The organism is Paenochrobactrum pullorum (assembly GCF_041929845.1).
In the GTDB taxonomy this organism is placed as follows: Bacteria; Pseudomonadota; Alphaproteobacteria; order Rhizobiales; family Rhizobiaceae; genus Paenochrobactrum; species Paenochrobactrum pullorum.
On sequence record NZ_JBHEEH010000015.1, the window covers coordinates 1 to 54,463 of the forward strand.

Genomic DNA, 54,463 nt, shown 5'->3' on the forward strand with positions numbered 1-54,463 from the left:
AAGAGGCCGCTTACTTGGCTGTTATGTTCAAAGACAAGCACGCAAGCTTGACGGCTTGCCATGTGCTGATCAAAGAGTTGTGCCGCATAGGCCGCCTGAAACGGATAATCAAAACCAGCTGCCCGATGACTTTCACGCAGCAGGTGAATGCAAGCCATCTTGTCAGAGTGTGTTGCGTGCCGGATCATCAAAATAGCCCTAAAAACTTCTTGCGCTTCTTCTGTGTTGGCACTTTGCCCTTTTCCGAGCCCCACCAGATTTCCCATTCGGTGGCCGTATCAGCATCGGCAAAGAAATCATCATACGGATCTCGCAGACGCTGTGTGGCATCTGATCTGGTATCGGGGTTGGAACGGGTAAATTCCTGCGTATGGCTGACACAGCTCAGCGTCACACCACCTTCTTCACCCTCAGCCGGTGTTTTGATGTCTATCTTATCAACGAAGCCGACAAATCGGCATTCAGCAGGTGCCACCATTTGTTTGGTGCTCGGATCAAACAAACCGCGATAGACTTCAACCCGCGCTTGCTGGCAATCATAATCACGCACAATGCGCTCAACACGCTCATGCACCTGTGACAGCCGAATCCTGATCTCTTGCACGGAAAGATTGGCAACCAGCGGGATATCGTCAATCACAACGAGACTGCCAGTTCCATACCAATCACGCGTGACAGGCAAGCCATTATCGGGATTGATGACAGCGGCAGAGACATTACCGACATCGGACCACAAACCTTCTGTCTGCTGGATGCCGCTCGAGCGATTACGGGCAACGATCCATAAGAAGTCACGCGCCTCCAAGGCACGCGCTTCAAGCGCCGCCTGATTGGCCGCTGAAATATAACGCATTATTCCTACCTGCTCTCTATCGCTTGAAATGTGATAGATCCACGACCGGTTCCGAGTTCTGCGGTGCTGGTTAAGGTTTCTGGCACCATGATCATCTTACAGCTTGGCCGAACAATCTTTACCGGATCGTTGACTTTCGTCTCCGGCCATAAGTGAGGCCGGATTTCCAATTCGGAACCAACAGCAACAATTTGATGCAGGTTCCTCGTTCCAATCTGGATGAAATCACCAACCGTAAAGCTATATCCGGCTGGTACACCAGAAAAAGCCACTGCCTGCCGACCGGAGCCAAAGGCTGCCAGCTTCATATTTACAGTATTACCGATACCCTGCCCTTTAGGATAAGCAATCGGATAACATCGGCTTGTCGGTCGCCCTAAGAACTCTTGCAAGCCGCCCTCAAGCAACTTCAATCTTGCTCGCCATTGATCAAGCTCATTCGGACGCATGTTGCGCGTCTGATAGGTCGCTATCCACAATGGCGAACCTAAGTTCTTAATCAGCGTCACACCTCCCGCTGTACGGCTTAATTCTTGCCGATATTTAAGGTCAAAATCAGTTGACCACCCAGGGAAAGTGACGAGGAAGTCAATTGGATATGTAACCATCAACCCAAACTCACATTTGAATTCTGTGCTTTTCTGATTGTCTGGATAACCCGTGACGGCAACTCACTTTGCATCCTAGCCAGCTGCTTTTCCAATCGAGCAAGGCCTTCATTATCAGCTCCGCGAGCATCAATCTGGATGGAGACCGGAGCAGATACAGAGCCACCACCGGCTGGCTGCGCTTTTAGGACAGGCATAGTCGGTGCTTTCAAGGCTGGCATCGCAACAGCACCACCAGCTGAATAGCCACGCATACCACGACGCATTGCCTCAACAGCAGCAACGCCACCCGCTCGGGCAACGTCCTTCTGCGACCAGACGACCTCGCCCTTGTGAACAACGCCAGCAGGCTGATTAACGCCCCCCGCTCCGGTATAGCCGCCGTCTGCAAAGCCGATTGCTTTCATTGCCCCCGTGAGCCAACCGCCTGATGCTGTTGCGCCGTTAAACAGCTTATCAAAGGCGCTGTTTAAGATCATTTCAGCCAGCTTTTTAAGAATGCCTGACAAAGCATCCTGAAGGCTGCTCGCACCTGTCACAGCATCAACAAAACCAGATTTGATAGTGTCCGCAAATTCAGCCGCTGCTCGCTCTGCATCGGATTGCGCCTCCTGAATCTTACGAAGCTCATCGGCTTGCCTTGCATAAGCTTCCGACACCGCATCAATAGACGATACCTGCTCAGGCGTAAGTTTGATATTCTCCCAATCCTTATCGCCTTTTTTACGAGCTTCTTCACGCAGACGCGAAAGCACGTCTTGCTCTAATTCAAGAGCCGTGCGGCGCTTCTCCTGCTCAACAAATGTCAGGCCGGTGATTTTGGCTTCTTCAGCCAAAGCGGCAGTACGGTCTTTGACTTGCTGAGTGATTTGGAAGAAATAATCATCTTCTGTCTTTTTAGGCGCTTTTTCTTTCTTAGGCTTCTTACCTTCAGCTGAGCGGGCTGCATCTCCGGCTAATTGTGCAGCTGCTATTTCTTTAATTTGAGCTTCAGTTAGCTTGCGGCCATCCTTTATAGACTGCGCACGAACCTGAGCAATTTTAGCCTCAAGATCATATTGCGCTTTGCCTAAAGCAGCTCTCTGCTTAGCGCTAGAAACATACTCACTATTGAGCTCACGCTCCTCAATCATAGTCTGGCGTGCGCGTGTGCGACCGCCGCGACTGAATGAAGATGAACCTTGTCCAGCTGCGCGAGCCATAGCCCCGCTAGCTTTTTCGGCCTCTTGATATAAGACTGACACCTTGCCAATCAGGCTATCAAGACCAATAAGAGTTGTGCTAAAACTGAGGCTACCTAGCGTTGCTAAAGCCGTCCGAGCATCGTCAGCACCTTCGCCTGTGTCGCGCAGCTTCGTGAGGGCATCCTCTAAGTTCCTGCGCTGCTCCGATGTTATGATCTCACGCTTTTCAAGTCGATCAAGATCGTCGATGACTGCATTCAACTGCTCTTTAGCTGCGTCAAGTTCCGGCATCGCACCAAGCTGTGAGGCTCGGGCGTTAAGAGCCTCCATTTTCGCGGCTGTGCGATCAAGGTCATCAGCGAGTTCTTTAACTGAATCGCTAACTGGCGTTGTTCGTAATGCGTCCATACGCTTACGGACTTCACCTGCAGTAATTTGCGTAGTCTGCAACAGAGTGATTAACTCTGATATTTCCTTTTTAGCCGCGGCATCAGCCTTATCATCCCATAATGAACCTCGGGCATCAGTTTGCAAAGCGTTAAGCTCATCGCCAGCGCCACCGAACTTACCACCTGTGCGTAGTCGCTCTATCTCGTCAGCTATAGATCTGATTTTCTGGGCTGCTTGGGCGTCGCCAAGCTTAATTATTGAATCTGCTGCATCATCAATGCCAGAGGCAGATTTTTTAGCGAGTAAACCAAGGCTAACTAGTTCTTTCTCGAACGCCTCAGACTTTCTAATTGCATCCGAAGTGTGCGATGAATACATCGCTAGGGAGCCAACGACAGCGCCGCCAATAACCATGCCAACTGGTCCAGCAGCGGCGCTTAATCCACCAAATGCAGTTGCTAACCCGCCCATAGTGCGCGCTGCCGCTAGTGTGCTAAGAAAACTCTTAAGAGCTGTGCCAGCAAGGCCAAGTGTGCGGATCATTTGCGCGAGAGAGCGGCCAACTAACACGCCAGCTAAGATCGCAGCGACCTGCAATCCTGCATCCGCCACTTTATCAAAATTATCAGCAATAATAATCAAAGCGTCAGCAATTTTAGCTGAAACACCAGTCGCACTATCGGCATTACCAACATACTCAAGCAAAGCATTATTTAAGAGCGTGAAGCCATCACCAATTGTAGCGGGCATAGATTCCGCTTCTTTGCGCAACTTCTCCATCTGGCTGGAAAGGGCATCCACCATCACACGACCAGTAATCTTGCCTTCGGCTCCAAGCTTGCGTAATCCGCCCACCGTCGTACCAAGGCCAGCAGCCAATGCCTCAGCAACTCGACCGCCATCAGCAAGAATAGTGTTGAGGTTTTGGCCTTGCAGCTTGCCCAAGCCCATTGCTTTAGCGAGTGCGTCTTGAACCCGTGCGGCTTTATCGCCCTTAGCACCAGAGACAACCAGTGCGTTGTTAAGCGCCTCTGTATAATCAAGAGACTGATCAGTGCTGTAACCCAACTCTTGTAGGGCTGTACTGTTCGCAAGGTAGCTTTCCGTGGTTAAACTTAGGTCTGAATAGGTACGTCTGGCCATAGTGCCCAGACGATCCATCACCTCGACACCCTTTTCTTGACTACCAACAGCAAGGTTGACGCGAGACGTTAAGTCCGTCCATGTGTCCGTCAACTTGCGTAGTTCATTCACACCAAGAGCAGCGCCGACACCAGCAACTCCTGCCTTCAGCCCATTGAAAGACCTCGAAAAAATACCGTCCAGTTTTTTATTCATCTGAAGTGCACGGCGCTCAATTGCATTGAATTGCTTGTTCGCCACGCCTTGCTGACGCGCCAATGATTTCTCAAAGCTTTTAAAGTCAGCGGAAAGCTGGACAACCAGCTTTTCAATGTCTGTTGCCATACGCTACAATGTCCTGATAAGAAAAAAGCCCGCGTTGGCGAGCTTTGGAGGTGGGATGAGATTTTTAATCGGTGCGGCTTGCGTCGCCGTCATAGCCTTCGTTGGCTATTATTTTTGGGACAGCAAGAACGCTCGGCAGGAGTATGCCGCTTCATGCAATTCCATGATTCAAAATGGCGCGCCAAATGAAACGGCTAGTGACAAACGCTTGGCGAAGAAACGGTTGCAAGATTGTATCAATTTTATTGAAACCGGCAAACTACCCTAGTTGCCTTGCCTTACGCGCCCAATAATCAACGCCGTGATAGCTACAGCCGACTTTTTCAGCGATTTGAGTCTTACTGAGACCGGTGCCAAGTAAGGCTAAGATTTTATCACGGTAAGGCGCAGATTGATTTGGATGTCCAATAATTACGGCCATCCTTTTTACTGGTTCATGTTCAATTTGCATCGGCTGCATTGCAGTGGACTGCATTGCAATGGATTGGCCTTGTTCAATAACCATGCCAAGTACGGCCACGCCATTTTGCATTATTCTGCCGCATGGCGACCGATAGCGCTCTCCTAACGCAAATCTCTCACCCATTGGCTTGTAATCACTGGTTGTGGGCTCAACGTATTCTATTTTGATTACACCATCGTGTCCGAGCGTCACTGCCCTGCCAGCACCATCAAACTTATGGATATCGACAAAAACCGATTCCCCATTAATCACCATTGCGCACATATCCGGCATCTTAGGCTGAATTTTATCTGCTACGGCTTCTAGGCGGCTTGCGGTGCGGGATAGTTTAATTGCGGTATCGACTGGTGTAGATGTGCGGCGTTTGTGTTTGCGTACTTCAATTGGTTTTTCGATTCTACCGCGACGGTATTCCATGAACGCAGTAATTATTTGATGGCGAACTTCTGGCGCCTTGGGTGCATCTGAACGTACAGCTGCTAAAATGCTTTGCCCCTCGTTGAGCCAAACAACTTGGCTTGGCCTCCCGCCCTTTTTAGTAGTTTCGTCCACTGTGGACGAAACCTCACCGTACCTTTGAAATTCTTCAATGTTCCGCTCTACAAGATGGCGTAACTTATGATGCTGCTTCATGCCTAATACAAAAGCTAAACGCTTGTGGCTAACTCTCTCTTCATCGTCTTTGACAAGACTAATATCTGCAACAGTAATTGAATCTATGTTATTGATTCTGACAGCTTGTTCCATAGGGTGCAATCCTTGGTTCGGGTTAGGCCAGAACAAATACTCGCAATATTTGTTTTGGCCGACACCATGTATATACATGGTATATTGCAAGACTGTCAATACATGCTATACACTCAGGCATGGCACTTATTAATGATAAACAAATCCAAATGCGCGCATCCGAAGAGTTTATTCGGTCAATTGACGATTGGCGCCGTAAACAACCCGACCTTCCAGCTCGCGCAGAAGCAATCAGGCGCTTAATCGAACTTGGACTTAAGTACGATAAAGAGAATAAGGGCTAGACACTTTTATAGTATATTTACTCTCATCTATACTACTTGATACACAGCCATAAAACATGGCATACCCTCACCGTTATAAATGGCGGGGAAAGTAGTGGCTTATTTTAAGAAAAAAAATTATAGGGGCACCACCTATAGCTTAGATCACTTAGATCCGTTTGCATTTGTGATTTCAGAGAATGAAGTCGAATTTCGGATATGGGTAGAATTTAGCTGTCATTGCTTCACTGAAGAAAAACAAGTCTGGCACGCCCCTGACACCATCTACCAGCATGAAAATGAAATAAGGGCTTTTTGCACTCAAAGGCACAATTACTCTCGTAGACTTCCAGCATTAACTAGAAGTATAAATGAACGATCAGTGTACTTCGGCGAAGAGTATAATTTCTTCTCAATAAGTAATACTGATTTACGAGGCAATGGCCCACCGTATTTAATTTTCTTTGACGTTTATAAGTCACACAACAAAAAGAAGGGGAACGCCATTCTAAAAATACGTAGCGCCTACATAAAACCAAATATGACTGAAAGGGCAGCTCCCGTGTCGTTTTTCGATTTAGTTCAGTCAAAACTTAACAAAACGTCTTTAACACCAGGAAGAAGAGTAGTCATAAAAAGAGAATAGCCCCCTCAGGAGCTATTTCTGAACCATCAAGTGGTTCTCGTGATTCTATCCACCTTGCGCCCTCCCAGAGGGACTACCATTTCTAGTAGCGCAACAGTTCCTATTGCTTTTCAGCTCAATCACCCAGGTTCTGTATAGACATATAACTACCAAGTCTCGAAAAACTAGTCAACGAAAAAATGGCACATAAAAAATTATACAGCCTAGATAAAAAATACTTCCCTGTTTTTCAATCCGGCTCCGTCAATATGTCTTTCATTCTTCTCTGTGGTTACAACTACATCCGACTTCCCGCTCATACCTTAGTCTCTCTCCCACCCGTTAAACGACTCGCGTCATATGGAGGCGTTAACAAGTGGGAGAAATTAATATGGCTACTTATGCGATTAGCTTTAATTTAAAATACGACGACAGTTACTCTACCCGGTATGACAGCTTTATGAAGGCGATCCGGTCGTTCCCAACGGTGTGGGAAGAAACGACATCATTTGCATTAGTTGAAAGTAGCCGGTCTCTGGAAGAGGTAGAGAGACTTCTCTATTTAACAGACTTCAGTGTTTCCAAAGACAAAATGCTGGTCATTAACGTTACAAGCGATGCTTGCATTGCAAGAGGAAAAATCGACTATCCCTCAACCTTACGCAAATTAATGCCCTCTATCGTCATCAAATAATAGGGAAGTAGCTCTGGTGTACCTGCACCGGTACACCAAGCAATTTTGCAAAGCGCATCACAAGATTGAGGCGTAGTCTCTTAATATTCATCACATCATCCTTTCCCAAACATTGGTTACTCCCCCAGCCACTCCCAAAGTTCGTCTTTTTCTTTGGTTGATAAACCCTGTTTATCTTCGGGCGTATTCGCTTTTACATAACCATCAACAGCGGCCATAAACTGCCACATGGACATTTGCCGGACCTGCTGGGGCGAGAAGCCTAAAGCTGCTCCGTTTCCATAGACGGCGGCAAATCTGATTTTTCCATTGGGGAGGCAGTCGAGTTGCTCTCCGTCTGACTTGCCGCTGGCGGCTCCCCCACTGGTTCCTCAGCTGCGCCCTGAATAGCTGCTTGTAAAATAACTGTGGCGAACAAAAGGTTCTCCGCTGGTGGACGCTTTTCAATATAGGTTCGAACAAGCTTTGTTGCAGCAACCGGTTCAAGCCCGCCACCGATAAGACCTTGCCGGATCACATTCGAAATATCACCAACTAGGCATTGCTTGGTGAATAGGCGTTCAAGGATCACCCACGGGCCAGCCTCGCAAGCCTCTTGCAAGGCTTCCAATTCGCCCCATCCGAGGCGGAAGGTGTAATCACCATCCGCCCATGTGAGTTCAATCTTTGCGTCGCGGGTCATTATGGCGCCACCGTTTCAACCATTTCACCATCAGACTGCATGCTGACGTTGAGTGTGACAGTTTGCGAATTTTGCGCTGCAATTTCCACGTTTTCCACCTGCATGAAACCAGTCCATGTTACGGTCTCAGTGGGCAGCTCAAGCTCAATTTTAACAGGAATAGAATCCACGCTCTTCCAAGCGGCGAGCCATGTCTTCAAGCTATCCACTGCAAGAACGCCCTCTCCACTGATTGTCATAGAAAGGCTTGATGCGTCGCGCCCAGTCCAATCCACTTTATCAGGATCGTCACAATCTGGTATCTGGATTTCTTCAAGGCTTTTATTCAGACTCATTGAACGCTGAGTGAACCCACATGGAGCACTATAAACGGTGGGTGTTTCATCATTGCCGAGAAGAACGCGGAACTTACCGCCCTTGATAGTTTTTGCTTTTGCCATTACGGCCTCCATTGGCCTGTAACGGCCTTAGTGTTGTGGTGAATTACGGTTGCTCTACCGTCGCGGTATAGCGAATAGAGGCGTGATTTATATTGCCGTCCTTGATGTAGTCCGTGCGCCAATAATCAAAGCCCACAAGCGCGTTGACCGTAAGCGGTGGCTCCCAGCCTCTCAGCGCTTTTCGCACAGCATCAGCAATATCGCGCATTTGCTTTTGCGCTGGCTGCAACGACCAGACGTCAAGTTGGAAGACGATATCGTCTGCATAGATGCAATCCGCATTCGCCTGCTCAGCGCTCGTCGGGCCGATACTGATATATGGGAATATGCTAGGCGCAACCTGCCCTTTATCATCGGTGGGAGGGTTATCGTAGCTACGTTGGCCTGCAAGAGCCACCAATGGCGCATAAGATCGTAAACGCTGAATGATAGCGCCTTGGAGCTCAAGAACTGGATCCATTCGCCGCCACCTGTTTTGCTGCTTTAGTGATAGCTCTGCGTACGCGGGATTTTACTTTTTTCTGATTGGCTCGCCATGAGACATAGAAAAATGGCTGCGCTTTAGTTCCTGGATGCTGTGCACCCTTGAACATGCCTCCTGCAACGTGCGGGGCTGTCCCAAATTCGACCAAATGCGCGTATCTGACTTTGGAATTGCCGGCGTAAATAGTGATTGTTAGATCACCAGCCAATGAGGACTTAGCAACCGCAATGGCTTGCGCGTATTTGGGCTTTTTACCCCAAGTCCAGCCGATGCTGTCTCGTAGATCGCCATTATCGATGGGCGCAAGGCTTTTCATCATCTCAACGATTTCGTTGGCGCCCTGCTCCATTGCCTGCTTGATAGTAGCCTTGGCAATTTCAGGCATACGCTTGAGCTTGCGCTCAAGACGAGCAAGCCCAAGGATTGATGCGCTTCTAGCCATCCTCACCCTCAACAACCAACATTTCGAGATATGCGCCGCGCTCGTCTGGATTGACGACCGTCTTGATACCAAACACGCGGTTTGGTTTATCGTCAGTATGTCCGGCTCGCGCATCATACGCCCGCCATGCGGCAGTGATTTGCCGTGTAGCGCTGCTTGCACGCACAGTCAGATTATATGGCTGCCGCGACACCAAACGTGCGGCAATGACGCTTTCTGCACTGCCGCCAAATTTTGGAGCAAGGCGTGCTGGCACGGTGAACTGGTCAACCCAATCGCCGCGAGTTCCACCAAAACCATCATCCACGTCTTCACGACGCTGAAATGTCAGCTTGCAATTTAAGCTGCCCGCGCCACTACGATTTGCCATTTACAGCCTCACGCTTTGGTGTCGGCAACTTCTCTGCTTTGCCAGCCTTCATGGCAGCTTCTGCACATCGTCTCGTTACACTCATCTCCATACCTGCGAGGTATGCGATGGTCACGCCATAACGAGGCGACCAATCGAAGTCAGATGTAAAGCGGAGCCAAGGCATTAACCTGCTCCTTCAAGCGCCTTAATCCGAGCTGATAGCGCGACAAATGCAGCTTGCAAATTTACAGCCGCGGCTAGACCGCTTGCCGCATCAGCTGTGACCGCGTGATTGTGGTTGCCCGCAGATGCAGTTGTTGCGGTTGTTCCAACAGTCGGAGGAAAAATTTCGGGCTTACCTGTAACGTCAGCCCAAGCAGTTGAGCTGCCACCATCGCCTTCCAGCCCCTCCACTTCGGCGCCTTCTTCAATGACAAGTTTGCCACCTACAACCAGCGTATCGCCGCCCTCAGTGAAATAATTCTTTGTAGAATATGTCATATATCCTCCTAGACCGACATTCGCCGGTATGGGTCAATCAGCCGTGTGGCCGTTGGAATCTCGGTGTGGATTGTTCCGGTAATGTCGGATTCTCGATTTTCGTACATGCTGGCGGCTTGCAACATTATAGCCGCGTCAAACTCAGCATCTGCACCGTCGGGAACTGCATCCCGCCGAACATAGGAAAGCGCCCATGCCTTACCGGCATCTAAATATGTCTGTATCAAATCATCTTCGTCATCAAATTCAACGCGGAGATGCTTTTTGAATTTCTCTAGCGTGACCGCCATGCTACCTCCTATGGAAAAGGGCGCCTAAGCGCCCCACCATGATTAAGCAGCAACCTTGTGGTAGCGGAACAATGTCGGGTCAACGACACCGCCGCCAACACGTTTCGTGGTGTAGAACTGCACGAATGGCTTGTTGGTGTATGGATCGCGCAAGATGCGAATACCGGTGCGGTCGATAATCAGATAGCCTGAGAAATCACCGAACACGACTGGGATCGCACCTGCCGCAATATCCGGCATTGCTGCCATCTCGGTTACAGGGAAACCAAGCACGGTTGCTGGCTGACCAGACTGCAAGCCAGGCTGCCAGATAAAGTTGCCGTTACCGTCTTTGATTTTACGGATAGCACCCTGTGTCTTACGGTTCATTGCAAATCGAGCAGCAGGAGTGCGCTCACTTGGCAGATCGTAAACAAGGTCAATAAGACCATCCAGCGACAGCTCGGCGGCCTTGCCAGTTTTAACCTCTGGGATTGCGCCCCATGGGTGCGAACTAGCAGCCGTATAGGTAAGCAACCCCTTAGGCTTATCGGTACCGTTTCCAGAGATAAACGCCAAGCCTTCCTGATAGGCGAATTCAGTCTCGACTTCACCGGCGAGCCAGCTTTCAAGATTGATTTCAGAGTCATCAAGCAATCGCTGCGTTGCTGCAGGGTTGGCATAGATTTCGCCAGTATTGAACTTAACTTCTGCAAACTTTGCAGTTGTGGTTTCAGGTCGGACATCAGTTTCGCCAACCCAGCCGGATGCTGTCGCACGATCATTGTACAGCTTTGAGAAGCCGTTGCCGCTGATTGTCTGTACGGATGCAATTTGGCGCATTGGTGAAACAGTCTTCAGCTTGTCGATGATGGAGCGATCCCACTCAGTAGGCGCAGTATAGCCGCCTTCTTCTGGTACACCGACACTCATACCCGCCTTAATCGCTGCGGCGGAAGCAGCTTCAAGGCCAGCCTCATCGCCTTTACGGAAGAAGCGATCAAACGCCTGAGCGTATTCGCTCTTGCCTTTGTGTGGCTCGCCAGCTCCACCAACCATGAGCGCGCCAAGCTTTGAATTGGCATCGTCGATTGCAGCGGTAAGCTTGCCGACTTCATCGTTGATCCGGTCAACTTTTTCAGTACGCACCACATCTTCCTGACCCTTACGAATGTCAGCAAGTGCAGCATTGTGCTCGGCCTTGAATGCTTCAAAGGCAGTACCCTGTTTTTCAATCAGAGCGGTAATAGCAGTAGTGTCCATTATTGGACCTCCAGAATAGAAAGATTGTTGGAAAGTGCTGCGGCAACAGCCGCTAGGTCGGGTCCACTGTCATCTCGACCAGCGGCAGGAGGCTGCACATCACGCGCACCAACCTTCAGTTCAGAAATAGTCGTTTTGGCATCCTTGGCGGATGCGCCTGCTAATCGCAGTGCTCGTTCGGCTTGCTTTTCAGCACGAAGCGCTTGAGCCTTTGTGTTCGGCTCCGACTTGATGCGGTCAGCAGGTAGTAAATCAGTGGCAAAACCAGCATCGATAGCCGCCTGTCCAGAAAGCCATGTTTCGGCATCCATCATTGCGGCCACTGCCACTGCATCATTACCGGTGCGCGCCTCGTAAACCGATGCCATATTGGCGTCGAACTGCTCCATGGTCTGGGCCATTTCTGCAAAGTCACGACGGTTGCCAACGGCAATCGTCCAGCAGTTATGGATCATGATCGAGCTGGATGCGCCGATTTCGATAACGTCACCGGCCATGGCAATGACACTGGCGGCACTGGCGGCAACACCAAGAACCTTGACCTTAACGGTCAGGGAATGAGCGTCGGCGTGGTCGCGAATCTTGTTATAGATCGCAACGCCTTCAAACATGTCACCGCCGGGTGAATTGATATGAACTTCAAAGTCTTGTCGGCCAATTGACCGCAAGGCAGCGTCAAGGCGTTTCAGCGTAAACCCGCCACCAGACCAGAAATCCTCACCGATAACATCATAAATTGAGATAACATTTTCGCCGACCGCATCTGCCGAAAGGATGGATGAATCCCACCGCTCCAGCACAGCATCAGGCGTGCGTGCGCTGATGCCAGCTCGCACTGGCACCGCAATTCTAGGTAAATTCATATGGTTTTATTCCTGTGTCGGCGCAGTGGCGGTAGACGGCTGAGTGCCAAGTGGCTGCATATTCAGCGGCTCAAGATACGTATCACCGCCCTCAATAGGGTCCATGTCTTCAAGCGCACGGATGTCATTTGCGGAGAGGAACCCGCTACTTCGACCAATGGCGTACGCTTCGTAACGCGATTTAGTATCGCCCTTTAGAAGGGCAGCATTATTGAACCTCGCATACAGATCAGGCTCATTTTCATCAATTAAGTCACGGGCAATGGCTTGCTCCCACATCGTGAGCCAGTCCTGCATCGTATAGGTAACAAAGCCGATACCCATCTGCTCAATGCCTGTGCCCCAGCTGGAAGCTTTATCGTTAAGGCCAACCATGTGCAGTGGGACACCGAAGTACATCGCAATTTCTGCCAACGACTGAACGCGAGTCTGAATGAACTGCGCGTCTACAGATGTCATGGCAAGGCGCTCGTAAGACATACCCTCTTCAAGGACAAGATCGCGGCCTTCAAGCCCGCCACCTTCACGGTAATAATCCAAGCTTTCTCGAAGGGCGACAATGCCCTCCTCGTCTAGCTTACCAGGATGCTTGAGAACGCCGCCTGTGCGTGTGCCATTGCGGAAGAGTGATCCTGCATGCTTTTCAGTTGAGGCTGCAAGACCCATGGCTTCACGCGCATAGGTGATGACCGATAAGCCGGTGATGCCGTCGAATGTCATGCCACGCAAATGCAGCATTCTATCTTGCTTAAGAATGGTTCGCTGGCCCGTTGGCAATGTCACGGTATAAGTCAGGCTAAGGTCACGCTCCTGCTTCACCTCAACGTTGTCAGCATTAAGCGGGATTAGTTCAACGACCTTTTTACCGGACGTTACTTTGTAAGCATATCCATTACCCCGCAGCAAGACGCTCATTTGCAGCATTCGTCTAAACTCAGACGGCGTTTGCCATTTATTCGGTTTGCGACGCAGAATACGCCACAAGTCATGGTCATCAGCATCTAAGCGCTTGTCGCCAACGCGTCTTTTTAAATCCAACGGTAGGGTTGCAACGTTACCCGAAATCAAACTAACGCAGCGCCATACCGCCGAAATCTTCATGGCGTCATCAGCAGATACGTTGGCACTGCCTATCGACTGACCAGCCAGATAATCTGCCAGCGAGCCGCTCGCCATATTATTCCATGACGGGCCAACAGAAGCTGGCTCTCTTCTTAATGGCGATGACTGTTTAGCGCCGCGCCACCAATCTTTAAAGCCCATGCGGCCCTCACATAATTAAAAGGCCGCGGCCTTTGCGGTATACGGATTCTTTTGGTGCTGCTGGCGTATCCAAGGCCCCACCAACAGCCATTGCCAATGCAACAGCAGCATCGATGCGAACCGACGCTTTTGTTTTTACAAACCACCGGTTATCTTGGGCGTCTCGATCGAAAGTTGCGCCCATAAGAGCGGTCATAAGCACAGGATTCCGGCGCATCCTAATGCGCCCGTCGATAATCATATCTTCAAGTGCAGAAACAGATCCCGGCATCCACAATCCTTGAGGTGGTGGTAAGCCCGCAGCTTTAGCCGCCTCGACCTTTTCAGGCTCTGGCCTTGCTCTAATCTTACCACCCTGCGGATGCGCGACATGCACGACTTCCACACCTAATGCCTCAAGCTCCTCTCGAAACTTGTCATAAGCGTATCGGTCGTATGCAATGGACTGAATATCGAACTCTTGATCAAGTTGTTGGACGCGTGACGCAACAAAGTCGTAACGAATGCGTTGCCCAGCAGGCGCGTTCAGCCAGCCTTGCTGCACCCATAAATCATATGGGGCCTTGTCAGCAGCGGCTCGAGCCTTCAAAGTGTCGCCCGGTGTCCATGCTTCTACCCATGCATCGAAAGTAGGCAGGCTAACTGTGCTGCCATCCTCGCGCTCCATCTCTTTGAAACCAGTTGGCACTACACACGCTAGCACGGTCATATCGCGACTACCCGACAAATCCACACCCATGAAAACATGCTTTTCAGCATGCTCTAACTCTGGTTCGAAATCATCCATTACGCTTTCGACTGTCTCGCGAGGCATCCAAGCCTTATCGGCATCTGTCCAGCAGCAAAAATGCAATCGCAAAATACCGTTCAGCTTGCCCGGCATTTGTTTTGCCTGAGCTACGACACCGGCTAAATATTCTTGTGTCAGGATTACGCCCAGAAGCGGATTAGCTTTTTTCCAACACGTTGGATCTTCGAGCGGATCGTCATCCTTATCAAGCGCACAAACCCAAGCGAAAGTCGTATCATCGATGACTTCGCCAACATATGTAAAATCATCATCGGGTGTTTGTGTGCCAGCGGCGACACGTACGGCATGCTCATGCTCTTCCCAGCAGATACTATTTTTGTCGCTACCAGAGTTTGTAATCATTAATAGCAGTGGCTGGCGTCGAAATTTAAAGCCACGCTCCAGCATTTCCATGGTGGAACGGTCTGGATGCTCATGCACCTCATCGCAAAGCGCGAAATGAGGGCGCGGCCCAGATCCTGATTTGCCTGAATCCTTTGAGATAGGTCGAAAAAACGACTGAGACTTGTGGTGAGCAATATTGAATTCTTTACCCATACCACCGCTGAATTTCAGTCGCTCGACTAAAGCAGGTGCAGCCCGAACCATTTTAACGGCGTCTTGAAAAAGGATTCCAGCTTGCTCTTTCTTGGCAGCCGCTGCGTAAATCTGAGCGCCAGCCTCATTATCAGCAATCAGGCCATAAAGGCCAACTCCGCCAGCAAACGGGGATTTACCGTTACCCTTTCCTTCTTCGATGTAGGCACGGCGAAAACGTCTTGAACCGTCCTCGCGCTTCCAGCCAAACAAAGATCCAAGTTTAAATGCCTGTGATGCATGAAGTTGAAATGGACGACCCTCAAACTGGCCTTCGTTAAGTTTTAAACGCTCCTCAAAGAAGCGAAAAACACGGTGCGCCGCAGCTTCATCAAAATGCAAACCGCGTTCACTTGCTTTTTCCAAATCATCAAAATGCCTTCTACAGGCATTACGCACATGTGGTCCAGCTACTTCAACACCTGAAAGAACCGCGCGCGCATAGTCGTTAATACGCTTAAGTGCCGGCCCCTCAATCAAGGAGATCGTCTTTTTCTTCGTCGTCACTGGCAATCGTTACCTTACTTGCATCGGATGGCGTTGCGCCCATTTGACCAAGCATCTGACGCAAAAGGTTCATGGCTTGAACGCCAACCTCCTGCCCCGCCATGATGCGGCCTTGAATGTTTGACGCCATGCCAACCAGAATGCGGTGCGATTCAGTCAGCCATGGAATTTCTTTTTGGAACAGAACCCACGCGGATTTCGCTTTGTTGTCGTCGCTGTCTTTGAGCCACTTCGGCGGAGCGCCTAATGGGCCATTCGATGATGGTTCTGAGCGGTTTTTAAAGCGCTGCGGGTTCTTTTTGTCGCTAGCCTCAACAGCCGCCTTGGCTTGAGGCGTTCTAGGCCTCGCCACGGCACTCTCCATTGTATAAGGGTCATATTTTGAATTGTGGATGCACGTTCGTTCGTCCCCAACCGGTCCGTGAAAATGAAAAGCTTTAGACTTTGGGGCTAGCCCTACCCTAGAGGCCATCCATCGACCCCGAAACGAATGACCGTCTGGCCTCGTTCTTCACGCTGCTTGTCACTGTCATGGCATTTCTTGCATAATGGTTGCAGGTTAGCTTCATCCCAGAACAATGTCTCATCACCCTTGTGAGGCGTTACATGATCCACAACAGTGGCAAGCTCGACTTCACCTGCTCTTTGGCAATACAGGCAAAGTGGGGAATGGGTCAGAATGCGTTCACGCAATCGTTGCCAGCGGGCTAGTTTGTAGAGGCGTTGCCAAGGTCTAGTCGCAGGAGCCATCAGTAAAGCCTACTGGACCGAAGCCATCGACCGTAACGATATGTGTGTCCCAGTTAATACGAGCATCAAATCCGTAAGCGGTCACGCGCACAATGCCATCCAAGGAGAACGGCGATAACTTCTCCAACCAAGTCCTTACAAGACGTTCAAGCGCTGGTCGATCCGCTACATCAACAACCGTTGCCATTGAATCCGCCAAGCTGCCACGATGGAATCGAAACTTCATGTCACAGCTACATCAATCAACTTCAAAAGATAAGCGGCGCATGACTTACCATAGTCTGGCTCAACGCCATCGTCTTGCTGTTTGAGGTATTCGCCAACGGTTTCCCACTCACGCTCAAATTGCTCTGGGCTTTCTGTATAGCGACGCATCCATTCGTTGAATGCTTTGGCTACAGCATAAGCATCGAAATGCTCTGTCATTATGTTCTCCTCAGAATACTAACCCGCTTGGGTGCGCATGCGTCAGAGGCGTTGCGGGTTTTGTTGATTTGGTTGCGGAGACGGGACTTACACCCGTGACCTCCAGCTTATGAGGCTGGCGAGCTGCTGCTGCTCTACTCCACTGAAATGGTCAGGAAAGCAGGGCTTGAACCTGCAACCTCTCGCGTCCAAGGCGAGAACTCTACCGATTGAGCTATTTCCTGTAATTGGAGCGGGCGACCGGAATTGAACCAGCCTTGACAGATTGGAAGCCTGCTACATCGCCATGATGACGCCCGCGTATTTGGTGGAGTGCGTGGGACTTGAACCCACCTCAACAATCTTGCAAGGATCGCGCGCTTACCCTGAGCGCACCCCAAAAACTTCAGCGGCAGCCTCAACCATTTCTGGGAGACTGCCGCACAAACGCCAGCATCGCGGAGGAGAAAGACGCGCTACGGGCGGATAGTAACCCCACCAGCATGGCTGGCAGGAGCGGCTCTTGTAACCGCATAGAAATAGAAAAGGCTCGCTTCGGCGAGCCTTAGTAATTAGCCTTCCCCGTTATAGGGGCACTGAGGGGAAATCGTTGAGCAGATGCCTTATGCGACCATATCACTGTCATATACAGCGCCGGAAACTGCGGACAACCCACGAAAAACTAATGCCTTCCCTGCCTCAGAGGCCGACCTGCTTTTAAATCCTTCCTTTGCTCCAATGTCAGCAAACGTCTGGCCTCCCAGCACCGCATCCTCAAAAGGTTCAAGCAATGGCCCTAGTGCTGCACGCAAGTGAGCCAGTAGTGGCGCGGTATCAATCCGTTCAATCAGTAACTCATCAGTCATTTTGAAATGAAGGCTTGCTGTTCTACCTGTCGCTGACACTTTCGATCCACCATTTTCACCTTCGAAGTAAGCATCAACGCTTATGCGCTGTTTCTGTGTAGCTGGGAGGCTGTAGGCTCCACGACTTTTCCTGATCTTGCCTGTGTATTCGATATCGCCGCCAGCAACTATGTTTTCCTTCCAGCCTTCAGCAGCAGCTTTATCTACCTCCTCAATACCTTTCATGCGCCGGCTTTCTTGTGCTGCATAGAAACCAGCATCATAACCATAATCCTGACCTTTGAGCGCTTCGGCCTCTGAAATCGCCACTAAGCGTCGATATTCCATTACGACTTCGATGTAATGATAAAGCTTATCCCGACGTAACACTGCAAGTAGCGGGAAATCCTCATTGTCATTGGCAGGTATAGCCGGGTCGCCAATGGATTGACGCTTTTGAATTCGACGGCGCTGAGCCTCCATTGCTTTTCTTTCTTGTTTTTCACGAGCCGTACGGTCGAGATAAATCACATTGTTTGGTTTGTTCACCATTAAGCGGCCTCCTCGTTCAAAAGATATGAAACATAGACCCCGTCAATTGCGTAAAACTCATATACGTCACGGCTACGTATTGATGCTACCTGCCACCCCCTAAGCTCTAAATCACGGGCATATGGCGACGACGATCGATAACATTCATCAGCTGGATTGTTGTCATTATCGGCATAAAACTTCTTCATTTCGTTCTCCTCAGTTAGCCGGTGGTGTCGGCTGGTTGTTATTGGTAGCGAGCCAACCCAAGACAAGCGCAACGGCTTGGTCTGCCGCATCCTGTTCACTGGTTGCGGATATAACCTCAACGATGTGTCCTAGTTTCGCCAAGGCCGCATGCCTATCACGCTGCGCTGGTGATAGTCTGCCTTTCCCCACTTTGTTCTCAATCGAAGCTAGGCGGCCTCCTGTAAGATAAATCCGTAAATCAGGTTCGCCCGTTGTCATACCTGTTGCAATGGCTTGTGCTTGCGCTTTTGGTCCGCGCTTGGCGCTATTCATATCTCCAGCCAGTAAGAACTGCTTGCCGTATTCTGGCATGGAGCGAAGGCGACGAACCTGCGCTGCCTGTAATTCCCATTCCAGTGGCAAACAGGGAGACGTTGTAACCTTGCCGGCTTTGGTGGTGATTTTCGTTCTGACACCGTTGATGCGGACTGTTTGGGTTGTAGTCTTTGGTTTGGTTTTGATTGGCGCCGATCTGGCTCTTGCTGTCATCCTTCTCTCCTCTTGTTTTCTGCCGGTGGTGAACGGCTACAATAGGTAAGTATGAAAATATCGGGCTTTGTATAGGGTGACTTGAAAATAAATATTGGTGGTAGCTTGTGAGTTGCCCAGCCTCATGCCCGCCTACAACCAATCAGGTTGTATCTTTCAATCAAGTAATTTTCCAATAAGTGCGTACTTCTCTAACTGCGAGAACTACGCACTGCGCACTTCACTGCGTAAGTACCTATATAGGTATACTTACGCAGGTAAAATGATGTGCGTCTGCGCAAGTCTTTAGGTCTATTTTTGAGACTTACGCACTAAGACTTACGCGTTACCATAGGTTGTATTTTTGTGTGACAGTGAGTTGTATTATTATTAGAAAAAATAACATGGAAATGAAAAGTTCAATAGACGTAGATTGTCGTATAAATTCTTAATCTGGGTTTCTGCCATTCACGACAATTGGGTTTCACTATGATTATTGAGCCATATCTTTATGCACTTTATGATATCGTCTTGGGAGGCGCTAGAACAGGCATAGCTATTTTTGTCGGGTTCGTTGTCGTCATAAACATACCTCAAAAGGTAAGAGTTGCACTCCGCCTTGAAGATGACTGGCGCACAAATAGAACATCATTGGTAATAAAGTATTTTTTTATAGGCGCTGCAATTCTTAGCTTGCTTTTCAGTTTAGTCGATACAGAAACCTTGCTGGAAAGAGCTAATTTTTAATAAAAAAAGCGGGGTTTAGACCCCGCTCCAACTATTCAGCTGCCCTTCGGCCCGCGCTATACAGCCTACCCTCTTGCTGGATCTGCTGGAAAGACGCTGTAAATATCGCGTGCAACCCTTCACGTTTATAAAACACATCGGAAGCACCAATACCCATAAGCCCCATGCGTATAAGGCGTGAACCAAAACCTTTGGTTTTTGGTGCCTCAACTGCTGGGCCACCCTGCTCAAGCCACTCCAATTTCAAAGTGCTGAAATCATCAACGGTGTGGACATTCCAAACGATAGAAACAGTTCCGTTAGGCACTGAAAGAGCGCCGTATTTCATCGCATTAGTGGTTAACTCGTTGATTAGAAGCGAAGTGGACATAACACCCTTAGGCCCGATGAATATCTCGGGACCTTGCAACACCACTTTATCCTTGACGCCAAGGTTATCAAGTACAGCGCCAATAACCTGACTGATACTGCCGTTTGATGCATTGCCAATACGAAGGACATCATTGCCCTTAGACAAGGCATGCAATCTCTTCACAAACACCGGCAAGGCTTCGTCTACGTTGCGTTTCCTAAATGTCTGATTAGCTAGAGCCTGGACAACGCTAAAGGTATTTTTAATTCTATGGGTCAATTCAGAATTGACAACTATTGCGTTCTGAACGGCCTCTACCTTAGCCGTCATCTCAATGACGGTATCAATCATGCCTAAAACCTTTCCGGTTTCATCTATGATTGGACTATAGCAGAAGGTAAAATAACACTGTTCAGGGTATCCATGTCGATTGATAATTAATGGATAATCCTCAATAAACGTCGCTTTTCCTTGATATGCATCAACTATCATCGGCTCGATACTTGGCCATACCTCATTCCAAATATCGCGGAATGATTTCCCCATGCAACTCTGTTTAGAACCAAGGATATCTTTAAACGCATCATTATACAGGGTTGTATAATCCTCACCCCAAACAATCGCCTTCGGAAAACGAGAGGCCAACATAAGCTGGACAGCTGTTTTAAGCTGTATGGGCCATTTTTCAGGAACACCTATTGGGGTCAATGACCAATCGAAATCATTGATATCTTCAGCAGATTGTCCGCTGTCAGGTAAAAAATACAATTCGTTTGTCAATTGGAGCACCCAACTTTGAATTACGCGAACAATTTTAAGGCCTTACGAGGGATGAATTTGTCACAAAATAAAATTTAAACAAGCAATAAAAAAAGCGCCCCGTAGGGCGCTATTTTAACTATCACACACAACTTACAAACGACATCATACGCCGCTGAACAGGATCACGTTCTTCCGATTTCACCAAGAAGCCCTCGGCAAATAGTGCCTTTGTAATCACATTAACACGTTTCTTCTGACCGTCATCGTCTGTGTCCATGCCTAGAGCATAAGCCACGGCAAGGCCTACCCACTCTTTGGACTGCGGCGCCGGCTTATATGTGCCACCATTCACAACGCCGCGTATTGCCTCGCGCTGGTCCGATGTCAGCCCCTCTGCAACATCTTCACTGGATGGCCAAACCCATTCCGTTACGACAGGCGCATGGTCTTGCGGTTTAGCCAAGCCCTGCCCATTCCCCAAAGGCACAGATTCAATCTTACGCCAGTCCAAGCGATGCGACAAAGGCGTTAGATTGGACTTGCCATAAGTTACTGAGAAATGCCCAAACCGGTCATTATTGGTAAGGCCTGCCTCACTTGCCTGCTTCTCAGTCATACGGTTGAGTACCCGTACGGAACGAGCCGCACCAATCAAGGAAACGGCACCGCGCGCATCTTCAACCGTTGCTTCACGCCCGTCCTGTTGTTTACGCAAGTGATGCACAATGTCGATAGAGCAATTGGTGTAATCCGCTATTTGCGCCCAAAGCTTAGCAACCTTGTCGATAGCACCGTTGTCATTCTCATTGACCTGATGTGTTGATACGAACGGGTCAACAATCATCACGTCGATTTGGTTCGCCAGAATGGTTTCAGCCACAGCTTCGACAATCGGCTCTTGGATTTTGACGCCTTTCTTGTCATCAATCGCAACAACAAGTTCCTGCTCACGGCCACTATCCAGAAACAAATGACCTTCAATGTCTTCCGGCTTCAGGCCAAAATGGATGCAAGCAGCCATGATGCGGCGTTCAAGCTCGTCACGCGGATCCTCCACATTGAACAGCCAGACTTTCAACCGCTTTTCAGGCTTTGTGCCGTTCAGCGCTTTTCCTGATGCCATTGCCAATGCTTCCACGATACTATTCGCGGTTTTACCTAAGCCACCCGGCGCAACCGTTACAGACACGTATTTGCGAATGAAATGCTTGCCGAACGCAAACTCACGGCGAGGCAATGTGGACGGGTCTTTCCACTGAAAAGGCGTGGCTGCGAGGATGGGCTGTTCATCTGGTTGCTGCTCTTCTTGGGCTTCATGGTTGTCGTGCTGTGGTTCAACCTTAGCCCGCGCATTATCGAGCATCCGGTTGATATCAACCAGTTTGGTATTGTCATTAACCGCTTCCGGCATTTGACGCGGATGTGACTTACCGGCGCGCAAACCATTGTCAATGGTTTTGCAACAGCGTTGGTAATCCCTGCCCCAGCCTCGCGCCACGTCTTGCAGCAATGCGCGCGCTTCGGATTCCGAAAGAGCACCAGCGCCAACAAAAGTACCGAGGCGGAATGCGGCGTCATTCAGACGGTTATTGCGATTGCCCATTGGCTCTGTGGCAAGATCATCAAGCTCGGCCTGCACAGCACGCTCAACATAGCGGTCGCTTATTTTACCGGCAGTTGATGGCGCTTGGTATGTAGTCGTGCTGTCGTATGACTGCGGCAAGACCAACTGCAACAACCATTCCGGCGCCTCAACCGGTTCCATATCCACCAACCATCTATAAGGCTGCCCAAGTGCCGGAATACTACCAGCCGCAATGACATAACCGCCATCACCACGAACATCAATGCCAGCCCCCAAAGCGCCACGATTACGCACGCCAGCCTGATGCTTAAAGAAATAGTGCCGACCGCCGCTTGTAGTTTCAGCGGTAAGTGTTGCTGGCAAGTTGGTGTTCGCAGCTTCCAACGCTGCCAATGTTTCTGGTCCACCGTGTTTCGGGTCGATGTCCAGCACCCAGCATCCGATAGGAGCACCGGTCGGCACACCTATCATAGCGGATGGGTTGCGCTTCCAAAGCTCACGCACAATGCGCTCGTTGAGGGTGGCACCACGGAATCCGTTCGGCGTAAGCGGTGTTTTAGTGGCGAGGATTTCAATCTCGCCGGTTTGCGGGTCGATAAATTCCTCGTCTTGGTGACGGCATGGAAACACTGGCCATTGGCGGGCGGTATAGCCAAGAGCAACATCGAGCATTGGGTCTTGGTCGACGGTGTATTGGTCTGTCAATTGTGAATTTAAAGGCAATTCATAACCTCATAATATTATTGACGAAAATGACAAAAACTCAAACATTACAAATGATTAATTGTACTGTTCATAATGAGTTCATATTTCAGGATAGATATTACTCACACGCCATTTGATGTTTTTTAGTAACGGCGATGGAGATATTATAATTATGAAAGCAGCCCCAATTTACATTGCACTGATTGCTTCAGTTGTGTTTTCTGCGCCAACATTTGCTCAGAGCAATGACGCCAAATCGGATGATAAAACGGCAGTTGAAACGATCAACCATCACCATAAAAAGCGCGGCCCGATTGATGAGGCCACCTTTATGAACATGGATGAACTTAAAGCCGCAGATACTGACAAGGATGGCCTGCTATCCCGTGCGGAAATGGAAGCTCACGTTCAGAAAATGATGATCAAACGTGCAGCTGACCAAATGGAGCGTCGCCTCGATGTTAATAAGGATGGTAAGATTTCACTCGAAGCCATCGAAAAACACCGTGCAGCTCGCTTTGCCGAACTAGATAAAAACAAGGACGGTAAGATTGACCGCAGCGAGATGAAAGACGGCAAGAAACATTTCAAACGTGGCCATGATGGCAAACGTCATGGCAAACACGATGAAAAGAAAGCTGATTAATATCTAGCGACTTAATACGGGCTCCGGTTTAACGCCGGAGCCAAGTCATGGCCTGCACTCCATATAAGATTTGATTATTTCTGCCGCGACTTGCGGGACGATGGCATTTCCGTAGGCGCGCACTTTTCCCACTCTTGCGGGAACCCCATGAGCCAACAAACGAATGCGGGGTTCAATGCGCCGGGCTTTTCCGTCTGGGCCGGTGATGTATTCTGCTCCGTGCCAAAAGCTATGCGAGGCACTGTGTCCATCCGGCTCTTGCCGTCCTTGCGTGTCATGCTCGTCGATAGGTCGCCCGTGTCCTTGTGATCTCGGGTTGTCGGTGTTGGCCACATAGCTGCGTACTGGCCCACTCGCTGTGTCAGCGGTATTCCTGTATCGTGTGGCCGTGGTGGCAGCACTCCCCGCTTGGCATCCGTTGCGGTCGGTGTAGGCCAAAGCCACGCCACTGTTGAACGCAATGACATTCCGCCCTGCTTGTTTTTTGCATGTGAGCTGCCCGTCCCCTCGCTCGTCGTGGGCGTCGGCCACAAACCACAATCGGTCACGGCGGTGCGGCGCGTTGACGGCGCAAGCTGGAATAATAACCGCCCCTGTGGTGTAGCCTTCACTTTCCAAGTCAGCTGACACTCCATCGAGCCATCCAAATCGAATTGCTGCACTAACCTGCTCACCCATAATGGTTGTTGGTTTGCAATCGCGGATAAGCTCGAAGAATTTAGGCCAGAGATGGCGCTCGTCGTTTTGGGCTTCTTGCTTTCCGGCAACGCTAAACGGCTGGCATGGTGCGGATCCTGTCCACAATGATCGCTCATCAGGCCAGCCAGCAAATCGAGCTGCAAGTGACCATCCACCAATACCGGCGAAGAAATGGCACTGCTTGAAGCCTTTGAGGTCGTCTGCATGAACATCGGCAATGCTCCTTTCATCAACTTCGCCAGGTGCGATGTGTCCGGCTGCAATCAGGTTGCGCAGCCATTGAGCGGCATAGGGGTCAAACTCGTTGTAGTAGGCCCATTTGGTCGTGAAGTTATAGTTGGCTGCCGTTACAATCTGGTTTTTCAAAACGGCGCCTCCCCCTCAATAAGCAACTTCCGCAACCGCCTTCCCGAACCTTCCCATGCGGCTTTGACCAACATGCGGGCCTCAAGTTCATCCATTTCGGCAAGGTCGGTTTTGACTATCTGGCCTAGATACTCCCCGACGGCATCCACGCCGCCGTCGAGGGCTTTCAATTCGTAAGGGTCTAGGCGTTTAGCGCGTGCAATATGCTCAACGATATCAACGCACTCTTGGCACAGCCATTTAGGGTTACGCGCGTCACCGACGCCAATGCCGACAGCACGACGCTGGCAGCAATGGCAGGTTAATGGTTGGTCGGTCATGCGGCTGCCTGTATGTGGTTGTCGTTGGCCGGAGCGGTAATAGTCAAAACCGTTGTGTTGATGTTCGTGCCGCTCTCACGAAAAGAGCCAACTGGTAAATCACTCCACCGTCCATCTAACAGCCCGTGATCATAACGCGCTGTGATTGGAAGGATGGCTGTAAGTTTCCCGCCTGGTTTCAGAAATTTTAGTGCGTGTTTGACGTGCTTTGCATAATGCCGTCCGTAGAAAGGCGGGTTCATCACGACATAATCAAAGTCGCCTGTTGGCATCGTTTCAAGGAAGTTTGCGGTAAGCACATTATGGCCTTTGGCTCGGCAGTCTTGTGCGCGACCTGCATCAAATTCAAAGCCTACAACCGTTGCGCCAGCTGCGCGCAGAGCATCCATAAAACGACCGCAACCGCACGAAGGCTCAAGAACGCGCCTGCCCTTGATGTCGTATAAATCGGACACAATACGCTCCACTACCTTTTTTGGTGTTGGGTAGTATTGCAGGTCTTTTGCCACAGCAGTGCTCTGTTGCTTCTGACTTGGCTTTTCTTCCGTCGTATCGGCCAGAACATCACCGTAATATTCAGCAAGGGCGCGGTTGATGTCCGCTAGTGCACACTCGTCAAACATCACATGAGCGTTTCCGTTTTTGTACTTCTTGACGACTATGCCACGACCATCAATGCCAACCTGTCCCGCAATATGGCCTTTAGTGTAGCTATGCAGACTATCAGCGCCGCTCAGGTCATCAGGCTCAACAAGTGGCTTTCCTTGATAAGTCGCCAGAGCGTTCATCAGGTTGATGAGCTTGTTGCGCCCATACGAATCGTACCCGCCGACATTCTCCAGAATGACGCGCTTCGGCAGGCCTTTAACGCCGACTTTAACTTTGTCATGACTTTTGTATGCGGGATCCAATTCGCAAAAAACCTCTGCCAATCCGCGCAAAATATTGCCTCGCGGGTCTAACAGATAATCCCCAAAGGTCGCCCGCAAATTGTCCATTGTGAATTCAGGTGGGGAAGCCATGCTTTGCTCAAATCGCTTCTTATCTTTTGCGGACGCGAGATATGAAATTTGCAGCTTGTCATAAACAAAGAACCAAGCAGATTTCAGCAGGTGGCGTTCTAATACGTGAGAGCTGACGCGACCTGTATCAATATTTTCTTGGCCGAATTTACCCTTGATTGCAGCTGACATGCGCAATGCGGTTCCGGCCTTATTAAACAGCTCAAGTTCATCAGAAATAGCTGCGCGCTTATGTTCATATTCAGCCACAACATCAGAAAGACGGCGGCCTAGAGATAGTTCGTTCATGCTGCTGCCCTTTCCTGTTTGCCAAACTTCCCCGTCTCATTCCCCCAAGCATCCCAGCCTTGCCACGCCTGACGCGCGAACAGCTCCAGATATGGACCGTCAACCAGCGCTTCGATGCGCTCATAGACTTCATCAGGCTTGCGGGAGTGCTCGCGTCTCGGCGCTTTGATAAGCTGGCGCACGCCTTTGCTTTTTCGCTTAGGGCGTCCGCGTTTGAATAAGTGGCAGATTTCAGTTTCTTGGCGTGTCCAGTAGCCCATACCCATCCGGCCTTTATCCCAGACGAAAGCCAGTGAAACAGGCTTGAATCCCCACGCAGCCGCAACGTCAAACGCAGCAGCTTGCAGGTGTGAAACAGTCCACATGAACAGCAAACAGTCTTTGGCGGCTACTTGGCTGACAGGCAGCGCCTTGATGTCATCCAGAGACATTACGCTGTAGGGCTGCTTGCCTCGTGCCGGAGCGACATTGTCATTGGCATAGGTTCTAAATGACCAAGGCGGATCCGCGTAAATCGCCCCGTATTGGCCGGTCGGCAGGCCATAATGATTGTCGCGATTAAGGGTGGCAGCTTCCTGCATTTAATTCTCCTCTTGTGTAACGGGTGGTGGCCGTTGGTGTTATTCGCTTTGCAAAGTACAGCCAACCCGCGAAAAATTAATAGCGGGTTGGCAAAAACGCTAATTAAATCCCTAATATATTTCTAATTTGATCCGAAGCACTAAATGGCGCCTCTTTCAGGCCGTCAGCTAATGAGTATATTTTTGATCCCTCATCTACTTTTAGACCATTGACTCTAACATTATGCCAACGGTGCTCTATCTGTTGAGTTCCGTCATCGTGTTCTATCAGATACCACCATTCTTCATACTGCCCTAAATGTCCGCTTTCTTTATTGTAAACTTGAGTTTTCTTCATTCCTAAGTCTCTCGTTTTTATAACCTCATTGAATCATTCTCAGATGATAAGGCTGCCTAGACTGTATTAATCCCCAAAGCGAATCCATACGATCATCTGGCAGTTTAGCCATAAACATGAGCGGGTCTTTATTGAACCGCGTCCAGTCGCTACCTCCGACTTGATTAGGCTTCATGACACCAGCCTCTTCCAGCTCGTGCTTATCTATGTTCATTAATATCCGACAGGCATTGAGGAAGGCATGGCGGGATAAACCCGCCTGCTGTGTTTGAGGATGGGTCATTGTGTGTCAGCCCTTTCAGTGCCGCATTGCTGCGTGGCATCAATTGGGCGCCGGTACATACGATGAGCAGTGTAATACGGGCATGGTGCTTGTTGTCCGATACAGCGACCAGCTGGTTGCCATCCAAGATCGCTATCAGTCAGGCATTCGTCGCTTTCCTCGATGGTTTCGCCCTCGTTAAGCATTCTGTAGTTCGCCCAGTCGGTTGGTTTTCCCATCACCGAGCCACCCTCTCATCATAAACACGAAACCCAGGCACGCTACGCATACCGGCACGCACAGCTTCATTTGCCATCTGCCGCACAACGTCTTTGAAACGTTCCGGCCACTTACCGTAAGCCCAATCTAGCGCCGCTCCTTCATCAACCAAATCAGCGTGCCAGACTGTACGAAGGCCAGTGCCGGTTGTTGCGGCCCTGTCTTCACGCTTTGCCCATCGGTCAACCTGCTTGGCCTCTTTCAGCAACTCCTCGGCCTTTTCGCGCTCTTCCAGATTGCCAGCGCTTGCGCGAATTGCGGCTTGCGCTTCCACTGCAATACGGTCGGCATCTTCCCGTGCTGCTTTTGCTGCGGCTTCTTTTTCAGCTGCAACACGCGTGCGCCACGGTGTTAGCAGTGTCTGCAATGCCTCTTTGCCCAGAACGACCTTACCTTTGCCTGATGTTTTAGTATTGCCAATCAGCTTATTGTAACGGTCCTGGATTTCCTTGACGGCCTTATCAAGCGGCTCTTTTTCAGCAATGCGGGCTTCGTCCGCTCTTTTGCCAGCCTCATGCAAACTATCATGCAGCGTTGTGATTGCATCTGCCATGTTTTGGCTTGTGATAGGTTCGCCATCAGCCCAATTCTTTGCCTCGTCAAACAGATCTTCAATTTCCTGCTTGATGGTTTCATAGGCGCTTAATGGCGGATTGTTGTGGCCGATTGTCGCCGCGTTATACGGGTCATGTGTCATGTGTATCTCCTAGTTTGTGGTGGTGGTGACCACCTGTTAATTCCTGTAAGAAATCTTTAGTTTAATTTTATTTGAAGGGTGCAATACTCAAATCAGTGCAGAAATCCATTCTGTCCTGTTCGACTAAGCCGCCTCGCCCTTAAAGCCCCCATCTTATCGCGAGGCGGTTCTTTCATCCCTTAAAACGGAATTTCATCGTCTAGATCTGCCATCCAGTCCGGCACATTATCGTTCGCCGGCTCTGGTTCGTTATTATTCGCAGCACCAGCCTTATGGCTCGTTACATTCCAATATTTGCCGTTTGGTACGACACTTATTTCCGCCGTGTCATTCAGTTCGTTCTGACGTTCCAGCCATTCCATGACCGTTTTCGGGAATGGTCGCTGGCCTCCGTGTTGCGTCCACCAACGATGCGCCTTGGACTGAGCAAAGCCGCTATGCTGCGGACACAACCATTCATTGATAGGAGTTAGACCGCTAAAGTACGTGACCTTTACACTTGGCGGCTTATCCCCCTTACCCTCATGAAACGCGAATGACCTTCGGGTAACATCACGCCATTCGGCTTCGGCGGTGGAGACAATCGGTGCGTCTGCCGCTGTTCGCGTTAGCTTTTCCTCCTCATTAGGTGGAAACTCATAATCACAGGCAGGACATTTCATCAGGCTGATATGCACCTTCTCGCCACATCCACCGGATTCCTGCGGGCAAATTTTGATAGGCGCCTCTCCATCACCCTTGCCCGGTGTTTTCGGCTGCACCATATCGACCGGCCCATGCTTATTGACCAGTTTGGCAAAGTCCAGAACCAAACAGTTCGGCTTTGGCCCGGCCTTAATCGCTGCAATGCGCTCCTCCGGTGTGTCCAGCGGCATATTTGCTGCATACAAAGGACGGGTGCCACGGCCAGCCATTTGCAAATACAGGCTCAAGGAAAGTGTTGGACGCATAAAGGCAATCAGATCCACGCCTTTATGATTGAAACCCGTTGTCAGTACCGAATTGTTTGTAACGCACCGCAGCTTATAGCTTTTGAAGTCCTCCAAGATGCGGCGGCGTTCTTCTTTCGGGGTGTCTCCCGTGACTGTCTCACAGGATATGCCATGACGACGAAACTCATCGCGCACATCAATTGCACTTTTAACGCCAGCACAAAAGCATAACCAAGAGCGCCTGTCCGCGCCTTTGGCGACAATCTCGCGCACAACCTCATCATTTAGGTCTGGCCGGTTGATTGCCGCTTCCAATGCGTTTTGCTTATAGTCACCGCCAAGTTTGCCAACACCTTTCACATCATATTCCGTGGCAGTAGGCTTGCTTGTAAGTGGCGCTAAATATCCGTCACGGATTCCATCGCCCACGCCATACGTATAAACAACTCGGTCGAAAAGGCGGTCATCACCTTCATCAATGCGTCCACTATCCAATCGATATGGTGTGGCTGTCAGGCCAAGAACCTTAAGGTCAGGGTTAACATCCTTCAGCGCATCGATAAACTTGCGGTACATCGTGTTGCTGTTGACTGGAATAAGGTGGCACTCATCCACCATGAGAACGTCAATATGCCCGATGCGTTCAACCTTGTTGTGAACGGTTTGGATGCCGGCGAAGATAATCTGACTGTGAGCGTCGCGGCGGCCAAGCCCTGCTGAATAGATACCGGCAGGCGCAAAAGGCCAAACACCAAGCAGTTCAAGATAGTTCTGTTCGATTAATTCCGCGACGTGTGTAGCCACCATAATCCGCATGTCAGGCCAGTTGACGGCCAGACGCTTGATAAGGTTAGCCATAACGTACGATTTTCCGGTGTTATGATGCACAGTAAAATCTTCGGTCAGGTACAGGTGGTCGCCATCAAGCGCAAAACCGTAATAATCGCCCTCACCAATAGGCTCGATGCTAAATCCTGTCACGAGCGGACTCTTGATTTGGCGTCGTGGACTGGCTTTCTGACGATCAACACGGTTAGGGATAATATTGGTGTCGCCAGAAATATTAACACGCCAATATTCCCCGCCTCCACCAGTCTGACAGAACTTCATGCAAGGGTTCACATAAGCAGCGAGACCAAGGCTTCTTGCAACAAATGCAACATCACGAGACAAGACTTCTGATTTTGAAATAAAATCAAAATTATTGCCACCGGACAAATGGCCATCGGTATCAAGTAACCCTGCAAGCACATTCATTCGCGTGTTGCGGCTTCCTGTTTTATAGACATGCGGGATACCCTTCTCAGCGCAACCCATGCCCCATACTCCGGCAAGCTCTAACTGCGCGACCAACCTGTTTCGTGTACTACGATTAGCTAAGTCATCGGGAAAGAATACCTGCCAAGCCTTGTTGCCAGCCTTCTGTGTGACTCTAGCATTAACCCCAACTGACTCCGCATAGTCGCATACTTCATCCAGAACCTGATGATCCATGTTAGTAATGCCAACATTATTCGTCAGACTACCATCACCAAGTAAAGCGCCAACAATATAAGCTGGAACTGGCAAGTTATCATTCGCGGCATAGTTAAAATCAACGCCAACGCGCCAAAGTTTGCGGAGATGTTTCCAACTTTTCGTTTTCGCTAAATAATCAGCAACCGTGATATTCTCAATCTCACCGCCGGCAGTATGTGAATTAGGATATTTCTGCGCTTTCTTCCCTTCGTTGGTGGTTTTCAATGAAAGGATATGCCCCTCATTTACAATAAATGGGTCGCCTTTCTTAGGTGTGATACGATACATCATCTCTCGGCCAGACACCGTTCTCAATACGCGCCGAGGATTGCTGTCCGGCCCCATAATGTTGTCATTCACTGCAACTAGCTCAACTGATTTTGTTGTCCCGTCATACATAAGAATCTTTGTTCCAGCCGCATGACATCCGGTCGCGAGGTCAACCAATGGATTGCCCGCTTCTTCCTGCCAGTAATCAAAGACAGCGTTTTCAGCTTCGTCTTGGTAATATCTCGCCTGCACGTCTCACCCTACCTGTTTTAATAACTTCGCTCGCGCTGCATTTTCGATCTGGCGGACACGCTCACGGGTCACGCCAATGTCGCGGCCAATTTCTTGCAGTGTATCGCCCATCGCACGGCGTTTTATAATTAAACCACCTTTTCCAGAAAGCAGTGCAAGTGATTGTGATAGCTCGGTATAATCAAGTTGATTAGGCCGCGTAACGCCATCTAACTTGAGTGACGTAGCGCCGGTTTTCTTATGGCGCTTGGCGTATGCAATTGACCGCATGTTCCACTGCAACCACATCCAGAAACCACTCTTGGGCTGACTTGGGTCGCCACGGAAATTAGTATGACGCTCCACCGCAAAAAGGTTGGTATCTTGCACCAAGCTTTCAGCATCATCCGGCATGAGCCTATTGGCGAGACGACCAAGCCCAGGTTGATATTTCAAAAGTGCTGCATCGAATGCCGTGGGTCTGACATTGTCGTTTGCTGGTGAGTTGTCGTTTGCGGCTGTGGTCGGCATCATACCGACACCATCATTGGCTTAAGGACGCGGCAAAGCCCACGGCGTGCAGAGCGCATTTCAGCGTTGCTTTTGGATAGCCGCCACTCCTCATCACTCATTGAGGCGGGAATAGTTCTTTCGCCGCGCATGAATTGGCCGAGGCGATTAGTAAAAGTGGCATAGCGCTGTTCGTGATTATCATTGGCTGCTTGCATGTGTGGTATCTCCTGAGTAATGGTGGTGTGCTTTTTGTGGTGGGGGTTGGTCGTGAAAGATAAAGAACAAGAAGAAGATATTTCGTGGTTGTTTCTTTGGGGCGCGGCTATCCTTTACATTACAGTCATTTGTATGACCTTTGCTGGTCTTGTTGCGCTTGATGAGCATGGCAAATCGGTTGTCGTTATCTTCACTGCTTTTGTGAAAGACTACGGCTCGCTACTTGCTGGCATTCCTGTTTTGATTGCCGTGTTGGTCGCAAAGCAGCAGCTTGATGCTAATCGTCGGCAGCATGTGGCTCAAATTAGGAGGTCGTTTCAGAAGGAGCTGGATGCGCTTACACTTGTGAAAGAATTTCTTGATTTTTTCGATGGTAAATCTTGGGATGACATTGTCAAAGAAACCTCCCTGTTTGATAGTCTTCTGAACATTCCGGGATTTAATGAGGCTACGATTCTAACTATCGAAACTGCCATCACTCCTAATTTTGCAGGACATGTAAAAACGGTCAATTTGAAACTACAAAGATTAGAGCGTAAATGGACGGATGGAGTTGATCTCAGCACTCTCCAAAAAGAATACGAATATTTTACCGATTGGCTCGCAGGGTTGAGAAAAAACCATGATGCAAATTACGACCGCCTCTCCCAATACTGGTCATGAACCCCCATCCACCCAAACACTCCCATCCTTCATCTTATAAGTAATCGTTTCTGCCTCCTCGTCTGAATCTACCTGTTCGCCATGGATTAAGGTCGGTAGATGCAAATGAGCTGGGCAACCTGCCTGTTGCTCATCATTGCTAAGTGGCTTTGACCATCTGGCACATGACCACGAACCGCCATCCTCCGGTGAGCTATAAAGGCATGTCCGGCAGTTTGACCGCGGCCATGCACCTTCGTGGCAATGGCCTTTGTGTTTGCACCAGCCGCATGCGAAGGCCATTTTACTGTTTGGGTCTTCATGCAATCGCGCCGGCGGTTCGTTCGCTGCGATAATCCGTTCTGCTCGTGCCATGAGGCGTAAGACATAAGGCAGGTCCAACGGCATACGCTCGATATAAAGCTCGTCATTATCTTTGCAGACCGCGAGATAGATTCCACGCTCCCGATTACGCCGATACATATATGTTTGGAGTTGCCCGTAATGGAGCGGCTTTGACTTTTGCACCCCGTCCTTTTTGAGCGCCGTAAAGCTTTTGAGGTTGTGCGATTTGATTTCTCCCACATGCCAAGTTTTTGGCGCCTCCGGCAGGCCAAGAATTTCAGAGTCCAGATAACCCCGCACATGCCCGTTGCATGCCTCTACCATTATCTGTTTGCCGTCTGGTTCGTGTGAAACGACCTCACAGCCAATCATGCGTAGATTTTCAATCCAACGGTCTTCCTCAATCACGCCCGTTTCAAAGATGCGCAGAGTGCGACCTTGAATGGCTTCATGCGGCGTCACCCAACGGAAGTCGTAGAACAACTTGCGCTCGCACTCCTCTGCCAGTGTCGAGACGGAAATTGACCGTCCGTCTCGCGGGTTGTTATTCGCCTCATAAGCCGCATAGATAGCGCTTACCGTTGAGGCTTGCGGTTTTGGGAGCGGAGCCATTAGGCCACCAAGAACGACATATACTTCATAGTATCTCCTCAAAGTAGCTGCATGGCTGTGGTAAACCATGCAGCAGGGTTGGTGGTGGTTAAGCGGCGACTAGATAGCCATCTTCATCAAAGCGGTTGTCATCAAATGGCTCGCCGTGCATTTCTGCGAGTTTTGCCAGTAAGTCCTTAGAATTACCCGGCTGGCTTTCATTATCATTTGCCACCCACAGGTCGGTGCCATCATCGGAAACCGTCAATGCGTCGATTGCTGCACTCAGGCTGAACTCCTGCCCTTCGCTTCCCAGCAAAACCTTTTCGCCGTAAGCGCCGCCAATCTGGTCTTTTAGCTCTTCCCAGTTGTCAATTTTTACGCCACGGCAAGCCAGTGCAATTTTCAGAATATCACCCTTGCCGATTGTGTAGCCGCGCCCCTGATATTTGAGCACCCGAGTAGCAGAGGCGAGCGGGTAGCGTGTTCCCGCATTGAACCGCAGAAAACGCTGCGCGTTATGCTTAAGGAAGTCGTCGTGCAATACGAACTCACCGGAGTCGTAATCAAATGCACCCATCACAACAGTGTAGTCGAACGCTTTGAAAATATCCTGCGCCGTCGGGAAGAAATCAAAATACATGAACTGTATGATGTTGTTTGCATCAGCAAATGTTACTGCGCGCTTTGAAGTGGACACGCACCAAAGGCCATCCTCGTAAGCGCCTTCAACGGCACGCTCAAAATCTTCTTTTGTTTTAAAATAAACGTCAACGTCATTGATTTCTGTATTAGTAAAAACGCTTGTCACAGCGCCACCAGCCGCGAATGCGCCGGTAAATGAACCTAATGAAGTGATTTTTCTGGCTTCTGCCTGATAACCCATATCTATCTCCTAGTTTGTGGTGGTGGTCGCGGGCTGTTAGACCCGCGCTGTTGGCCTAATTATTTCCAAGGGCGACGGCCAGTTGTCCCTGTCGCGGCTTGTGCAGGGCGGTTATCGTTCGCCGCAGCTGGGCGGTTATCATTGGTCGCAACGCGAGGCTGGTTTGCATCAACAGCTGGCGTTGGAACATTGCCCTCGTCAGGGAAGTAATATTTCTTGATTTCAGCTCGTGCTGGGTACTGACCATCCTTAGAAGGCTTGCCGATGCCGACCTTCACAGTGAACAGCTTGAAGTGCAGTTCTTCACTGTCATCAACGCCACTCACGCCAATGGCGCGACAAAGGCTGGCAAACTGACGCTGGCCGATCTCTTGCGCCTGTGCGTTTTTGTGCTCAAGATTATAATAGTTGAAAAGCTTACGACCTTTGTATTCCTCTGGTCGAACGACATTCATAGTCGTTTTTAAGCCGGTGCCGTTCGCGCCGACATTAATATCGCTGGCCTCAATTTCCAGCTCGTAATCGCCGTTTGGCAGCTCGGAATAGTCCGATTGTGTGGTATCGTGGTCTTGCGCGTTAAATCTCTGGCCTAATTGTGCCATTGTGTAACTCCTTTAGTGGTTGTGGTGGTTAGGGACGGTAGAGGAATTAATATTCGTCTTCCTCTTCTGGTTCATTGGCGGTATCTGACCATTCAACATCGGCCTCAGGGTCATGCCACTTTCCAGATTTAGGTATGACCATATTCGGCCCACGATATCCCTTCTCCTCACGTAGATAGAACATCGTGCTTTCCGCGCGATTCATGAGGCGGAAGCCATCCGGGAGGCAGGCTTTTACCTCCTCCAACACTTTCAGCATGTCCGATTCAGTGTAAAGTTTTCCGTGTCCGCCACCATAGGTAACGCTCCCTACCTGTTCGCCATCGGTGATGTGAATTTTTAGACTAGCGGTCATTGGGTACATGGCTACATCTTCCATCACGCCGCCTCCCGCTGCTGCACATTGTTGTCGTTGGCGACATCAAAATATTTTGACAATTCAGTGAAACCAGAACCCTTTCGGTAAGGGATGCTTGCAGGTGCGCCATTAAGTCGGTTTTTTGCTAGGAAGCCAGCTCGTTCATCTGTGTAAATTACTCGTTCAGAGCCTGACATTCCTTCCGGTTTATTAGTTTTATCGCCTCCAAAAGATGCCTTAACCTGCTTAACCGATGTGCGTCGATTAATGAACAAAAGCGCCTTACAATTCTCGATTACTAGATCCAAGGCCCGCTTTTGCAATTTAGGGCGATAGCGGTCATAAGAATCTACGAGAGGATCATTGAATGACTTTGCCTCGCTGTGAAGGATTTGGACAACATACAGGCCGGCATTGGTTAATGCTCCAATCGCCTCATGGTATTCGCGCCATTCGACGTCAGCAGCAAGATAGCCCTTGCCGAACGAAGTTGGCGAGCCTTTATCGTTGCTGTCGATGCTATCTCACCCATTGCGGGCGCATGTAGCATCCCAAATTAGAGGCTCAACCTTATCCACACTGTCGATAATTACGGTTTTAAAACCATGGTCCTCTGAGATCAGTTCGCCAAATGTATCTAGTAGCCCTCCAAATGATTTAATTTCATCTGACGGCAAATCAATATCATCGGGCGTTTCTTCGCCTTCAACATAAAGATAAATCGGGTCTGGAAATTCGGCGGCAAGGCTAGTTTTACCAACGCCAGGCGTACCATAAACCGCAATAGCCGGCGGAGTTCTTCGTTTGCTGGACTTTAGTCGTTCAAAAACAGACATTATATCTCCTCAGTGTGTGTGGTGGTTAGTGGTTAAGCTGGAGCATAGGCACGGAACCGGACGGCAGCATTGTTGTTGGTAGGATGCCGTTCCACTTTTCAGCTTGTGTTAGAGCTACGAGGCCGGGATTATCGCGCAGCGCCTCTCCGCGAGCCTTAATAGATGCGGCCTCTGCGTCGCCTGTAATTCGGATTGCTTCTGCATCGGCTTCAGCTTTGGCGCGGACTGCATCAGCATTTGCTTTTGTCTGCGTCACAGTGATTTCAGCCTGTACCTTCTCACGCTCTGCGTTTTGGCGAAGTTTTTGCACTTCGACCTCGGCTAACATGCGCTGTTCAATGCTGGCCTCATAAGCATCCGAGAAGTCGATATTCTCAATCTGAATGCCGTCGATAATAACCGGCCCTTTGACTGAATTTTGTACGGCCTCAGCTATTTCGGCATTAAGGCGTGAGCGCTCTTGGATCGCGGCAACTGCGGTGAAGCGGCCAAAGACAGTCTTAAGGTCTTCATAGACGCGGCGGTCTACCAGTCGGGATAGCAAGCCGTCCTCACCACCATAAAGACTATAAACATCCGTAACTTGATCTGATGGAATCCGGTAATTGACGGACAGCGCAATCACAGCAGATTGCTGGTCTTTGGAATAGGCTGGCACATCTTTGTAAATCTGCGCACGGGATTGAACGGTGATTTTCACAACGTCCTCAATCCAAGGTGTTTTAAATCCGAGTCCCGGTTGCGCTGTGCCCACCAAGGCACCGTTGCGTAGAATTACACCGCGCTCGCCTTGGTCGATGGTGTACCATGAGCCAAAAACGATTGTGATACCGAAAATAAGCGCGAATACGCCCGCTACGAGGCCAATAATGCCCTTCATTTATTTCTCCTCAGATTTGGTTGTGGTGAAGTTTTTGACGATTTGCGATAGGCCGTAAGCAATAAGAACGCATACGACCACACCTCCGGTGAGTGCTAGAAACTGCATTACCAATGCACCAATACAAGCACAGCCAGCAGGATGATTGAGCCGATAGCCGCGAGGTCAGCAGCTGAAAGACCGGCGCGGGTGAGGAAGGCGGTCATTGCCCTGCCTCCAACTCATCCAGTTTTGTGCGGGCTTCTGGGATGGTGCATCTGGCCTTACGCATGGCCTCACTTCCGCGAGCCATTACCCAAAGAAAGCCCATGATTGCGCCAATCCATTGCAAAGCTGTGCTATCGAGCAGCACGCCAACACCTGCAAGGCCAGCGACCATGGCGAAAGAACCTGCGTCCTTAACCAATGAGCGCCACCATGTTTCGCGCAGCAGGATGACGGTTGGTGTAAATTGGGGACTAGCCATCACAACCACCCTACCAGCCAGAGAAAACCGATTGACGGCATGAACGCGAGCCAAGAAATAAAGGCCATAATGATGATAGCTGCTAGTGCATACTCGCCAAACTCAGCCAGCATTTCAGTAAAAGAGCTGCGCCATAGAGGCCATTTAGCGCCCGCCCTTACGGACGTTGGCCGAACAGAGCCATTGGGCGCTTTTGTCCATTCACTCTTCATGTGGTCTACCCTTATAAAAAGACATAACCTCTCCTTCCCCGCCGCGTGAGCAGCGGGTTGTTTGTGTTATTGTGGTGCTGTGGATTTAGGCGGCGGCTAAAAGTTTGTCGGTGGACACGATTGTTGGCTGATTGTTGCCCGTATCAACCCAAGACCATTTGTCGTAACGTGCCAGCTCGTAGCCGTAGCCGCGCGGCGTTTTAACAAGCCGCCCCTTGGTTACGGTTGGAACCGTAGGCGCATCAAACTCCGATGTGCTCATAGTTAACGTGCCCTTGTCGAACTTAAAGACTGTGTGCCCATCGGCAGAAGTCAGACGTTGCGTTTCCTCGACTGGCGTGATGAGTTCGAGTTCACTATCAGTCATATACGCATCTTTACCATCAACATTCTTCAGCCAAACATCGCCGTCACAATCAATAAAATTCACGATATATTCTGTACCTTCTTTAACCCAACAATAATCAACAAGCGCCCGAACTTTGTCGCCAACTTTGAAACGGCGCGTTTCTGCATCCCGCCACTCAGCAACCGGTGGTGTATTGTCATTTGTGTCTTGTACGACTTCCGTTGGCTCATCTACCCATTCAGCGATGAGGTCGTGGACTGTATCTTCACATTGCCATTGACGGCCATTTTCATAACATGAATCATCAACGTCAGGAGCGTCCCAATACAGACCGACATTTTCCATCGGCCCAACCTTACGCCCATCGCGGGTGCGGTAGTATTTTCCGGCTTCGATAGTGAGGGTGGCGGGAGCCAGTTCAAAGCAATCAGCTGCCCACCGATCCAAAGTACCATCTTCTTTTCGGAATTTTATGTCATCGCCTGTTACCTCAGTAACAGTGTGGATACTGCCTTGTTTTATAAAACCTAAGCCACTACTGATGAGTGCGCGCACCCGATCACCAACTTTAAAGGGTGGGTTATTGTCAGACACTTCTTCTATGGTCGCCGTGCCGGTTGCTTCCGCAACAGGCAGGAGTTCGAATTCTTCCTGTGGGCGCATACGATCATCACCCGCATTATCGTCAAAGTAGACGTATCCGCCCTCGCCATCATCCGTCAGGACAAATTCATCGCCAATCTTGTAATCAATGCCATCAACTAACGCCTTAACTCTGTCACCCTGTTTAAATTTACCCATCACGCATCTCCTCTTAGTGTACCGTGGCTTTCGGCATTCCGCCGACTGGAAATTCAATGACGTTATCGCCGTCACCTTGTGGCGTATCAGGCCTGAGCAACGCTGGCTCGATTTCAGCTCGTGCTGGAGCGCCATCAATTAGAAAAACAACCGCATAATAAGCGCCGTAATTACGCTCTCCGACGACAATGCCTTTCCAGCCTGTCAGTCTGTGGCGGACTTCGTCACCCTCGTCATAAAAGACGGATGGATCGAAGCTCATGCGGCTTTCCGCTTCTGCTTGCTGTAAGAAACAGGCGCGCTGGATACATACCGGCCATCAAGCAACACCGCGTTGCGCTTGGCCTCGGCTTGCTGTTCGGCTGTTCGGTAAGGCTTGCGATTTGCCATATTGCGCTGACCGGTTCGGGTCAAAGAAGTGGCAAAAGGGTGGTGTTTGGCTCTAGCACTATGTCTAGCCATCATTATCTCCTCAATTGTGTTGTGGTAATTGACATACGGCTGTCTCGCAGCCATATGTTCGCTTGCGCGGGGTTGTGCCCGTGAAGGAACCCAAGGGTTTGATACGTTGTATCTCCTCCCCTTGGATGTACGACCACCAGTCATGATGTAATGTTGTGGTGACCCCGGAAACGGTTTTCCGCTGACTGGTGGTTTAGTTTGCAGACGTTAGCCTGCAAATTTAGTAGATATATCGCCAAGTTGCGGCAGTATCCGGCGTTTAGCTTCTATGCTTATTGATGCCCAGTACCTCCAAAAAGCCTGCTCCTCGTCATCAATGGTTTTTCCAGCTGGCTTGTTTTGTGGGCGCGCGCTGACTTTTTCTCCCGCCTCGGCTCGACAGATAATGCTTTCGCGATCTTCTTCAGGTAGACTAATGAGCGCATCCATCTCGACGCCTTTGTCGAGACTGGTGTTGATGATCCGGTTGATGTCGGGGCCGAGGTCACGCCCCCGCTTGGCGGACACTTGAATGGACCTAAGTGATCTTCCACTCGCTTGTGCAGTCTCAGACGCAAACGCAGATTTTTCGTTTGCGTCTGTCCCCCTCCCCATAGAGGCGTTCGCGGCACGCGCGCCAATGGCTTTCGCCGACCCATGGATGTCTTCCCAAATCTCCTGCCTGCGGCGTATATGCGCCGCCTCTTCGGCTGGCGATAGTTCAGACCGAGCCAGGTTCTCATCAATTTCCATAAGCTCGGCATGAAGGTCGTCAACATCATAAACGACGCATTCAACGACTGCGTGTCCCAATGCTTGCATTGCAAGAAGACGATGACGACCATAGATAAGGATAGGAGCGCGGTCTACTAACTCACCATCAGGCATGGTGACATTGTTTCTAATGCAAACCGCAGGCGCGTTCATAAGGCCAATTTCGGCTATACTATTCGCAATTTCTAGAACCTTTTTCATATCGGGCTGTCGATTGCGGGAGCCGATGTAAATGTCCTCAATATCAAACGGCCTGCGGTTCATTTTTTAGCTCCAGTCCAACGTGATATCAAAAGTAATGTCTGATAAAGATTTTCTCTGTTGATGCTTTTCGAAATGAGCCACAAATGCTGAAACCCATTTATCGCGTGACAACTTTACTTTTTTATCAGCATCAAAAATGGCACGACGTAAAACCATTCTCGCATCTCGTTTGGTTAACATTTCGCCAGTACGAACCGCTGCAAAGAAAGCCTTGATGTGCTCGCCAGCATAGCCTGTTCGCAATAGATAGAAAGCTGCCGCACCCATCGCAGCCTGACCGATGCCTTTAAATCCGGCGCCACAGCAACTCAGTGCCGCTTGAAAAGCCTCAGCATGGTCAAAATAATAATCCTCTGATTCAGACGGAGTTGGTTTTCTCCCAAATGTCAGCTCAAACACCAATGCCGCCATAGCCGACAAAACAACATAATTACTCACTCCCGCAATAGCGAGCCTGTCTTTTGCCTCGCGCTTCATACCGATATTCACGGTGCGCATGGATTGCTTTGTAACACCGGAAGCAACCAACGATTCAATTTGTGTGTTAGTAAGCAGCACAGAAAAGCAACGATGTTGACCATCATTCACGGTTCCATCATCGGCTATTATCAAGGTTTCGCCATTAAGCTTAAACCGCCCACCTACGATATCACGCATAATGCTTGCGAGATTCGCGGCCTTGACGTTTCTGTTGTTCGGATTATTCATTAACAGCACTTGGGCGCGTGCGGGGGTAATATAATGAACATTAGCGCGCACTTCTTTATCAGCTACCCAGTCTTGATGCCAGTTTACAGATTTCGTAAACTCATGAGTGCCTTCAAAGATATAGAATCCAGTCTCTTTGCCCGCATTGATAAGGCGGGCAGCGATACGAGCAGCTTCTTCAAACTTCTGCTCTCGAACAAGACGGAATACTTTTTCGTGCTCAGTTTCATCTTTTGGATCCAGCACAATCTTAATGGCTAAACCTTTACGAATAGCCGCCTGTCGCTCCATTGCACTTGGCTTACGCTTAAATAACTCTTCAGCAGCGCGTCTAGCTGTATTGACAGGGACGGTACGCTTCTTAGTAATAACAGGAATTTCCCTGCCTCTTGCTTGTACAATCTGCATTTTAGTCTCCTCTATATTAATACTTGCGCATTTGACGGATGAATTTTCATGTGATTAGTAAAAGATGTCGCTGGCGGGTTTTCTCAGCTGGTGTGGACTTATGCCGACACTCTTCAGCCCTTTGGCTGTATCAAAAGAGGCATTATGTCCTCCCAACTAGAGAAAGGCTCGGTATGGAAGCTATTAAAAAGAAAGTCGTTTTTGTAAGATCATATATCCGGTTTAGACTGGGACGATTAGAAACAGTCTGCGCCCATATGCGCTCACGACCCAAACAACTAAGCTTTAACTTCTAAAACCCACCTGCCAGCGACACCCATCACTAATCACAGGTATAGCGCCACCGGCCATTTCCGACCGGCAGCGTCCCTATTGATTTTAAGGCGGCGTTTTTTCTGATGCGGTGAAATTTGGTCTCGATGCTGAATTCGTCATTGGTATCTCCTCGAAGTGTATTGTGGTGAGCAGCTTGGGAGCGGCTATCTGTCAGGGCGCGGTAGTTCCGGCTTCTTTTTCATTGGGCATCTCCTTTTTATCAGTACCGTTCTTTCTGACGGCTTATGATTTGAAGTATGCGATAAAGGGATAATTCTGTCAAGTCATTTAATTCGAAAATAGGAAAAGATTTATTTTGCAAACTATGCGATATACGAATTCATGGATATGAATGATTTTCGACAGTGGCTTAAGGATGGCATGGAGCGGACTGGGATAACCCAGTCTGAGCTTGGTCGTCGCGTTGGCAAACCCGCGAACTATATAAACAAAATATTCACGGAAGGTCGGAAAATTGGACTAGAGGAATATGTTGTATTTGCTAACGCGCTTGGTGAAAGCCCTATAAACATCCCGATCCCCATCGTTGGCAAGGTCGGAGCCGGCGATCATATCTACGGCATGGATAATGGGATATTAGGCGAGATTGAGAACCAGGGTGGCATGTACCCAATTGGCACTAAAGGTGTTGAAGTTGAGGGAACTTCAATGGGGGAGGACATACCTGATGGGTCTATTATTTTTTACGATGATGAATATGAAGTCCCACAATCATTCCACATAAATTGCCGATGTGTTGTCTGGACATATGACGGGCGAACAATGGTAAAAAAACTTTTGCGCGGCAGCCGACCTGACCGATGGAATCTATTTTCATACGGATCAGGTACCGCTGAGCCTGACGTTGTACTCGACCGTGTTGCAAAGGTGACTGGCGTAAAGTACCGATAATCACACTGGCCGCCCTAAAATAAGGACGGCCACTTTGTTAAAAGCCAAAGGCTTTTTCGATTGATTGGACGCGCAATGCCAATAATGCAATTCGCGGGAACTCATCATCGTCCCACACAATACCTTGCCACCGTTTATAGTCATATTTAGCAAGACTATCTGACAATACTATAGCACTGCGACGGGCATCCAGCTTTGGCGCCTCTTTCTCTATCTGGCCCATTAAAAGCTCAACTGCTTCAGGCTCATCGCCACCCATAAAGCCATCAAGGACGTTAGAGGCCTCTTTGTGAATTCTCCCAAAAACTTCAATCACGGCTTCAGCATCAGCCACGTCTTTTACGCCGGATTCCAATTCTTGAATTTGCGACACAAGCTCTGCATCAAGCTTGGCTGGCGTGCGGATTATATAAAATAAATAAATCACCGGCCCAATCACAAAAGCTATGGTAAAAGCGGATATCTTGGCAAGAAACTCATCCCACCCTGAACCGCTTGTGCCATACATATACAATGCTGCAATAACAGCAATTGCGACCAGTAGCTTAACCATTAGCCGCGCCCCAGTCTCAATAGATAGTGTATGCTTAGTGGAATCCCACGCGCGATTGTGAACTTTGCGCCAATACTCTCTCTGCATATCGCCCCCACCCTTATTAATAGGGGTACTTTAACTGCTCTATCCATTGAATCAATCTCCTCTTTACCTGCCGCGTCATCGCGGCGACGACTCACATTATGCGTAAAACGGATAAACGGTCAAAGATTATTTGTTCTATTTTAGGATTTTTATAGTTGACATAATTATCCTATTATCGCATAGATATCTCCAGCACGAAGACACCGCATCGGAAGATCTGCTGACACCACACCACTGAGGAGATAGAGATATGGAAACCGCTAAAGTTGAAACAATTGAAAGAAGAAGACATAACAAGGCACGCAAAGGAGAGGTAATTGGCGGCGGCTGCTTTGTGTTCCGCCGCTGCAGAAGAACAGGCCGCGTATTTACGAATGGCCGCCCTTTTGAACATCCTGATTATGCGAGTGCAGTGCGCGAAGCTGCACGCCTCGCCAAGCTAACCGGCGACGCGTTTGAAGTATTCCAAACAACCGGCACGACTGCCAGCGCCGCTGCACCGGTGCTAGATGCGCCAGCAGAACAGGCGCCGGCGTATGAAGGAGTTGCAGCATGACCCGCGCACTCCAAGACAAAGTGCTTATCCGCGACATTCTCCGTGATGTAGAAGAACAAGCCCACTCCCCCAAGACATATGCCGCAAGCGTTGAACCGATGCGTAGGCCTGACCACAAGGCCAAGAAACACGGCAAGATAATGCCATGGATGAAAGGCGCGATCCGCACAACAAGCGAAGCAGCGCGAACAGTAAGCGAAGCAGCTGTCATTGTAGCCTTCGTTTGCATGATAGGCGTGGTGAGCCTTGGTATGGGAGTGGGGGCATGAATAGCGCAAGCCAAATTATGACCTACCACCCACAACGCTTTGGCGGCGTCCAAATCCGTGAAAACGGTCGCGCTATAGGCTCCATGAAAAGCAAAGCAGCTGCAAAAGCGCTGTGCGATGCAATCAACATCCGTGAAGCACCTCGCCGCGCTCAAGAAGATGCGGCTTGGGAAGCGCATCAGAGAAGAAGATAGCGGCTTAGGGCTGCCTACCCGCTGACTAAGGTTGGCGGGTTCATTTCACCACACACACTGAGGAGATTACCATGAACGCTAGAACGCGATTGCATACCCGCGCCTGCACGACAACGGCGCACCTCGACCGCCAGTTTCTCAACGCTATCCGCGTCAAGCCTGACTGCTTGCCTTCAGTACCAGCCGCAGTTGTTGCCAGATTGAAAAAGGATGGATTGCTATGACTGTTTTAAGCTTAGCACTAGCGCTGCCGCTAATCATGGCTGCCGGTCTTATGATTTACGTCGCTCTGATAGGCGTGCCTTCAGACGAGTTTAACGGCGAGTATGGAGACGGCTTATGATGCAGATACCAGATGCAACCGTGCACCCGGCTCTTGATGAATACTATCCAGCGCTCGCAACCACCCTGAAACCGGAGGCAGAGGCATGAAGTACATCGCGGTTTTCCATCATTGGTGGATGGATAGTGGCTATTTCAGAAGCGAGATCATTGAAGCTGAAAATCTAGAAGATGCTGAGATGAAGGCTGATGCGGCTGCGCACAGAAAGTCTAGTACATTCAACCATTGCCGTGCGCATGTTCTTGAAATAGGCGGTGATGAACATCTTATTCGCCGAAATCTTACATGGGGAGAGCGTTTATTAGGCCGCGCAGCTTTGGCTGATGGAGGACGGAAATGAGCCAGACAAACAATGATCAGCGCCCAAGATTAATGTCACCGAAGGAAGCTTCACAGGCCACAACGATGTCACGCGTACTTCTTTCGCTTATGGCAAAGGAAGGAAAGTTTCCGCAGCCAGTGCAAATTGGAGTGAAACGCCAAGCTTATGTTCGAGCAGAAGTTGAAGGATGGATCGAACAGAAAATTAGTGACCGTAATTAATCATCGCCTTGAACTTTGTTTAAGTAACTCGACCACTCTTCCATCATGGCGCGGCGCTTTTCTAGCGCTGTGCCACGGCGATAGGCAGCCTCAGTTTTGTCTTTAATAACATGTGCGAGCGCAGCCTCAGCAACATCACGCGGATAACTTGTTTCATCACCCGCCCAATCGCGGAAGCTACTTCGCAATCCATGAAGTGTAGCGTCACCTGCTCCAGCTGCACGAAAGACTTTTATCATAGCTGTGTCGGAGATTGGCTTACCTTCGCGCTCACCTTCAAAAACTAAATCACCAGTTCGTAATTCTAATTGCTCTTGCAAAATCTCCAACGCTCGATCTGTGAGCGGGACTTCATGGGGCTTACTGGCCTTCATACGTGAGGCCGGAACTATCCAAAGCTTTTCTGCAAAATTGATTTCATCCCAAGTCATCGAGCGCGCTTCATTGGATCTAGCAGCAGTCAAAGCAATAAATTCCACAGCCCGTGCAGAAACTGCCGTTGATTTCCTCAAATTAGCAACAACCAAGGGTAAGTCTTTATATCCAACAGCAGCATGATGCCCCCTGCTCAGCTTACTCCGTGCTGGCAGAAGCTCTTTTAAACCACCACGCCAATCAGCTGGATTGTCACCAACATAAAGCCCACGAGCTTTTGCATGATCGATTACCGCAGCAATTCGCTGGCGGGTACGGTCTGCGGTTTCTGGTATTTTAGTCCAAATAGGTTTTAAAACTTCAACGACATGGTCGCGCGTGATATCGGTTATAGGCAACTTGTGCAAAGGCTCAGCATATTTTGTCAGGGTCATTACCCACTGAGCTTTATGTTTATCATTTTTAAAGCTTGCCTGTTTCACATCTAAAACATCATCCATGACGCTTAGAAATGTTTTTCGGCTATGTAGATCTTCGCCGCGAGCTAGCCTTTCACGTATCACATCAGCTTTTTCACGTGCTAATGATAACGATACAGGTGCAGTTCCCTGCCCGTATCCACCGAGCCCTAGTTCCGTTCTTTGCCCATTTCGTTTATATATAAAAAACCACTGCTTTGAGCCACCAGCTCGAACACGTAAAAACAAGCCGTCACCATCCGAGTAAATGCCCGGCTTTACCAACGCCTTAATGCGTGTTTCAGATAGCTTGTTCCTTGCCACTTCAAATCCTTTTGCCATAACTTCACTGCTAAAATTATGACAAATAAGGTTATTTGCAATACCTCATATCAGCAATATCAATATGTTGCATAAAGACGCGGGCACCCCCTCCGCCATAATTAAAAAACATCAAAAAGATTTAGAGTTCACTTTCATACGGTTACAACCTGACGATTGTCTTTTTACGCACTATATTTGATGCCCTGCTGTAGGGAATCAGACACTATATTTAAAAAAATCTTAAAAAACTTACTGGATGGGTTTGGGCATCCCTTCCAAACATATCATCATATCTTTGATATTTGGGAGTGTGTTTAAATGAAAAATGATTCCGTTCTCGTAATCGGAGGCTCAGGTTTCGTTGGCAGACAGGTGGTTAATTCGTTCTTGTCAGCCCACAAAAAGGTAACCGTTCTTAATCGCGGCAATATAGTGCTCGCTGGTGTTGAGCAGCTGATTGCAGATCGCAATGACATTAATGCACTCAAAACCGCATTAATGGGACGACACTTTGATGTCGTTATCGATACGAACTGCTACACACCACTACAAGCGCATTATTTAACGCAAGTGCTTCAAGAAACGTCACGTAATATAATCGTTATCTCAAGCGCTTCAGTCTATGCAGATGATGCCACACAACCACCCACGGAGAAAGAACCTACCGGTGGTGCCAGTGTCTGGAGTGTATACGGAAAAGAAAAAAGTGGTATGGAAGAAGTCTATCGTTTGGCTTCTCATGCTTACGATAAATGTATAATACTGCGCCCTCCTTATATTTTTGGCCCCCAAAACAGTAGTGACAGGGAAACTTGGTTTTGGGTACGACAAGCTGCGAATAAGCCTGTTTTGCTTCCTGGCAACGGTCTTTCAAAAGTTCAGTTTATTCATGTGGAGGATGTTGCCAATGCAATTCTGCAGGTGGCTGAGGCTGACTATTTTAAACATGATACATTTAATATTGCTGACCCAACAATATTGACATTTTCGCAACACGCCACACTGCTTGCGCAAGTCGCAGGCTTTCATGATAAGCAAATTGCGGTTGGCACGGCTGCTTCAGGCGCGGATGCCCGCTCATGGTTTCCTTTCCGTGATTATCCGTGCTTGGCCTCATCTGAAAAGATTGGCAATCAATTAGGGTGGTATCCGAAACAATCACTCTTTGACTCTTTCAAAAGCACATTACAGCATTACCAATTGGCTTCATTAATAAAAACTATGATGCCAACCTCAACAGAGGATATGATATTGAAACGCCTCGGTATCTATTAAGTTTTATTGATCACTTTTCAGTCCCCCCCATGTTCAGGGGAATTGTTTCAATTAATCAACTAAATTACATCTCACGCAGAAATTACGGATTATGGCAATCAGCCTTTTAGCTTGCACAAGATGACAAGTAGAAACTGATCAAAATCTCCGTAATGACCGAAACATAGATCTGAAATGATGAGTGTTTAAGATTATTTATGATAAATCTTAAACACCACCTCATAAAGTGGGATGGACATGAAAATTTTTACCCTTGCAGCAGCGACTGCAATTTTGGCAACACCAGTTTTTGCAGCTGATGCAATTGTCTATAATGAGCCGGCGCCTGTAGCGGTGGATACTTTCTCATGGACAGGTGGATATATTGGGTTGAACGCTGGCTATGCCGGAGGCAAATTCAAGCACCCTTATTCCTCTAAAGGTTATGATACTGTTTTTGAGGAAGAAGATAATGATTCCGGATCTCTTGATGTCACATCAAGCGGCTTTGCTGGCGGTGTACAGGCCGGTTATAACTGGCAGTTTAACAACAATGTGGTTGCCGGTGTTGAAGCAGACTTCCAAGGCTCCAACCTTAAAGGTGAAGTTAAATTAACTGATAATAACCTCACCTTAAAAGCAGGCACCAAGGTCAACTGGTTTGGCACAGTGCGCGCACGTCTGGGGTATGTACCAACTGAACGCTTGATGGTCTACACAACCGGTGGTTATGCTTATGGTAAAGTTAAATCATACGTTGATTTTGAGGGCGAAGGCGTATCAAAATCCAAGACAAAATCCGGCTGGACTGTTGGCGCTGGCGCTGAATATGCATTGGCCAATAATTGGACATTGAAATCGGAATATCTTTACACAGACTTCGGTAAAACAAAACTGATGAACTATATCGATGATGGCGTCACCACTAAACTGGACGCAAAAGTGAAGTTCCATACTGTGCGCGTTGGCTTGAATTACAAGTTCTGATCTCCTCTAAGCGCATTGAAAAGCCGCCTGAATTTCAGGCGGTTTTTTTATTTTTAAAATTCATAAGAGTTAAAACAAACACGAAATATGATTGATACTGATGATTGATTTGAGAGGAAGATGCACTATCGCTGAGCCAGCCGATGAGACAATAAATAGCCCTTTTGATATAATTTATGCTATGAGCCCGTGATAAATCAGAATAACCACCATAGCAGGTATATTTAATGAACCGGTTATACCCATGCTGAATGATTTCATTCAATCGACTTTGAACATTGTTCAGCAATATAGCCACTTGGCTCCATTCATTGCCTTTATATTGTCATTTTGTGAATCTCTCGCTTTTCTGTCCTTATTAGCGCCTGCAACCACTATTTTGATTGGCATGGGGGCACTGATAGGCGTAGCTAATCTCGATTTCTTTACAATTTGGATTTCTGCAGCCCTGGGTGCATTTCTGGGTGACTGGGTTTCTTACTGGCTAGGAAGACGCTATAAAACACAAATTCTCAATATCTGGCCGCTTTCAAAATATCCTGATATGGCTCGCAATGGTGAACTTTTTTTTAAACGTTGGGGAACTTGGAGTGTCTTCATTGGTCGTTTTTGGGGCCCATTAAGAGCAATCGTGCCTTTAATGGCAGGTATTATGAATTTACCGCAAATTTTATTTCAGCTTGCTAATTTTTCTTCTGCTGCCATTTGGGCGTTTGCCATGTTGGCACCAGGTGCATTTGCACTTGATGCGAAGTGGTTGGAATGGATCAAGTGATCATTTGCCTTTTGGTTAGTAATAACTCATAGGCTTAAGTAAAAAAGGATTGCTTAATGTCGTATGCTGCTGATTTCTTTAAATACACAGCGCTTGTTGTAATCGGGCTTCTCCCAATCATGAATCCGCTGACAACAATTCCACTCTTTATGGCGCTGACAAACCGCATGACCGCTGAGAAAAAACGTAAACAAGCGGCAAAAGCTTGTATTTATGCGTTTTGTATTCTGGCCACTTTTCTTCTTTTGGGTAAAGGGATCATCACACTCTTCGGCATTTCCATGCCAGGGATTCGTGTTGCGGGCGGTATCATCATTTTGATTTTAGCTTTGCGGATGGTGTTTTCTGGCAGCGATCCTTCATCTGAAGTGGAATCCAGTGCATCAGATATCAAAAAAGCAGATATGGATTATTCATTTTCGCCTTTAGCCATGCCAAGCCTTGCAGGCCCCGGTTCCATTGCGGTTGTTATGGGATTTGGTTCACAAATTCCGGCAGGGCAAATGATTATGGGGCATGTTCATATTCTGATCGGTATCGGAATTGTAGCAACTATCGCTTATATCACCTTATCCGCTTCCAAATGGATCGAAAAATTACTTGGCAAACACGGAACTCAGGCCATATCAAAAATCATGGGTTTCCTGCTCACTTGTATTGCTGTTCAATTTTTAGCCTCAGGCGTTCGCGATTTTTATTATGAATTTGCAAGTCTCGGCGCACACGCAGCGCTTTAAATAAAAAAGCCGGAAAATCTATTTCCGGCCTTTTTCTCGTAATTTAATCTGATTAAATTTTATATGCAAAAGCGCCACTAAATAACATGATGATCAGATTCATATTATTTGACTTCAACGTTATAATTAATCATAGATTATCTCATCTTCCGTTTTAAGTGAGAAATCATATTTCTTCGCAGCACGAATTTGATTTTTATAGCTAGCTATATCAGCCTGTACCATGACAGAAGTTGAAAAGGATGCAAAGCTTTCTACGCCTCGCATACCGCTGAGTGATGGTTCATTTTTCACTCAAAGGGCAACACCGAACTCTACTTGCCGCGAAAAATGGGCTGAAATTAACCGTGTCCAGAAAATTGTCATGCAAGATGACTTTGTGAAGCGCGGAAAAGGTGAGCGACTTGTATTTAGCTATCAGGTCAATCTTTTAGGTGATTTTACCGATAAGAGTAAGAAATTTGTCATAAACAATGGTCGCTAAATATAGTACTTTGTTTTGTGGTAAGGATAACCATCCGCAGTTCAACGATATACTGCATTCATTTTTTATTCTCAAATTCTCGCATACGGACGATATGATTACCTGTTAGGCAATTCCGCTGTGAGATTCATGGGGTTGTTTTTTAGGCTTAATGCCAGCCTGAAGCAAAGTTCTGTCAAGCAGCTGCTCGTAAATCGGTTTTCCACCAATCCATTCTGCTGTTAAATTTGCCATGAGACAGGCAATTATAAGCGGTACCGCCATATCATAAGCCCCAGTCAGTTCAAGTGTGAGAACAATACCCACAACTGGTGCGCGTACGGATGCAGTAAAAAGCGCTCCCATAGCTGCGATCACAAATGCCACTGCTGCAATAGTGGTTTCCGGAAAAAGAATGTCTAAAATACCGGAAAATGAAAGCCCTATGCAGGTGGCAAGAGTAAGCATTGGAGCAAAAATACCACCTGGCACACCACTTGAATAACTGCCGACCGTGGTAAAATAACGTGTAACGGCCAACAAGAGCAAAAGAGCCAACCCAATTTTTTGATGCGTTAATTGCAGGATGACATTTTCACCACCAGTAACTGATTGTGGTAATATGATGAAAAGTGCACCTACGGACAAACCAATGAGTGCCGGATAGAGATAGGGTACAATTTTCTGTATACGACTTGCAAAATTAACTGCCCACATAATGCCGGCATTTAAAGCCACGCCCACAAAGCCAAACAAACATCCCAGCACGACAAAAGCCGGTAAATACAGAAGTTCGACCTTCACATCAGGCATCGACATGTCCGGAGCTGTACCGCCGATGATTTGGGTAAATATCGTCGCAAGCAAAGCCGACGCTATCACGCCCATATAAGTACGGAAAGTATACGGAAATTGTTTTCGCGTTTCCTCGATGATAAACAAAATCCCCGCTAACGGAGCATTAAAAGCACATGCAAGACCTGCTGCCGCGCCAGCGGCTAAAATACCACGTCTTTCAGCATCACTGACTTTGAAAAAACTTGTAATCGCGGCTCCAAACGAAGCGCCAATGTGAATAGTTGGACCTTCACGTCCCAAGACTAATCCAGATGAAATAGCACTAATACCTACGAGGAATTTTACTGGTAAAATGCGCTTCCAACGAACGTCTCTCAATCCCTCGATAGCGCCTTCAATTTCCTGAACGCCACTGCCGCTTGCTTCCGGTGCAAAACGGCGTACAATATAAGCTGATAAAACAGTACAGATCATCACTATAAGTGAGGAAATTACGATAAGGGATATACCATTAAAGTATTCACTTAATTTTTGTGGCCATCTCATCATTTCATTAATGATGAGATGGAAATAAGATCCAGCTATTCCTGTAAAAATACCAGTTAGTGCTGCAAGAAAAATGTAACGTGCCTGCGCCCGATGATTGCCCGGTTTGTCGATCTGTAATGTCCGATCATCCATCTCAGGCTCTCCAGAATATAAATACTAACAGTTTAAAAGCATAATCGTGTGCAAGGTCAAGCAATCACATTCATCTGACAAAGTCTAGTATTTGCACGTTAAAGCATGAAATAGAAACTGACTTATTAAGGAAAATCGAATTTAAGTTTGTTAATTAAGAAGGTCTGCAATTAAAACAGACCATAAAAAATATATTTAGACCAAATCAGCGATAATGTTTCGAAGATTTGGGACTAAGTTTCCCCTAACTTTCCTTCGCACGTTTTCAATTTTTAAATTCAGTATAATTTATTTTTTCCCCAGCTATCGTTTTAATTGAGACTATCCCGCGTAATTTCATATAATTTCGGATATTCCCGTTTACTGCCATATGATGTTGCGGGTTTACACTAACCAAAACGAAAGCTGTAAACCAAGCTGACGGACAGTATAAGCTAAGTTATTGATTTCATGGTCGGAGCGGCGGGATTCGAACCCACGACCCCTTGACCCCCAGTCAAGTGCGCTACCTAGCTGCGCTACGCTCCGAACCTATGAAAGCCTTAGAATATAAAGACTTTTTAAGCAAGTTCATTAAATCAAGAAAAAGAACAAAATGCAGACAAATGTAGCTTGTGGGACTTATTAGCACCGAAAGTCCCACCCAAAACCCCACAAATATTCTTTATTTGTTCCGCTATTTATGTGGATGAAAAATTTCAGTTAGCAAGACCATCAAAAATATATTTGACTCTCCAACTGAATTGGAACATTTAAAGAACAAGTTAGTCTTTATGAAAATATCTTCAACCCTTTTGTGCACGTTTAGCGCCACGGGATAACTGTGCCATGAGTTGGAAAAGCCAAATACAAGTCCGTGATCTGGACGATGATCAGCGCTTAGAAATGATTTGTGAAAAGTGTCGCCGCCTTGTTTACATCAAGAAGGCGGACATTTGTAAGAAGGAAGGATATGAGCAGCTTTACCTTGATGAAGTTGAGCGGCGCTCACGATGCCGCGGCAAAGGATGCGATGGTCGATTCCGCATGGCTATGGAGCGCCTTAAAGAGTTGAGCGGTTTTGTGGGCGGCATAGCATGAGCGATGAAAAGAAGGTCAGAACATCCAAGGGCATCGATGATGCTTAAGGATGAAGGCGATGAGTAAATGGTAAAAAACTGAACATAAAGATGATGTTCATTAATCAATATCATCGGATTTTAATTTTAAAAGTGGTTATCAAATCTAAATATATAACCGTTGCTTATCTAATATAATTAATATTATCAATTAAGATAATTTACTGCGACCATAAAGATAGATAGGAAGTAAATAGATAGCTCAAAATTAATTTATGGTAAAAGGTAAAGTTGTAATGGAATACTATGGCTATTTGCTACTCAAATTCTTCATCGGATTTACGATTGTAATTACGCATATGAATCTGTCTGGCAAAACCCAGTTATCACAAATGACACCAGTCGATTTTATCGGTAATTTTGTTCTAGGCGGGATAATTGGTGGTGTTATCTACAGTGATACAATTCCAATGCTGCAGTATATTGCTGTTTTGATTATTGGCGTTTGCCTGATCGGCCTACTGAATGCGATAACGAAGCATATTAGTTTCATTCGAAGTTTGGCAATGGGAGATCCAATTCCAATAATAAAAAATGGCGAATTTATTATGGAAAATATTCGCCGTAAGCGAAACAAAATAGACATAATCAACGTTTCATCACGTCTACATGCCAAGGGCATCAATTCTTTTCAAGAAATCGCCTATGCGCAAATAGAGCCGAGCGGGGATATTACTGTCATTTGTAAAGGCAATATAATGCCTTCACTCATTCTGATGAAAGACGGCAACCCCATACCGTCAGCACTGCACGAAATAGCCAAAGATAATGACTGGATTTTTAAGCGGCTTAAATCTGCCCATATCGACCCAGATGATGTATTTATAATCGAATA

68 protein-coding genes, 5 tRNA genes and 2 pseudogenes (1 of these 75 cut by a window edge) are annotated in these 54,463 nt (G+C 48.4%); 20 read left to right on the top strand and 55 right to left on the bottom strand.

Going from position 1 to position 54,463, the window contains the following annotated elements:
• From JNC77_RS14845 to JNC77_RS14860, 4 genes and pseudogenes are all read right to left on the bottom strand, one after another.
• Positions 1-188: pseudogene (locus tag JNC77_RS14845) on the bottom strand (GNAT family N-acetyltransferase); the annotation flags it as partial.
• Positions 188-853 (bottom strand): hypothetical protein, encoded by a 666-nt coding sequence (locus JNC77_RS14850; protein ID WP_374833887.1) that lies wholly within the window; start codon positions 851-853, stop codon positions 188-190. The pseudogene JNC77_RS14845 and the gene JNC77_RS14850, both read right to left, overlap by 1 nt.
• A gap of 5 nt (positions 854-858) precedes the next feature.
• On the bottom strand, positions 859-1,461 hold the full coding sequence (locus JNC77_RS14855) for a hypothetical protein (protein WP_374833889.1): 603 nt from the start codon (positions 1,459-1,461) through the stop codon (positions 859-861).
• Complete coding sequence (locus tag JNC77_RS14860) at positions 1,461-4,502, bottom strand: tape measure protein (protein WP_374833891.1); 3,042 nt, start codon at positions 4,500-4,502, stop codon at positions 1,461-1,463. The genes JNC77_RS14855 and JNC77_RS14860 overlap by 1 nt, the downstream gene beginning before the upstream one ends.
• A 55-nt stretch (positions 4,503-4,557) precedes the next feature.
• On the opposite strand from JNC77_RS14860, the gene JNC77_RS14865 reads away from it, so the two are divergent.
• Complete coding sequence (locus JNC77_RS14865) at positions 4,558-4,770, top strand: hypothetical protein (protein WP_374833893.1); 213 nt, start codon at positions 4,558-4,560, stop codon at positions 4,768-4,770.
• Here JNC77_RS14865 and JNC77_RS14870 read toward each other — a convergent pair.
• Complete coding sequence (locus tag JNC77_RS14870; RefSeq protein ID WP_374833895.1) at positions 4,762-5,712, bottom strand: Rha family transcriptional regulator; 951 nt, start codon at positions 5,710-5,712, stop codon at positions 4,762-4,764. The two genes, JNC77_RS14865 and JNC77_RS14870, sit on opposite strands and share 9 nt — an antisense overlap.
• 363 nt (positions 5,713-6,075) lie before the next feature.
• Between JNC77_RS14870 and JNC77_RS17665 the strand changes: the two genes are divergently transcribed.
• Positions 6,076-6,621, top strand: coding sequence for a YjaZ family protein (locus tag JNC77_RS17665; protein ID WP_510186621.1), 546 nt, complete (start codon positions 6,076-6,078; stop codon positions 6,619-6,621).
• A gap of 370 nt (positions 6,622-6,991) precedes the next feature.
• Positions 6,992-7,294, top strand: a complete 303-nt coding sequence (locus JNC77_RS14875) for a hypothetical protein (RefSeq protein WP_374833897.1) — start codon at positions 6,992-6,994, stop codon at positions 7,292-7,294.
• 262 nt (positions 7,295-7,556) lie between these two features.
• Here JNC77_RS14875 and JNC77_RS14880 read toward each other — a convergent pair whose 3' ends face one another.
• The 21 genes from JNC77_RS14880 to JNC77_RS14980 all read right to left on the bottom strand — a co-directional run bounded on the left by JNC77_RS14880 (position 7,557) and on the right by JNC77_RS14980 (position 19,016).
• Positions 7,557-7,976 (bottom strand): gene transfer agent family protein, encoded by a 420-nt coding sequence (locus JNC77_RS14880; protein ID WP_374833899.1) that lies wholly within the window; start codon positions 7,974-7,976, stop codon positions 7,557-7,559.
• On the bottom strand, positions 7,976-8,416 hold the full coding sequence (locus tag JNC77_RS14885) for a phage tail tube protein (protein ID WP_374833901.1): 441 nt from the start codon (positions 8,414-8,416) through the stop codon (positions 7,976-7,978). The genes JNC77_RS14880 and JNC77_RS14885 overlap by 1 nt, the downstream gene beginning before the upstream one ends.
• A gap of 43 nt (positions 8,417-8,459) precedes the next feature.
• On the bottom strand, positions 8,460-8,876 hold the full coding sequence (locus JNC77_RS14890; RefSeq protein WP_374833903.1) for a DUF3168 domain-containing protein: 417 nt from the start codon (positions 8,874-8,876) through the stop codon (positions 8,460-8,462).
• A complete protein-coding gene (locus JNC77_RS14895) occupies positions 8,860-9,342 on the bottom strand; it encodes an HK97-gp10 family putative phage morphogenesis protein (protein ID WP_374833905.1) in 483 nt (160 codons plus the stop codon). The genes JNC77_RS14890 and JNC77_RS14895 overlap by 17 nt, the downstream gene beginning before the upstream one ends.
• Positions 9,335-9,712 carry a head-tail adaptor protein gene (locus tag JNC77_RS14900; RefSeq protein WP_374833907.1) on the bottom strand — a complete coding sequence of 126 codons (378 nt, stop codon included), beginning with the start codon at positions 9,710-9,712 and terminating at the stop codon, positions 9,335-9,337. Before JNC77_RS14900 ends, JNC77_RS14895 begins: the two co-directional genes overlap by 8 nt.
• A complete protein-coding gene (locus tag JNC77_RS14905) occupies positions 9,699-9,878 on the bottom strand; it encodes a hypothetical protein (RefSeq protein WP_374833909.1) in 180 nt (59 codons plus the stop codon). The genes JNC77_RS14900 and JNC77_RS14905 overlap by 14 nt, the downstream gene beginning before the upstream one ends.
• Complete coding sequence (locus JNC77_RS14910) at positions 9,878-10,195, bottom strand: hypothetical protein (protein WP_374833911.1); 318 nt, start codon at positions 10,193-10,195, stop codon at positions 9,878-9,880. The genes JNC77_RS14905 and JNC77_RS14910 overlap by 1 nt, the downstream gene beginning before the upstream one ends.
• Positions 10,196-10,203: 8 nt before the next feature.
• A complete protein-coding gene (locus JNC77_RS14915) occupies positions 10,204-10,485 on the bottom strand; it encodes a head-tail connector protein (protein ID WP_374833913.1) in 282 nt (93 codons plus the stop codon).
• Between the two features lie 42 nt (positions 10,486-10,527).
• On the bottom strand, positions 10,528-11,727 hold the full coding sequence (locus JNC77_RS14920) for a phage major capsid protein (protein ID WP_374833915.1): 1,200 nt from the start codon (positions 11,725-11,727) through the stop codon (positions 10,528-10,530).
• Entirely contained in the window at positions 11,727-12,590 is an 864-nt protein-coding gene (locus JNC77_RS14925) for a head maturation protease, ClpP-related (protein WP_374833917.1), read from the bottom strand. Before JNC77_RS14925 ends, JNC77_RS14920 begins: the two co-directional genes overlap by 1 nt.
• A gap of 6 nt (positions 12,591-12,596) precedes the next feature.
• Positions 12,597-13,853 carry a phage portal protein gene (locus tag JNC77_RS14930; RefSeq protein ID WP_374833919.1) on the bottom strand — a complete coding sequence of 419 codons (1,257 nt, stop codon included), beginning with the start codon at positions 13,851-13,853 and terminating at the stop codon, positions 12,597-12,599.
• 7 nt (positions 13,854-13,860) lie between these two features.
• The gene (locus JNC77_RS14935; protein ID WP_374833921.1) at positions 13,861-15,747 is read right to left on the bottom strand and encodes a terminase large subunit; all 1,887 of its coding nucleotides are present in this window, start codon (positions 15,745-15,747) and stop codon (positions 13,861-13,863) included.
• Complete coding sequence (locus JNC77_RS14940) at positions 15,713-16,099, bottom strand: hypothetical protein (protein WP_374833923.1); 387 nt, start codon at positions 16,097-16,099, stop codon at positions 15,713-15,715. The genes JNC77_RS14935 and JNC77_RS14940 overlap by 35 nt, the downstream gene beginning before the upstream one ends.
• 104 nt (positions 16,100-16,203) lie before the next feature.
• On the bottom strand, positions 16,204-16,497 hold the full coding sequence (locus JNC77_RS14945; RefSeq protein ID WP_374833925.1) for an HNH endonuclease signature motif containing protein: 294 nt from the start codon (positions 16,495-16,497) through the stop codon (positions 16,204-16,206).
• Between the two features lie 222 nt (positions 16,498-16,719).
• A complete protein-coding gene (locus tag JNC77_RS14950; RefSeq protein ID WP_374833927.1) occupies positions 16,720-16,923 on the bottom strand; it encodes a hypothetical protein in 204 nt (67 codons plus the stop codon).
• A gap of 69 nt (positions 16,924-16,992) precedes the next feature.
• A tRNA-Met gene (locus JNC77_RS14955) sits at positions 16,993-17,067 on the bottom strand.
• Between the two features lie 4 nt (positions 17,068-17,071).
• A tRNA-Pro gene (locus tag JNC77_RS14960) sits at positions 17,072-17,147 on the bottom strand.
• Positions 17,148-17,151: 4 nt separating this feature from the next.
• Positions 17,152-17,223, bottom strand: a tRNA-Gly gene (locus tag JNC77_RS14965).
• Positions 17,224-17,228: 5 nt separating this feature from the next.
• Positions 17,229-17,301 (bottom strand) — tRNA-Ala (locus JNC77_RS14970).
• Positions 17,302-17,525: 224 nt separating this feature from the next.
• On the bottom strand, positions 17,526-18,299 hold the full coding sequence (locus JNC77_RS14975; protein ID WP_374833929.1) for a hypothetical protein: 774 nt from the start codon (positions 18,297-18,299) through the stop codon (positions 17,526-17,528).
• 198 nt (positions 18,300-18,497) lie between these two features.
• A complete protein-coding gene (locus JNC77_RS14980; protein ID WP_374833931.1) occupies positions 18,498-19,016 on the bottom strand; it encodes a VRR-NUC domain-containing protein in 519 nt (172 codons plus the stop codon).
• 468 nt (positions 19,017-19,484) lie between these two features.
• Between JNC77_RS14980 and JNC77_RS14985 the strand changes: the two genes are divergently transcribed.
• Positions 19,485-19,742, top strand: a complete 258-nt coding sequence (locus JNC77_RS14985) for a hypothetical protein (RefSeq protein WP_374833933.1) — start codon at positions 19,485-19,487, stop codon at positions 19,740-19,742.
• 31 nt (positions 19,743-19,773) lie between these two features.
• On the opposite strand, the gene JNC77_RS14990 is transcribed toward JNC77_RS14985, so the two are convergent.
• Complete coding sequence (locus JNC77_RS14990; RefSeq protein ID WP_374833935.1) at positions 19,774-20,874, bottom strand: PAS domain-containing HWE histidine kinase family protein; 1,101 nt, start codon at positions 20,872-20,874, stop codon at positions 19,774-19,776.
• Positions 20,875-20,995: 121 nt separating this feature from the next.
• Positions 20,996-23,113 (bottom strand): bifunctional DNA primase/polymerase, encoded by a 2,118-nt coding sequence (locus tag JNC77_RS14995; protein ID WP_374834021.1) that lies wholly within the window; start codon positions 23,111-23,113, stop codon positions 20,996-20,998.
• A 205-nt stretch (positions 23,114-23,318) separates the two neighbouring features.
• Here JNC77_RS14995 and JNC77_RS15000 point away from each other — a divergent pair, with 205 nt between their 5' ends.
• Positions 23,319-23,792, top strand: a complete 474-nt coding sequence (locus tag JNC77_RS15000; RefSeq protein WP_374833937.1) for an EF-hand domain-containing protein — start codon at positions 23,319-23,321, stop codon at positions 23,790-23,792.
• A gap of 45 nt (positions 23,793-23,837) precedes the next feature.
• Here JNC77_RS15000 and JNC77_RS15005 read toward each other — a convergent pair whose 3' ends face one another.
• From JNC77_RS15005 to JNC77_RS15055, 11 genes are all read right to left on the bottom strand, one after another.
• Positions 23,838-24,857: a DNA cytosine methyltransferase gene (locus JNC77_RS15005; RefSeq protein ID WP_374833939.1), complete on the bottom strand. Its 1,020-nt coding sequence runs from the start codon at positions 24,855-24,857 to the stop codon at positions 23,838-23,840.
• Positions 24,854-25,177, bottom strand: a complete 324-nt coding sequence (locus JNC77_RS15010; protein ID WP_374833941.1) for a DUF6511 domain-containing protein — start codon at positions 25,175-25,177, stop codon at positions 24,854-24,856. The genes JNC77_RS15005 and JNC77_RS15010 overlap by 4 nt, the downstream gene beginning before the upstream one ends.
• Complete coding sequence (locus JNC77_RS15015) at positions 25,174-26,487, bottom strand: DUF4942 domain-containing protein (protein WP_374833943.1); 1,314 nt, start codon at positions 26,485-26,487, stop codon at positions 25,174-25,176. Before JNC77_RS15015 ends, JNC77_RS15010 begins: the two co-directional genes overlap by 4 nt.
• Positions 26,484-27,068, bottom strand: coding sequence for an MT-A70 family methyltransferase (locus tag JNC77_RS15020; RefSeq protein WP_374833945.1), 585 nt, complete (start codon positions 27,066-27,068; stop codon positions 26,484-26,486). The genes JNC77_RS15015 and JNC77_RS15020 overlap by 4 nt, the downstream gene beginning before the upstream one ends.
• Positions 27,069-27,171: 103 nt before the next feature.
• On the bottom strand, positions 27,172-27,405 hold the full coding sequence (locus tag JNC77_RS15025; protein WP_374833947.1) for a hypothetical protein: 234 nt from the start codon (positions 27,403-27,405) through the stop codon (positions 27,172-27,174).
• Positions 27,406-27,430: 25 nt separating this feature from the next.
• Entirely contained in the window at positions 27,431-27,688 is a 258-nt protein-coding gene (locus tag JNC77_RS15030) for a hypothetical protein (protein ID WP_374833949.1), read from the bottom strand.
• Positions 27,685-27,873 carry a hypothetical protein gene (locus JNC77_RS15035; protein WP_374833951.1) on the bottom strand — a complete coding sequence of 63 codons (189 nt, stop codon included), beginning with the start codon at positions 27,871-27,873 and terminating at the stop codon, positions 27,685-27,687. Before JNC77_RS15035 ends, JNC77_RS15030 begins: the two co-directional genes overlap by 4 nt.
• 32 nt (positions 27,874-27,905) lie before the next feature.
• Entirely contained in the window at positions 27,906-28,643 is a 738-nt protein-coding gene (locus JNC77_RS15040; protein ID WP_374833953.1) for a hypothetical protein, read from the bottom strand.
• Positions 28,644-28,822: 179 nt separating this feature from the next.
• Complete coding sequence (locus JNC77_RS15045) at positions 28,823-31,615, bottom strand: Hint domain-containing homing endonuclease (RefSeq protein WP_374833955.1); 2,793 nt, start codon at positions 31,613-31,615, stop codon at positions 28,823-28,825.
• 3 nt (positions 31,616-31,618) lie between these two features.
• Complete coding sequence (locus JNC77_RS15050; protein ID WP_374833957.1) at positions 31,619-32,128, bottom strand: sigma-70 family RNA polymerase sigma factor; 510 nt, start codon at positions 32,126-32,128, stop codon at positions 31,619-31,621.
• Complete coding sequence (locus JNC77_RS15055; RefSeq protein WP_374833959.1) at positions 32,125-32,322, bottom strand: hypothetical protein; 198 nt, start codon at positions 32,320-32,322, stop codon at positions 32,125-32,127. The genes JNC77_RS15050 and JNC77_RS15055 overlap by 4 nt, the downstream gene beginning before the upstream one ends.
• A 52-nt stretch (positions 32,323-32,374) precedes the next feature.
• Here JNC77_RS15055 and JNC77_RS15060 point away from each other — a divergent pair, with 52 nt between their 5' ends.
• On the top strand, positions 32,375-32,986 hold the full coding sequence (locus JNC77_RS15060) for a hypothetical protein (RefSeq protein WP_374833961.1): 612 nt from the start codon (positions 32,375-32,377) through the stop codon (positions 32,984-32,986).
• On the opposite strand, the gene JNC77_RS15065 is transcribed toward JNC77_RS15060, so the two are convergent.
• The 12 genes and pseudogenes from JNC77_RS15065 to JNC77_RS15120 form a co-directional block, all read right to left on the bottom strand.
• Positions 32,981-33,922 carry an oxidoreductase gene (locus tag JNC77_RS15065; protein WP_374833963.1) on the bottom strand — a complete coding sequence of 314 codons (942 nt, stop codon included), beginning with the start codon at positions 33,920-33,922 and terminating at the stop codon, positions 32,981-32,983. The two genes, JNC77_RS15060 and JNC77_RS15065, sit on opposite strands and share 6 nt — an antisense overlap.
• 88 nt (positions 33,923-34,010) lie before the next feature.
• Positions 34,011-34,787, bottom strand: coding sequence for a Gabija anti-defense Gad2 family protein (locus JNC77_RS15070; protein ID WP_374833965.1), 777 nt, complete (start codon positions 34,785-34,787; stop codon positions 34,011-34,013).
• Between the two features lie 59 nt (positions 34,788-34,846).
• Positions 34,847-35,389, bottom strand: a complete 543-nt coding sequence (locus tag JNC77_RS15075) for a DUF669 domain-containing protein (RefSeq protein ID WP_374833967.1) — start codon at positions 35,387-35,389, stop codon at positions 34,847-34,849.
• A gap of 46 nt (positions 35,390-35,435) precedes the next feature.
• Positions 35,436-35,768, bottom strand: coding sequence for a hypothetical protein (locus JNC77_RS15080; protein WP_374833969.1), 333 nt, complete (start codon positions 35,766-35,768; stop codon positions 35,436-35,438).
• A pseudogene (locus tag JNC77_RS15085) lies at positions 35,768-36,583 on the bottom strand (ATP-binding protein). The gene JNC77_RS15080 and the pseudogene JNC77_RS15085 overlap by 1 nt, the downstream one beginning before the upstream one ends.
• Positions 36,584-36,608: 25 nt before the next feature.
• Positions 36,609-37,463, bottom strand: coding sequence for a prohibitin family protein (locus JNC77_RS15090; RefSeq protein WP_374833971.1), 855 nt, complete (start codon positions 37,461-37,463; stop codon positions 36,609-36,611).
• 202 nt (positions 37,464-37,665) lie between these two features.
• Positions 37,666-37,929 (bottom strand): hypothetical protein, encoded by a 264-nt coding sequence (locus JNC77_RS15095; RefSeq protein ID WP_374833973.1) that lies wholly within the window; start codon positions 37,927-37,929, stop codon positions 37,666-37,668.
• 297 nt (positions 37,930-38,226) lie between these two features.
• Positions 38,227-39,291 (bottom strand): hypothetical protein, encoded by a 1,065-nt coding sequence (locus tag JNC77_RS15100; protein WP_374833975.1) that lies wholly within the window; start codon positions 39,289-39,291, stop codon positions 38,227-38,229.
• A 13-nt stretch (positions 39,292-39,304) separates the two neighbouring features.
• The gene (locus JNC77_RS15105; RefSeq protein WP_374833977.1) at positions 39,305-39,553 is read right to left on the bottom strand and encodes a hypothetical protein; all 249 of its coding nucleotides are present in this window, start codon (positions 39,551-39,553) and stop codon (positions 39,305-39,307) included.
• Positions 39,550-39,753: a hypothetical protein gene (locus JNC77_RS15110; protein ID WP_374833979.1), complete on the bottom strand. Its 204-nt coding sequence runs from the start codon at positions 39,751-39,753 to the stop codon at positions 39,550-39,552. Before JNC77_RS15110 ends, JNC77_RS15105 begins: the two co-directional genes overlap by 4 nt.
• A gap of 207 nt (positions 39,754-39,960) precedes the next feature.
• Complete coding sequence (locus tag JNC77_RS15115) at positions 39,961-40,770, bottom strand: ParB/RepB/Spo0J family partition protein (protein WP_374833981.1); 810 nt, start codon at positions 40,768-40,770, stop codon at positions 39,961-39,963.
• Between the two features lie 3 nt (positions 40,771-40,773).
• Positions 40,774-41,886, bottom strand: coding sequence for a hypothetical protein (locus tag JNC77_RS15120; RefSeq protein WP_374833983.1), 1,113 nt, complete (start codon positions 41,884-41,886; stop codon positions 40,774-40,776).
• Between the two features lie 663 nt (positions 41,887-42,549).
• On the opposite strand from JNC77_RS15120, the gene JNC77_RS15125 reads away from it, so the two are divergent.
• Positions 42,550-43,113, top strand: a complete 564-nt coding sequence (locus JNC77_RS15125; protein ID WP_374833985.1) for an XRE family transcriptional regulator — start codon at positions 42,550-42,552, stop codon at positions 43,111-43,113.
• A gap of 37 nt (positions 43,114-43,150) precedes the next feature.
• Here the strand turns inward: JNC77_RS15125 and JNC77_RS15130 are convergent, their stop codons facing one another.
• The gene (locus JNC77_RS15130; RefSeq protein WP_374833987.1) at positions 43,151-43,666 is read right to left on the bottom strand and encodes a hypothetical protein; all 516 of its coding nucleotides are present in this window, start codon (positions 43,664-43,666) and stop codon (positions 43,151-43,153) included.
• Positions 43,667-44,003: 337 nt separating this feature from the next.
• Here JNC77_RS15130 and JNC77_RS15135 point away from each other — a divergent pair, with 337 nt between their 5' ends.
• The 6 genes from JNC77_RS15135 (at position 44,004) to JNC77_RS15160 (ending at position 45,658) form a co-directional block, all read left to right on the top strand.
• Positions 44,004-44,309, top strand: coding sequence for a hypothetical protein (locus tag JNC77_RS15135; RefSeq protein WP_374833989.1), 306 nt, complete (start codon positions 44,004-44,006; stop codon positions 44,307-44,309).
• Positions 44,306-44,578: a hypothetical protein gene (locus JNC77_RS15140; RefSeq protein ID WP_374833991.1), complete on the top strand. Its 273-nt coding sequence runs from the start codon at positions 44,306-44,308 to the stop codon at positions 44,576-44,578. Before JNC77_RS15135 ends, JNC77_RS15140 begins: the two co-directional genes overlap by 4 nt.
• Positions 44,575-44,772 (top strand): hypothetical protein, encoded by a 198-nt coding sequence (locus JNC77_RS15145; protein ID WP_374833993.1) that lies wholly within the window; start codon positions 44,575-44,577, stop codon positions 44,770-44,772. Before JNC77_RS15140 ends, JNC77_RS15145 begins: the two co-directional genes overlap by 4 nt.
• A 71-nt stretch (positions 44,773-44,843) precedes the next feature.
• Complete coding sequence (locus JNC77_RS15150; protein ID WP_374833995.1) at positions 44,844-44,996, top strand: hypothetical protein; 153 nt, start codon at positions 44,844-44,846, stop codon at positions 44,994-44,996.
• Positions 44,997-45,200: 204 nt separating this feature from the next.
• Entirely contained in the window at positions 45,201-45,455 is a 255-nt protein-coding gene (locus tag JNC77_RS15155) for a hypothetical protein (protein ID WP_374833997.1), read from the top strand.
• Positions 45,452-45,658, top strand: a complete 207-nt coding sequence (locus JNC77_RS15160; protein WP_374833999.1) for a helix-turn-helix transcriptional regulator — start codon at positions 45,452-45,454, stop codon at positions 45,656-45,658. Before JNC77_RS15155 ends, JNC77_RS15160 begins: the two co-directional genes overlap by 4 nt.
• On the opposite strand, the gene JNC77_RS15165 is transcribed toward JNC77_RS15160, so the two are convergent.
• Positions 45,655-46,833 (bottom strand): tyrosine-type recombinase/integrase, encoded by a 1,179-nt coding sequence (locus tag JNC77_RS15165; RefSeq protein WP_374834001.1) that lies wholly within the window; start codon positions 46,831-46,833, stop codon positions 45,655-45,657. The two genes, JNC77_RS15160 and JNC77_RS15165, sit on opposite strands and share 4 nt — an antisense overlap.
• Positions 46,834-47,133: 300 nt before the next feature.
• Between JNC77_RS15165 and JNC77_RS15170 the strand changes: the two genes are divergently transcribed.
• The 5 genes from JNC77_RS15170 to JNC77_RS15190 all read left to right on the top strand — a co-directional run bounded on the left by JNC77_RS15170 (position 47,134) and on the right by JNC77_RS15190 (position 51,052).
• On the top strand, positions 47,134-48,090 hold the full coding sequence (locus tag JNC77_RS15170; RefSeq protein ID WP_374834003.1) for an NAD-dependent epimerase/dehydratase family protein: 957 nt from the start codon (positions 47,134-47,136) through the stop codon (positions 48,088-48,090).
• A gap of 237 nt (positions 48,091-48,327) precedes the next feature.
• Positions 48,328-49,056 (top strand): outer membrane protein, encoded by a 729-nt coding sequence (locus JNC77_RS15175; protein WP_374834005.1) that lies wholly within the window; start codon positions 48,328-48,330, stop codon positions 49,054-49,056.
• 244 nt (positions 49,057-49,300) lie between these two features.
• Positions 49,301-49,831: a DedA family protein gene (locus tag JNC77_RS15180; RefSeq protein ID WP_374834007.1), complete on the top strand. Its 531-nt coding sequence runs from the start codon at positions 49,301-49,303 to the stop codon at positions 49,829-49,831.
• Between the two features lie 56 nt (positions 49,832-49,887).
• Positions 49,888-50,568 (top strand): MarC family NAAT transporter, encoded by a 681-nt coding sequence (locus JNC77_RS15185; RefSeq protein WP_374834009.1) that lies wholly within the window; start codon positions 49,888-49,890, stop codon positions 50,566-50,568.
• A gap of 223 nt (positions 50,569-50,791) precedes the next feature.
• Entirely contained in the window at positions 50,792-51,052 is a 261-nt protein-coding gene (locus tag JNC77_RS15190; RefSeq protein WP_374834011.1) for a hypothetical protein, read from the top strand.
• A gap of 105 nt (positions 51,053-51,157) precedes the next feature.
• On the opposite strand, the gene clcA is transcribed toward JNC77_RS15190, so the two are convergent.
• Positions 51,158-52,510: a H(+)/Cl(-) exchange transporter ClcA gene (clcA, locus tag JNC77_RS15195; protein ID WP_374834013.1), complete on the bottom strand. Its 1,353-nt coding sequence runs from the start codon at positions 52,508-52,510 to the stop codon at positions 51,158-51,160.
• Between the two features lie 451 nt (positions 52,511-52,961).
• Positions 52,962-53,038, bottom strand: a tRNA-Pro gene (locus tag JNC77_RS15200).
• 300 nt (positions 53,039-53,338) lie between these two features.
• Between JNC77_RS15200 and JNC77_RS15205 the strand changes: the two genes are divergently transcribed.
• Positions 53,339-53,590 (top strand): hypothetical protein, encoded by a 252-nt coding sequence (locus JNC77_RS15205; protein WP_374834015.1) that lies wholly within the window; start codon positions 53,339-53,341, stop codon positions 53,588-53,590.
• A 274-nt stretch (positions 53,591-53,864) separates the two neighbouring features.
• Positions 53,865-54,463, top strand: partial view of a DUF421 domain-containing protein gene (locus JNC77_RS15210; protein ID WP_374834017.1) — the 5' portion only. The gene runs 58 nt beyond the window's last position; only the first 599 of its 657 coding nucleotides appear in the window; the start codon lies at positions 53,865-53,867; the stop codon falls past the right edge of the window.

Bases quoted from the DNA above. Each gene is read 5' to 3' on its own strand.
- JNC77_RS15160 (WP_374833999.1), top strand. From the start codon at position 45,452: ATGAGCCAGACAAACAATGATCAGCGCCCAAGATTAATGTCACCGAAG.
- JNC77_RS15000 (WP_374833937.1), top strand. From the start codon at position 23,319: ATGAAAGCAGCCCCAATTTACATTGCACTGATTGCTTCAGTTGTGTTT.
- JNC77_RS14905 (WP_374833909.1), bottom strand. From the start codon at position 9,878: ATGCCTTGGCTCCGCTTTACATCTGACTTCGATTGGTCGCCTCGTTAT.
- JNC77_RS15125 (WP_374833985.1), top strand. From the start codon at position 42,550: ATGAATGATTTTCGACAGTGGCTTAAGGATGGCATGGAGCGGACTGGG.
- JNC77_RS14950 (WP_374833927.1), bottom strand. From the start codon at position 16,923: ATGACAGAGCATTTCGATGCTTATGCTGTAGCCAAAGCATTCAACGAA.
- JNC77_RS14850 (WP_374833887.1), bottom strand. From the start codon at position 853: ATGCGTTATATTTCAGCGGCCAATCAGGCGGCGCTTGAAGCGCGTGCC.
- JNC77_RS14870 (WP_374833895.1), bottom strand. From the start codon at position 5,712: ATGGAACAAGCTGTCAGAATCAATAACATAGATTCAATTACTGTTGCA.
- JNC77_RS15080 (WP_374833969.1), bottom strand. From the start codon at position 35,768: ATGGAAGATGTAGCCATGTACCCAATGACCGCTAGTCTAAAAATTCAC.
- JNC77_RS15015 (WP_374833943.1), bottom strand. From the start codon at position 26,487: ATGAACGAACTATCTCTAGGCCGCCGTCTTTCTGATGTTGTGGCTGAA.
- JNC77_RS17665 (WP_510186621.1), top strand. From the start codon at position 6,076: ATGGCGGGGAAAGTAGTGGCTTATTTTAAGAAAAAAAATTATAGGGGC.
- JNC77_RS14900 (WP_374833907.1), bottom strand. From the start codon at position 9,712: ATGGCAAATCGTAGTGGCGCGGGCAGCTTAAATTGCAAGCTGACATTT.
- clcA (WP_374834013.1), bottom strand. From the start codon at position 52,510: ATGGATGATCGGACATTACAGATCGACAAACCGGGCAATCATCGGGCG.
- JNC77_RS15190 (WP_374834011.1), top strand. From the start codon at position 50,792: ATGACAGAAGTTGAAAAGGATGCAAAGCTTTCTACGCCTCGCATACCG.
- JNC77_RS15140 (WP_374833991.1), top strand. From the start codon at position 44,306: ATGACCCGCGCACTCCAAGACAAAGTGCTTATCCGCGACATTCTCCGT.
- JNC77_RS14860 (WP_374833891.1), bottom strand. From the start codon at position 4,502: ATGGCAACAGACATTGAAAAGCTGGTTGTCCAGCTTTCCGCTGACTTT.
- JNC77_RS15030 (WP_374833949.1), bottom strand. From the start codon at position 27,688: ATGACCCATCCTCAAACACAGCAGGCGGGTTTATCCCGCCATGCCTTC.
- JNC77_RS14975 (WP_374833929.1), bottom strand. From the start codon at position 18,299: ATGGTGAACAAACCAAACAATGTGATTTATCTCGACCGTACGGCTCGT.
- JNC77_RS15165 (WP_374834001.1), bottom strand. From the start codon at position 46,833: ATGGCAAAAGGATTTGAAGTGGCAAGGAACAAGCTATCTGAAACACGC.
- JNC77_RS15115 (WP_374833981.1), bottom strand. From the start codon at position 40,770: ATGAACCGCAGGCCGTTTGATATTGAGGACATTTACATCGGCTCCCGC.
- JNC77_RS15130 (WP_374833987.1), bottom strand. From the start codon at position 43,666: ATGGTTAAGCTACTGGTCGCAATTGCTGTTATTGCAGCATTGTATATG.
- JNC77_RS15145 (WP_374833993.1), top strand. From the start codon at position 44,575: ATGAATAGCGCAAGCCAAATTATGACCTACCACCCACAACGCTTTGGC.
- JNC77_RS15185 (WP_374834009.1), top strand. From the start codon at position 49,888: ATGTCGTATGCTGCTGATTTCTTTAAATACACAGCGCTTGTTGTAATC.
- JNC77_RS14885 (WP_374833901.1), bottom strand. From the start codon at position 8,416: ATGGCAAAAGCAAAAACTATCAAGGGCGGTAAGTTCCGCGTTCTTCTC.
- JNC77_RS15065 (WP_374833963.1), bottom strand. From the start codon at position 33,922: ATGGCTCCGCTCCCAAAACCGCAAGCCTCAACGGTAAGCGCTATCTAT.
- JNC77_RS15205 (WP_374834015.1), top strand. From the start codon at position 53,339: ATGAGTTGGAAAAGCCAAATACAAGTCCGTGATCTGGACGATGATCAG.
- JNC77_RS14865 (WP_374833893.1), top strand. From the start codon at position 4,558: ATGAGATTTTTAATCGGTGCGGCTTGCGTCGCCGTCATAGCCTTCGTT.
- JNC77_RS14945 (WP_374833925.1), bottom strand. From the start codon at position 16,497: ATGGCTCCTGCGACTAGACCTTGGCAACGCCTCTACAAACTAGCCCGC.
- JNC77_RS15070 (WP_374833965.1), bottom strand. From the start codon at position 34,787: ATGGGTTATCAGGCAGAAGCCAGAAAAATCACTTCATTAGGTTCATTT.
- JNC77_RS14980 (WP_374833931.1), bottom strand. From the start codon at position 19,016: ATGACAGCAAGAGCCAGATCGGCGCCAATCAAAACCAAACCAAAGACT.
- JNC77_RS15040 (WP_374833953.1), bottom strand. From the start codon at position 28,643: ATGACACATGACCCGTATAACGCGGCGACAATCGGCCACAACAATCCG.
- JNC77_RS15100 (WP_374833975.1), bottom strand. From the start codon at position 39,291: ATGGGTAAATTTAAACAGGGTGACAGAGTTAAGGCGTTAGTTGATGGC.
- JNC77_RS15155 (WP_374833997.1), top strand. From the start codon at position 45,201: ATGAAGTACATCGCGGTTTTCCATCATTGGTGGATGGATAGTGGCTAT.
- JNC77_RS14895 (WP_374833905.1), bottom strand. From the start codon at position 9,342: ATGGCTAGAAGCGCATCAATCCTTGGGCTTGCTCGTCTTGAGCGCAAG.
- JNC77_RS15035 (WP_374833951.1), bottom strand. From the start codon at position 27,873: ATGCTTAACGAGGGCGAAACCATCGAGGAAAGCGACGAATGCCTGACT.
- JNC77_RS15055 (WP_374833959.1), bottom strand. From the start codon at position 32,322: ATGCAAGCAGCCAATGATAATCACGAACAGCGCTATGCCACTTTTACT.
- JNC77_RS15020 (WP_374833945.1), bottom strand. From the start codon at position 27,068: ATGCAGGAAGCTGCCACCCTTAATCGCGACAATCATTATGGCCTGCCG.
- JNC77_RS15010 (WP_374833941.1), bottom strand. From the start codon at position 25,177: ATGACCGACCAACCATTAACCTGCCATTGCTGCCAGCGTCGTGCTGTC.
- JNC77_RS14930 (WP_374833919.1), bottom strand. From the start codon at position 13,853: ATGGGCTTTAAAGATTGGTGGCGCGGCGCTAAACAGTCATCGCCATTA.
- JNC77_RS14910 (WP_374833911.1), bottom strand. From the start codon at position 10,195: ATGACATATTCTACAAAGAATTATTTCACTGAGGGCGGCGATACGCTG.
- JNC77_RS14925 (WP_374833917.1), bottom strand. From the start codon at position 12,590: ATGAATTTACCTAGAATTGCGGTGCCAGTGCGAGCTGGCATCAGCGCA.
- JNC77_RS14985 (WP_374833933.1), top strand. From the start codon at position 19,485: ATGATTATTGAGCCATATCTTTATGCACTTTATGATATCGTCTTGGGA.
- JNC77_RS15075 (WP_374833967.1), bottom strand. From the start codon at position 35,389: ATGGCACAATTAGGCCAGAGATTTAACGCGCAAGACCACGATACCACA.
- JNC77_RS15120 (WP_374833983.1), bottom strand. From the start codon at position 41,886: ATGCAGATTGTACAAGCAAGAGGCAGGGAAATTCCTGTTATTACTAAG.
- JNC77_RS14880 (WP_374833899.1), bottom strand. From the start codon at position 7,976: ATGACCCGCGACGCAAAGATTGAACTCACATGGGCGGATGGTGATTAC.
- JNC77_RS15095 (WP_374833973.1), bottom strand. From the start codon at position 37,929: ATGGCTAGTCCCCAATTTACACCAACCGTCATCCTGCTGCGCGAAACA.
- JNC77_RS15135 (WP_374833989.1), top strand. From the start codon at position 44,004: ATGGAAACCGCTAAAGTTGAAACAATTGAAAGAAGAAGACATAACAAG.
- JNC77_RS15050 (WP_374833957.1), bottom strand. From the start codon at position 32,128: ATGATGCCGACCACAGCCGCAAACGACAACTCACCAGCAAACGACAAT.
- JNC77_RS15150 (WP_374833995.1), top strand. From the start codon at position 44,844: ATGAACGCTAGAACGCGATTGCATACCCGCGCCTGCACGACAACGGCG.
- JNC77_RS14915 (WP_374833913.1), bottom strand. From the start codon at position 10,485: ATGGCGGTCACGCTAGAGAAATTCAAAAAGCATCTCCGCGTTGAATTT.
- JNC77_RS15175 (WP_374834005.1), top strand. From the start codon at position 48,328: ATGAAAATTTTTACCCTTGCAGCAGCGACTGCAATTTTGGCAACACCA.
- JNC77_RS14920 (WP_374833915.1), bottom strand. From the start codon at position 11,727: ATGGACACTACTGCTATTACCGCTCTGATTGAAAAACAGGGTACTGCC.
- JNC77_RS14855 (WP_374833889.1), bottom strand. From the start codon at position 1,461: ATGGTTACATATCCAATTGACTTCCTCGTCACTTTCCCTGGGTGGTCA.
- JNC77_RS14875 (WP_374833897.1), top strand. From the start codon at position 6,992: ATGGCTACTTATGCGATTAGCTTTAATTTAAAATACGACGACAGTTAC.
- JNC77_RS15170 (WP_374834003.1), top strand. From the start codon at position 47,134: ATGAAAAATGATTCCGTTCTCGTAATCGGAGGCTCAGGTTTCGTTGGC.
- JNC77_RS15090 (WP_374833971.1), bottom strand. From the start codon at position 37,463: ATGAAGGGCATTATTGGCCTCGTAGCGGGCGTATTCGCGCTTATTTTC.
- JNC77_RS15180 (WP_374834007.1), top strand. From the start codon at position 49,301: ATGCTGAATGATTTCATTCAATCGACTTTGAACATTGTTCAGCAATAT.
- JNC77_RS15110 (WP_374833979.1), bottom strand. From the start codon at position 39,753: ATGGCTAGACATAGTGCTAGAGCCAAACACCACCCTTTTGCCACTTCT.
- JNC77_RS14995 (WP_374834021.1), bottom strand. From the start codon at position 23,113: ATGCTCGATGTTGCTCTTGGCTATACCGCCCGCCAATGGCCAGTGTTT.
- JNC77_RS14890 (WP_374833903.1), bottom strand. From the start codon at position 8,876: ATGGATCCAGTTCTTGAGCTCCAAGGCGCTATCATTCAGCGTTTACGA.
- JNC77_RS15105 (WP_374833977.1), bottom strand. From the start codon at position 39,553: ATGAGCTTCGATCCATCCGTCTTTTATGACGAGGGTGACGAAGTCCGC.
- JNC77_RS15025 (WP_374833947.1), bottom strand. From the start codon at position 27,405: ATGAAGAAAACTCAAGTTTACAATAAAGAAAGCGGACATTTAGGGCAG.